Origin of the sequence: Streptomyces kaniharaensis (assembly GCF_009569385.1) — a bacterium.
Lineage (GTDB): Bacteria > Actinomycetota > Actinomycetes > Streptomycetales > Streptomycetaceae > Kitasatospora > Kitasatospora kaniharaensis.
In genome coordinates this window covers 619723-677393 of the sequence record NZ_WBOF01000002.1, presented here as the reverse complement: position 1 = coordinate 677393, position 57671 = coordinate 619723, and the positions used below count along the sequence as shown (strand labels likewise).

At 69.7% G+C, this 57671-nt stretch carries 46 protein-coding genes and 3 pseudogenes (2 of these 49 only partly in view); 22 read left to right on the top strand and 27 right to left on the bottom strand.

The genetic code is table 11. The features are described from left to right. Positions 1-379 carry the 3' portion of a DUF4241 domain-containing protein gene (locus tag F7Q99_RS30750; RefSeq protein ID WP_153467300.1) on the top strand. The gene continues 362 nt to the left of window position 1, outside the view, so only the last 379 of its 741 coding nucleotides appear in the window; its start codon lies off the left edge, out of view; it ends in the stop codon at positions 377-379. A 430-nt stretch (positions 380-809) separates the two neighbouring features. On the opposite strand, the gene F7Q99_RS30745 is transcribed toward F7Q99_RS30750, so the two are convergent. Then, entirely contained in the window at positions 810-1061 is a 252-nt protein-coding gene (locus F7Q99_RS30745) for a hypothetical protein (RefSeq protein WP_153467297.1), read from the bottom strand. A gap of 539 nt (positions 1062-1600) precedes the next feature. Between F7Q99_RS30745 and F7Q99_RS30740 the strand changes: the two genes are divergently transcribed. The 3 genes from F7Q99_RS30740 (at position 1601) to F7Q99_RS30730 (ending at position 10301) form a co-directional block, all read left to right on the top strand. Then, a complete protein-coding gene (locus F7Q99_RS30740) occupies positions 1601-1891 on the top strand; it encodes a hypothetical protein (protein ID WP_153467294.1) in 291 nt (96 codons plus the stop codon). A gap of 80 nt (positions 1892-1971) precedes the next feature. After that, entirely contained in the window at positions 1972-8268 is a 6297-nt protein-coding gene (locus F7Q99_RS42800) for an SNF2-related protein (RefSeq protein WP_153467291.1), read from the top strand. A 59-nt stretch (positions 8269-8327) separates the two neighbouring features. Then, complete coding sequence (locus F7Q99_RS30730; protein WP_153467288.1) at positions 8328-10301, top strand: hypothetical protein; 1974 nt, start codon at positions 8328-8330, stop codon at positions 10299-10301. Positions 10302-10365: 64 nt separating this feature from the next. Here the strand turns inward: F7Q99_RS30730 and F7Q99_RS30725 are convergent, their stop codons facing one another. Genes F7Q99_RS30725 through F7Q99_RS30695 form a run of 7 tightly spaced genes read right to left on the bottom strand, consistent with a single transcriptional unit; the run spans position 10366 to position 17971 of the window. Then, positions 10366-10815, bottom strand: a complete 450-nt coding sequence (locus tag F7Q99_RS30725; protein WP_326847352.1) for a DUF4913 domain-containing protein — start codon at positions 10813-10815, stop codon at positions 10366-10368. Further along, positions 10812-12548, bottom strand: a complete 1737-nt coding sequence (locus F7Q99_RS30720; RefSeq protein ID WP_153467285.1) for a type IV secretory system conjugative DNA transfer family protein — start codon at positions 12546-12548, stop codon at positions 10812-10814. The genes F7Q99_RS30725 and F7Q99_RS30720 overlap by 4 nt, the downstream gene beginning before the upstream one ends. After that, positions 12545-14014, bottom strand: a complete 1470-nt coding sequence (locus tag F7Q99_RS30715) for an ATP/GTP-binding protein (RefSeq protein WP_326847351.1) — start codon at positions 14012-14014, stop codon at positions 12545-12547. Before F7Q99_RS30715 ends, F7Q99_RS30720 begins: the two co-directional genes overlap by 4 nt. Beyond that, entirely contained in the window at positions 14011-15510 is a 1500-nt protein-coding gene (locus F7Q99_RS30710; RefSeq protein ID WP_326847350.1) for an SCO6880 family protein, read from the bottom strand. The genes F7Q99_RS30715 and F7Q99_RS30710 overlap by 4 nt, the downstream gene beginning before the upstream one ends. Beyond that, a complete protein-coding gene (locus F7Q99_RS30705) occupies positions 15497-16744 on the bottom strand; it encodes a hypothetical protein (protein WP_153467279.1) in 1248 nt (415 codons plus the stop codon). Before F7Q99_RS30705 ends, F7Q99_RS30710 begins: the two co-directional genes overlap by 14 nt. Positions 16745-16769: 25 nt before the next feature. Beyond that, positions 16770-17594, bottom strand: a complete 825-nt coding sequence (locus F7Q99_RS30700) for a hypothetical protein (protein ID WP_153467277.1) — start codon at positions 17592-17594, stop codon at positions 16770-16772. A 38-nt stretch (positions 17595-17632) separates the two neighbouring features. After that, entirely contained in the window at positions 17633-17971 is a 339-nt protein-coding gene (locus F7Q99_RS30695) for a hypothetical protein (RefSeq protein WP_230211005.1), read from the bottom strand. Positions 17972-18225: 254 nt separating this feature from the next. On the opposite strand from F7Q99_RS30695, the gene F7Q99_RS30690 reads away from it, so the two are divergent. The 11 genes from F7Q99_RS30690 to F7Q99_RS30640 all read left to right on the top strand — a co-directional run bounded on the left by F7Q99_RS30690 (position 18226) and on the right by F7Q99_RS30640 (position 29931). Next, on the top strand, positions 18226-19230 hold the full coding sequence (locus F7Q99_RS30690; protein ID WP_230211088.1) for a C40 family peptidase: 1005 nt from the start codon (positions 18226-18228) through the stop codon (positions 19228-19230). Further along, positions 19227-19823 carry a hypothetical protein gene (locus F7Q99_RS30685; RefSeq protein ID WP_153467271.1) on the top strand — a complete coding sequence of 199 codons (597 nt, stop codon included), beginning with the start codon at positions 19227-19229 and terminating at the stop codon, positions 19821-19823. Before F7Q99_RS30690 ends, F7Q99_RS30685 begins: the two co-directional genes overlap by 4 nt. A 22-nt stretch (positions 19824-19845) precedes the next feature. Then, positions 19846-20700, top strand: coding sequence for a hypothetical protein (locus F7Q99_RS30680; protein WP_153467268.1), 855 nt, complete (start codon positions 19846-19848; stop codon positions 20698-20700). Positions 20701-20866: 166 nt separating this feature from the next. After that, positions 20867-21361, top strand: a complete 495-nt coding sequence (locus tag F7Q99_RS30675) for a hypothetical protein (RefSeq protein ID WP_153466692.1) — start codon at positions 20867-20869, stop codon at positions 21359-21361. Then, complete coding sequence (locus F7Q99_RS30670; protein ID WP_153466693.1) at positions 21358-22908, top strand: ISKra4 family transposase; 1551 nt, start codon at positions 21358-21360, stop codon at positions 22906-22908. The genes F7Q99_RS30675 and F7Q99_RS30670 overlap by 4 nt, the downstream gene beginning before the upstream one ends. Before the next feature lie 164 nt (positions 22909-23072). Beyond that, the gene (locus F7Q99_RS30665; RefSeq protein WP_153467265.1) at positions 23073-23393 is read left to right on the top strand and encodes a hypothetical protein; all 321 of its coding nucleotides are present in this window, start codon (positions 23073-23075) and stop codon (positions 23391-23393) included. Continuing rightward, positions 23390-24772: a glycosyltransferase family 4 protein gene (locus F7Q99_RS30660; protein ID WP_153467262.1), complete on the top strand. Its 1383-nt coding sequence runs from the start codon at positions 23390-23392 to the stop codon at positions 24770-24772. The genes F7Q99_RS30665 and F7Q99_RS30660 overlap by 4 nt, the downstream gene beginning before the upstream one ends. Before the next feature lie 293 nt (positions 24773-25065). Further along, positions 25066-25398, top strand: coding sequence for a plasmid mobilization relaxosome protein MobC (locus F7Q99_RS30655; RefSeq protein WP_153467259.1), 333 nt, complete (start codon positions 25066-25068; stop codon positions 25396-25398). Beyond that, entirely contained in the window at positions 25395-27101 is a 1707-nt protein-coding gene (locus F7Q99_RS30650; RefSeq protein ID WP_153467256.1) for a relaxase/mobilization nuclease domain-containing protein, read from the top strand. Before F7Q99_RS30655 ends, F7Q99_RS30650 begins: the two co-directional genes overlap by 4 nt. 788 nt (positions 27102-27889) lie before the next feature. Next, positions 27890-28384, top strand: a complete 495-nt coding sequence (locus tag F7Q99_RS30645) for a hypothetical protein (protein ID WP_153466692.1) — start codon at positions 27890-27892, stop codon at positions 28382-28384. Positions 28385-28398: 14 nt separating this feature from the next. Beyond that, positions 28399-29931, top strand: coding sequence for an ISKra4 family transposase (locus tag F7Q99_RS30640; protein WP_407697892.1), 1533 nt, complete (start codon positions 28399-28401; stop codon positions 29929-29931). A 188-nt stretch (positions 29932-30119) separates the two neighbouring features. Here F7Q99_RS30640 and F7Q99_RS30635 read toward each other — a convergent pair. The 5 genes and pseudogenes from F7Q99_RS30635 to F7Q99_RS30620 form a co-directional block, all read right to left on the bottom strand. Continuing rightward, a pseudogene (locus F7Q99_RS30635) lies at positions 30120-30593 on the bottom strand (ADP-ribosylglycohydrolase family protein); the annotation flags it as partial. A 242-nt stretch (positions 30594-30835) separates the two neighbouring features. Then, positions 30836-31567: a hypothetical protein gene (locus F7Q99_RS30630; protein WP_153467253.1), complete on the bottom strand. Its 732-nt coding sequence runs from the start codon at positions 31565-31567 to the stop codon at positions 30836-30838. A 347-nt stretch (positions 31568-31914) separates the two neighbouring features. After that, positions 31915-32190, bottom strand: a complete 276-nt coding sequence (locus tag F7Q99_RS43815; RefSeq protein ID WP_195911317.1) for a TetR/AcrR family transcriptional regulator — start codon at positions 32188-32190, stop codon at positions 31915-31917. Positions 32191-32339: 149 nt separating this feature from the next. After that, entirely contained in the window at positions 32340-32507 is a 168-nt protein-coding gene (locus F7Q99_RS30625) for a hypothetical protein (RefSeq protein WP_153467250.1), read from the bottom strand. An 88-nt stretch (positions 32508-32595) separates the two neighbouring features. Further along, the gene (locus F7Q99_RS30620; RefSeq protein ID WP_153467247.1) at positions 32596-32922 is read right to left on the bottom strand and encodes a hypothetical protein; all 327 of its coding nucleotides are present in this window, start codon (positions 32920-32922) and stop codon (positions 32596-32598) included. A gap of 133 nt (positions 32923-33055) precedes the next feature. Between F7Q99_RS30620 and F7Q99_RS30615 the strand changes: the two genes are divergently transcribed. Next, entirely contained in the window at positions 33056-33544 is a 489-nt protein-coding gene (locus tag F7Q99_RS30615; RefSeq protein ID WP_153467244.1) for a hypothetical protein, read from the top strand. Between the two features lie 334 nt (positions 33545-33878). On the opposite strand, the gene F7Q99_RS30610 is transcribed toward F7Q99_RS30615, so the two are convergent. Next, positions 33879-35417 carry an ISL3 family transposase gene (locus F7Q99_RS30610; protein WP_456114939.1) on the bottom strand — a complete coding sequence of 513 codons (1539 nt, stop codon included), beginning with the start codon at positions 35415-35417 and terminating at the stop codon, positions 33879-33881. 248 nt (positions 35418-35665) lie between these two features. Continuing rightward, positions 35666-36799, bottom strand: coding sequence for a hypothetical protein (locus F7Q99_RS30605; RefSeq protein ID WP_153467241.1), 1134 nt, complete (start codon positions 36797-36799; stop codon positions 35666-35668). A 586-nt stretch (positions 36800-37385) separates the two neighbouring features. On the opposite strand from F7Q99_RS30605, the gene F7Q99_RS30600 reads away from it, so the two are divergent. Further along, positions 37386-38495, top strand: coding sequence for a mechanosensitive ion channel family protein (locus F7Q99_RS30600; protein WP_326847349.1), 1110 nt, complete (start codon positions 37386-37388; stop codon positions 38493-38495). Between the two features lie 50 nt (positions 38496-38545). Here F7Q99_RS30600 and F7Q99_RS30595 read toward each other — a convergent pair whose 3' ends face one another. Next, on the bottom strand, positions 38546-39664 hold the full coding sequence (locus F7Q99_RS30595) for a fatty acid desaturase family protein (protein WP_153467235.1): 1119 nt from the start codon (positions 39662-39664) through the stop codon (positions 38546-38548). A 7-nt stretch (positions 39665-39671) separates the two neighbouring features. Beyond that, positions 39672-40727 (bottom strand): ferredoxin reductase, encoded by a 1056-nt coding sequence (locus tag F7Q99_RS30590; RefSeq protein ID WP_153467232.1) that lies wholly within the window; start codon positions 40725-40727, stop codon positions 39672-39674. Between the two features lie 87 nt (positions 40728-40814). Between F7Q99_RS30590 and F7Q99_RS30585 the strand changes: the two genes are divergently transcribed. From F7Q99_RS30585 to F7Q99_RS30570, 4 genes and pseudogenes are all read left to right on the top strand, one after another. Then, a complete protein-coding gene (locus F7Q99_RS30585; protein ID WP_326847348.1) occupies positions 40815-41954 on the top strand; it encodes a PucR family transcriptional regulator in 1140 nt (379 codons plus the stop codon). Between the two features lie 169 nt (positions 41955-42123). After that, complete coding sequence (locus F7Q99_RS30580; RefSeq protein WP_326846951.1) at positions 42124-43221, top strand: IS630 family transposase; 1098 nt, start codon at positions 42124-42126, stop codon at positions 43219-43221. Between the two features lie 60 nt (positions 43222-43281). Then, positions 43282-44380 (top strand): annotated as a pseudogene (locus F7Q99_RS30575) (IS630 family transposase). 156 nt (positions 44381-44536) lie between these two features. After that, a pseudogene (locus F7Q99_RS30570) lies at positions 44537-44911 on the top strand (transposase); the annotation flags it as partial. On the opposite strand, the gene F7Q99_RS30565 reads toward F7Q99_RS30570, so the two are convergent. The 7 genes from F7Q99_RS30565 to F7Q99_RS30535 all read right to left on the bottom strand — a co-directional run bounded on the left by F7Q99_RS30565 (position 44893) and on the right by F7Q99_RS30535 (position 52339). Beyond that, positions 44893-45837 (bottom strand): outer membrane protein assembly factor BamB family protein, encoded by a 945-nt coding sequence (locus F7Q99_RS30565; RefSeq protein ID WP_407697891.1) that lies wholly within the window; start codon positions 45835-45837, stop codon positions 44893-44895. The pseudogene F7Q99_RS30570 and the gene F7Q99_RS30565 overlap by 19 nt on opposite strands. Before the next feature lie 551 nt (positions 45838-46388). Continuing rightward, positions 46389-48431 carry a pentapeptide repeat-containing protein gene (locus F7Q99_RS41845; RefSeq protein ID WP_326847347.1) on the bottom strand — a complete coding sequence of 681 codons (2043 nt, stop codon included), beginning with the start codon at positions 48429-48431 and terminating at the stop codon, positions 46389-46391. 316 nt (positions 48432-48747) lie between these two features. Further along, positions 48748-49071, bottom strand: coding sequence for a hypothetical protein (locus tag F7Q99_RS30550; protein ID WP_153467223.1), 324 nt, complete (start codon positions 49069-49071; stop codon positions 48748-48750). A 41-nt stretch (positions 49072-49112) separates the two neighbouring features. After that, positions 49113-49241, bottom strand: a complete 129-nt coding sequence (locus F7Q99_RS42795; RefSeq protein ID WP_268267665.1) for a LolA-like protein — start codon at positions 49239-49241, stop codon at positions 49113-49115. Between the two features lie 109 nt (positions 49242-49350). Beyond that, positions 49351-50790: an amino acid permease gene (locus tag F7Q99_RS30545; protein ID WP_326847346.1), complete on the bottom strand. Its 1440-nt coding sequence runs from the start codon at positions 50788-50790 to the stop codon at positions 49351-49353. Then, positions 50787-51464 (bottom strand): FadR/GntR family transcriptional regulator, encoded by a 678-nt coding sequence (locus F7Q99_RS30540; protein WP_153467634.1) that lies wholly within the window; start codon positions 51462-51464, stop codon positions 50787-50789. The genes F7Q99_RS30545 and F7Q99_RS30540 overlap by 4 nt, the downstream gene beginning before the upstream one ends. Before the next feature lie 86 nt (positions 51465-51550). After that, positions 51551-52339 (bottom strand): gamma-glutamyl-gamma-aminobutyrate hydrolase family protein, encoded by a 789-nt coding sequence (locus tag F7Q99_RS30535; protein WP_153467220.1) that lies wholly within the window; start codon positions 52337-52339, stop codon positions 51551-51553. Positions 52340-52605: 266 nt separating this feature from the next. On the opposite strand from F7Q99_RS30535, the gene F7Q99_RS30530 reads away from it, so the two are divergent. Then, a complete protein-coding gene (locus F7Q99_RS30530; protein ID WP_153467217.1) occupies positions 52606-53514 on the top strand; it encodes a LysR family transcriptional regulator in 909 nt (302 codons plus the stop codon). 76 nt (positions 53515-53590) lie between these two features. On the opposite strand, the gene F7Q99_RS30525 is transcribed toward F7Q99_RS30530, so the two are convergent. The 3 genes from F7Q99_RS30525 to F7Q99_RS30515 form a co-directional block, all read right to left on the bottom strand. Continuing rightward, a complete protein-coding gene (locus tag F7Q99_RS30525; protein ID WP_153467214.1) occupies positions 53591-54853 on the bottom strand; it encodes a hypothetical protein in 1263 nt (420 codons plus the stop codon). Between the two features lie 446 nt (positions 54854-55299). Continuing rightward, complete coding sequence (locus F7Q99_RS30520) at positions 55300-55716, bottom strand: (2Fe-2S) ferredoxin domain-containing protein (protein ID WP_326847345.1); 417 nt, start codon at positions 55714-55716, stop codon at positions 55300-55302. Next, positions 55713-57671, bottom strand: partial view of a heavy metal translocating P-type ATPase gene (locus tag F7Q99_RS30515; protein ID WP_153467211.1) — the 3' portion only. 33 nt of this gene lie beyond the right edge of the window; 1959 of the gene's 1992 nt are visible here — the last part of the coding sequence; its start codon lies off the right edge, out of view — the gene reads right to left on this strand; the stop codon is at positions 55713-55715. Before F7Q99_RS30515 ends, F7Q99_RS30520 begins: the two co-directional genes overlap by 4 nt.

Genomic DNA, 57671 nt, shown 5'->3' with positions numbered 1-57671 from the left:
GACCCCCGTAATGAGCTGGGAGATGGCCATCGGTGTCGGAGACGACATTGAGACGATTCGTCCTGGGGACCGGATTGGGTTCACCTCCGAGACGAACATGGGGAGCTTCTCCGATGCCGCTGCCTGGCCCGCACTGACAGGACCGTTCCGCGAGTTCTGGCGACGACAGCAAGCCGGCAACCGGCAGCCCCGTGACACGGAAAGTCTTTTCGATGACCGTTTCGAGCGCGCGAGCGAAGAGGGGCACGGAGCGGACCTCGTGACGTTCCCCGCCGAAGGACCCTCCGTCGTCTGGCTGGGGCGCACCGGAACTGGGGTCATCGCCTCGGTCGCCGTGGCCGATGGATATCACTCGTCCGACCGGAATCCTTCGCCCTGAGGTGCTGGCGGGAAGGAACGGGATGCCGCCTCTGCATGTCTGGCCGCACACTGTCGTTCTCCATTGGACGGTGGACGGTGCGCGGTTTGCCGGGAGACGGTCGAGCTTTCCTATTGCCTGGCCGCCCCAACCCGGTGAAGGTTCCCGGTCACAGCGCTAGCCGGGCGAACCGGGGCCGCTGTCTTCCCCCGGTTAGGCACCCCGGTACCTCAGTTCCAGGGGCACTCTCTTGTTCTGGCGGTCGCTGGCGGAAGTAGCTGCTCGGGCGGATTTTCCGCGGAAAATTCTGTCGGTGCGGTCCGGCGCCGCCGACGCCGTCAGGTGAGCCGGCTTGGCCGCGGTGGAGTGCCGGATTTTCCGCGGAAAATCTGAAGGCCTGGCTCACCGCGGTGAGCCAGGCCTTCAGGCGGGGGCATATGTCTCAGGTGGGCTACTGCCAGGCGACCAGGCGGAGTTCGGACTTCACACCGGGGCTGTTGGGCGCGATGGAGCCGATCTTCTTGGGGGTGGCGCCGGGGGAGAGGTCGAGGCGGTACAGCTCGGCGACGTCCTTGCCCTGCCGGGAGAGGAAGACCACGGACTTCAGGTCGGGTGAGGGGGCGACGGAGCTGTTGTCGCGGTCGTTGTCGGGCAGGAGCTGCTCGACCTTCTGCACGGAGTCGAGGGAGTCCGAGAACACCACGCGCGAGAGAAGCCCTTGCCTTCAGAGGACGCCCGGTAGTGATCACGAACGCAGTGCGTAATCTCCGTTCGTCCCGCTGGCCGGAGGTGCGGGGCCACTCGGTCGCTTGCCGCACCGGCTGATGGCCGCTCGGATTTTCCGCGGAAAATTCTGCACACGTGAGCCGGCGCCGGCGGCCGTCACCCGACGGGTCGGGGCGCCCGTCGTGAGGCGCCCGGATTTTCCGCGGAAAATTCCGGCGCCGGTGTGACGCCTGCTCCCCGCCTGCCGGACCGTCCAGGTCCCACGGCAGGCGGGCAGACGGTGTGCGGGCTCGGGGTAGACAGGGTGGCTGCCGATTTTCCGCGGAAAATCGGCAGTACGCTCGCCATCGCAACCCCTGGAAACAACAGGCTGACCTTCGGCATCCTGTGGCACGATCTCAAGATCAACGGACGTCATGGGGGATGGCGCAATGGCGCAAACGCTGAAGGCCAGGAACGCGCCGTACCCTGCCAGCGACCAGGATCCCGACAGCGCACCTACGGGGGAGACCACCGATGCCGCAGCTGAACCGACACGGCCGGCTGGCCAAGGAGTACTGGAGCACATACCGGCCCCAGGCGCTGGCGCAGCTGGGCAGTCCGCAGGAGCAGGAGGAATACTTCTACGGCCTGGGGCTGCGCGTGATGGAGCAGATCGGGGAGCTGACGGACGATCTGCTGCTGAAGCTGCCGCTGGAACAGCGCGCCCTGGCCAGGGCGTCGGTGCGGGCGCAGGCGCAGGAGCTGGTGTACGGGCAGGAGATCTGGCTCCCCAAGGAGCCGGGAACGGAACATCGGGAGATGTAGCCGCCCCACGGTTCCGCGCCGCGGGTCAGAACGACCTCGCTCCGCGCAGTGAGGCGGAGCGCGCGGCGGCCAACCTTGCGGTGCTGGAGAAACTGCGGCTCCTAGAAGAAGAGGGCAGGCCCGCCACCGAGGACGAGCAGAGCGTGCTCGCGCGGTGGTCGGGCTGGGGCGCCCTGCCGCGCATCTTCGAACCCCGACCCCAGCGCCCCGCCTTCCAGGACGACGCCTCGTACGATCGGGCAGCCGCGCGCTGGGATGCCCTCGACAGTCTGCGTTTCAAGATCAGGGCGCACCTCAGCGATACCGAGTGGAACGCCGCCCGTCACAACACCCTCAACGCGCACTACACCGATGCTGCCCTGGTCGACACGATCTGGGGCGCCATGCGGACGATGGGCTTCGATGGCGGCTCCGTCCTCGAACCCGGCTCCGGCTCCGGCAACTTCATCAGCGCGGCCCCGCAGGACACCAGCCACCAGATCCGGATGACCGGCGTTGAACTCGATCCGGTCACCGCCGCGATCTCCCGCCACCTGTACCCGGACGCCCAAATCATCACGGCTGGCCTCGAAGACGTCCGGCTGCCCGAGGCGAGCTTCGACGCCGTCGTCGGTAACGTCCCCTTCGGTCGCTACCAGCCCTACGACCCCGTCCACAACAAGGACCGCGCCCTCTCCATCCACGACCTGTTCGTCCTCAAGTCGCTCGCCGCCACCCGGCCCGGTGGCGTGGTCGCCTTGATCACCTCGCGCTACACCCTCGACGCCAAGGACTCCGCAGCGCGCGAGCGGATGTACGAACTCGGCGACCTCATCGGTGCGGTCCGCCTGCCCGCAGGTGCCCACCAGGCAGCCGCCGGCACCGATGTCGTCACGGACGTCCTCTTCCTACGCCGCCGTGAGCGTGGGGAGCGCCGGGGCAGCGACCGGTGGCTTCACGCGCAGGAACAGGTTCTCCCTGGCCACTCGGAGCCCGTGCGCTGCAATGCCTACTTCGAGGACAACCCTGGCCATGTTCTCGGTGGACTCCGCGCCCGGCTCGGTCAGTTCGGCCCGGAGTTGACGGTCGACGGCTCTGGCCTCGACGCCTCCCAGCGTCTTAGCGAAGTCGCCCAGGACATCGCCCGCGAAGCCTTCGAGAACGGCCGCGGTGCCACCGCGACGGCAGGTGAGCAGAGCCGCGCCTTGGCCATCGCCCCGGCGGGAGCGGCGGAGGGCTCGCTCGGCTTGGACGAAGCCGGCCGCCCGACGATCGTCGAGGCCGGGCGCATGGTGCCCCTGGACGTCCACCCCGACCAATACGACCGCCTTGTCCAGCTGATCGTGCTCAAGCAGCAGGTCCTCGGGTTGTACGCGGCCGAGGCCGCCACCGACGCTGCTGGAGAGACCCCGGAGCTCGCCGCCAGACGCACCCAGCTGCGCGAGGCCTACGGGGCGTACCGGAAGAGCAGCCCTTCGCTGGCCAAGCCCCGTCAGACCCGTACTTTCACCCCCAAGGAGGCCCGGGAACGTGCCGAGGCCCAGGGGCTCACCGCCGTCCCGGACGCTTGGAAGTGGCCGACCGCCTACGCGCTGATCGCAGACGACCCGGACGCCAGCCTGCTGTTCGGACTGGAGACGTGGGACGACGACACCAAGACCGCCACCGAGCAGAAGGTCCTCACCCAGCGCGTCCTGGAACCCCGCGTCTTGCCCGAGCGGGCCCAGGACCCGGAGGATGCCCTCGCACTGGCCCTGGAACACGACGGCGGCGTCCTGCACCTGAGCCGGGTGGCCCAGCTGCTCGGCGTCGACGAAGCCGAGGCCGAACGCCAGCTCGGCCCGCTGGCCTTCCGCGACCCGGCCCAGGACGGAGCGTGGGAACCGCGCACGCGCTATCTGTCCGGCAACGTCCGCACCAAGCTCCAGCAGGCTCAGGAGTCCGCCGCCAGCGACCCGGCGTACGAGGTCAACGTCGTGGCGCTTCAGCAGGTGCAGCCGGACGACCTGAGCCCCGCCGAGATCAAGGCCAAGGTCGGTGCCCCGTGGATCCCGGTCGATGTCTACACCCAGTTCCTGCGCGACCTTGGCATGCCCGATGCCGAGGTCCTCTACGTCGGCGGCACCACCTGGGAGGTCAAGGGCGCTCAGCACGGCGACGCCGCGACTTCGCAGTGGGGTACCGAGAAGCGCTCAGCCGGAGCCCTGTTCGAGGCGATGCTCCGGCAGACCGACTCGGCCATCAAAGTCACCTGGCGCGACCGCGACGGCAACGTCCACGTCGACGAGGACGCGACCGCGGAAGCCGCCGAGAAGGTCACTCATCTGCGCGACGCCTTCGACGACTGGATATGGAACGACGAGCAGCGCAGCGTCCGGCTCACGCGGATCTACAACGACCAGTTCAACAACCTGGTGCTGCCCGAGCACAGTGCTGAGCCGCTCACATTGCCGGGGGCTGTCAGCGACTGGGTGATGAGGCCGCACCAGAATCAGGCGATCCGTCAGATCCTGTCCCAGCCAACCAACTTGCTCGCCCATGTGGTCGGCGCCGGCAAGACCGCGACCATGGCTGCCGGTGCGATGGAGCTGCGCCGAACCGGAATGGCGACCAAGCCGTGCATCGTGGTCCCCAACCACATGCTCAAGCAGTGGACGGGGGAGTTCCGCCAGCTCTATCCGAACGCCAAGCTGCTGGCGATCAGCGCCAGTGACCTCGGAGCCAGCAAGCGGGCCAAGTTCATGGCCAGGATCGCCGGCGGCGACTGGGACGCGGTGATCCTCACCCATGAGGCGTTCACGCGGGTGCCGCTGCGGCCCGAGACGATCCAGGGCTACATGGACCGAGAGATCGGCAATCTCCGGGGCCAGCTGGATGCCGCCGTCGGGGCCGGGCTGAGCGACCGCACCGTCAAGCAGATCGAAAACTCCATCGCCAACGCGGAGGCCAGGCTCAAAGCCGAGATCGACAAGACCCAGGGCACGGGCGTGTTCCTGGAGGACACCGGCATCGACTACGTCTTTCTGGACGAGGCTCACGAGTTCAAGAACCTCAGGACGGTTTCCGCGATCCCCGGCGCCGCCATCGAGGGGTCGGCCAAGGCCACCAAGCTGCACATGGTGCTCGACATGCTTCGGGAGAAGAGCACCACCGGGCGGGTCGCCACCCTGGCCACCGGCACGCCCGTGGCCAACAGCGTCACCGAGGCGTACGTCCTGATGCGCTACCTCGCCCCTGAGCTTCTCGAATCGATGGGTTTGGAGGCCTTCGACAACTGGGCGGCAACGTTCGGAGAGGTCGTCTCGGCACTCGAACCCGATCCCAAGGGCGGGGGATACCGCTTCAAGGCCCGCTTCTCCCGGTTCTTCAACGTCCCGGAGATGATGCGGGTTTACCATACGTTCGCCGATGTCCAGATGGCGGAAGACCTCAATCTGCCCGTCCCGGCGATCCGTTCCGGCAAGGACAACCAGCGCGGCGAGAGCATCGTCGTCGACACCACCCGTGCGCAGCGGGAGTTCCTCACCTCGCTCAAGAATCAGCCGTGGATCAGCGAGCCCGGGGGAGTCCTCAAGGCCCTCGGGCTCGGCCTGCGCGCGTCCCTCGATATGCGGTTGGTCGGAGGTGAGGAGGAACAGGGCAGCAAACTGCAGGACGTCGCCGAGCAGGTCCACCAGGTCTGGTTGGCGAACAAGGACAACGTCTACCCGGTCTCCAGCAAGGACCCGACCGCCCAGCCGCTGCCCGGAGCCTTGCAGTTGGTCTTCCTCGACGAGGGCACCCCGGGCAGCAGCGCTGAGCACGCCGTCGACCTGTACGCGGACCTGCGAGACAAACTCGCCGCCGCCGGCATGCCCCGGGAGAGCATCCGGTTCATTCACGAGGCCAATACGGACGCCAAGAAGGAACGGCTCTTTGCGGACTGCCGTTCCGGCAAGGTCGCCGTCCTGATCGGCAGCACCCAGAAGATGGGCACCGGCACCAACGTCCAGAGCCGCGCCATCGCCCTACATCACGTCTCCTACCCTTGGCGGCCGGCCGACATGGCCCAGCGCGACGGACGGCTGGAACGGCAGGGCAACCTGCACATGCCCGAGATTCCGGGCACACCCGATGACGTCCGGGTCTTCTACTACCTCACCGCCGGCACCTTCGACGAGTTCCGCCTGAACGCGCTCGCCCGCAAAGCCCGGTTCATCGCGCAGGTCCAGCGCCGCAGCTTCAACATCCGCGAGATCGAGGACATCGGCGACGAGGCCATGAACCTCGGACTGCTCAACGCACTAGCCTCCGGCGACCCGACGATCCTCCAGCACGTCGAGGCGACGGCCGAACGCGCCCGGATGCAGAGCCTCTCCCGCTCCTGGGACCGCGCGCACGACCGACAGGCCCGTGAGATCCAGGACCTCACCGCCTTTCTCGATGAGGCCGATACCGCCCTCGCAGCGATGCGTTCCGCCCTGCCCAAGACCACTCCCACCGCTGGCGACGCTTTCGCCATGACCCTCGGCGACCAGGCCCACCACGAGCGGGACAAAGCCGCCCATGCGCTCGGCGCCCATCTTGAAGCCATCGCCAGGGACACCACTCTCCCCCGAGGCCGTCAGATCCCGCTCGGCACCATGGGCGGCCACGCCTTCCACGCCGAGATCGCCTACGACCGCAACGCCAACCGCCTGCTCAAGCTCCGCTTCCCCTGGGGCCACGTCGTGCCGCTCGGCCACCGTGAAGACCGCGGTGTCTGGCACGCCCAGAAGGTCACCACCGCGACTGGGCGAGGGGCCGTCCAGTCCCTGGAAGCCTTCATCGCCAGACTCGGCGACGACACGAAGAAGCTTGCCGCCGAGGTGGAACTGCGCCGGGCACGGCGCGATGAACTCGTGGGCAAGCTCCAGGACAAGGCCGACAACCCCTACCGCGAGCACGCCCGCTCCCTGGAACGTGAAGAACGGCTGCTGGGGCGGCTGGTCATCCTCAACGAGAAGATCGCCGAGCGGTCCGAGCAACTCCAGCACGCGGGAGGGCACGCGTCCCAGGAATCCGAGGCGGAACTCGCCGCCCTGCAAGCCGAAGCGGCCGACCTGGAACGCCAGATCGACGATGAGCACGCGGTACAGCGGACCGCCGCCGAGGAAGCCGAGTCCGCGAAGCCCACGATGGCCGGCGCCGCAGCAGAAGCCGAGCCCACGGACACGGCACCGGCCCCCGAATCGCAGACGACCGGGCGCAACGAGCCGCCCGATCACGTTGTCCAAGGCAGCAGCGACGCTGCCGACGAGTCCTCAGGCACCACTGCCAAAGACGAGACCCCAGCACCAGCGCCGCAGGAAGCGGCACCGTCCAGGGAGGGAACCACCATGGCAATCGAGACGAGTACAGCGGGACCCCTCACTCCCGGGACCGGATGGGAGGAACCCGCCCTCTTCGATGACGGACTCTCTGACGATGAGCCATCGCCTATATCCGCTGACAGAGCGGCCCAGCCAGAAGGAGCAGATGTGGCCGCCGCGACGACCGAACTGCCCAGAGAGCAAGCCAAGGAAGAGGAGCGCGTCGTCGCCGAAGCGGTCGCGAGGCCCGACATTCCGGTCGAGGAACCCCCAGCTGAGGCGGCGGAGGACATACCTGACCTGGAGGAGCCGGAGAAGCCGGCCCCCGACTTCGGTTCGCTGGTTCACGATGACCTGCAGAACTCCTTCGGCCCGGCCCGCAGGTACATCTCTGAGATCCTGTCACCCGAAGCGGCGGACAGCGTGGCCAGGGAGTTTGATGCTCACAGCGCGTCCATCGCGAAGATGCGTGCTCAACTCGGGCTCGACGATGACGACGTCCCAGCCATGTTCAAGCCCGCACCGGAAGAGGTGAACCACGCGCAGGCGGCCAAGGGAGCCTTTGAACGGGTCCGTGCGTACATGGCGCAGCACTACGGAAGGTCCGAGTCCTGGGCGCAGGTGGCCAACGTCTGGGCCGGTCCCGGCCGGATCCAGAAGGCGCTCAAGGAAGCCGCCGGGGATCGCTACCCGGAGGTCTCCAAGGACAGGCGCTGGAGGGAGTTCTTCGGGGGAGTCGCCCGGGACACCGCCGAGGTGGTCTCCAAGGCAACGTCGAAGCTGGCTCGCACATTCGAGACTGACCGAGTTGCCCATAAGCTGCTCACGACGTTCGCGACCAGCGCGGGTAACTACGCGGCCAAGGGCCGGGGCGACACCCCGCAGGCAGCTCCGGCCGCGCCCGCTGTGGCGAGCGCGCAGGCTCGCAACTCCGGCCAGATCGACCTCGCCGCCCGGGGTATGAAGCCGATCGCCAACGTGGCCGGACCCAAGACAACACCACGTCAGCCGGACCAGCCGGCTCCGCAGACGCCCACGCAGGTCCGGGGGAGCGGTGCAGAAATCTGACGACAACTGCCCGTTGAGACACCGTGCCGCGCGGCGCGGCACGAAGAGAGGGGAACGACGTGTTTGACGACCCAGAGATGCGGGTCCACAGCCGCGAAGTCGAGATGGCTGTCACCACCAGCGCCGATGCGCTGGTCAAGCTGCTTCTGACCATGGCCACCATCGCCGCCGAGAACAACGCGCGGGAGCGTCGCCAGCGGTGGGAGCGCGAGCAGGAAGCGGCGGCCGAGAAGCAGTGGCGCGAACGCGCCGCCGCAGAGCCATGGCTGCGCGCCCCCTACGACGACCGGTTCTGGGACAACCTGGAACCGACGCCTGAGGGGATGCGCCCGCTCGGTCGGGCCTGGCAGACGGCTTATGAATGGGGCGGATCCGATCCGCAGGCCGCCGCCGCGCTGCACCACATGCGGGAGAAGATTCACGAGAAGTACGGGGTGCGCATCCCGGACGACATGCTGCCGGTCCAGGACCTGTCGCGCGCCATCGCCCTGTCCGACCCGAACCTGCAGGAGAAGGCGGAGGCGGGCCGGGAAGCGGCGGCCGAGAGCGGCCAGGCCAGCTACCTGTACGTCATCGAGGACCCGTCGACGGACACCCAGCTGGCCACTGGCGAGATCCGCGGACACGACTGGGAAGAACCGGACCTCGTCGCCGCCCACGCTCACCAGCAGTGGGTCGCTGGAACGGACGGCGAGCCGCTCGGCGACAACGTGGTCATCCGTGTCTACGAGAACACAGGCGGCCCGGTCGGCGGTAAGGAGCCGCTGGCCGTGGTGGAGGCGCAGCGCGTTCCGGAGCTCCTCAAAGCCGAGGAAGAGCGCCAGCGCCGGGTGGCCGCGCGTGAGGAGGAGGCCAGCCCCCAGGAGGTCCTCCACGCGATGAGCGCCGAACACCGGCGGGCCGGGGAGCGGGCGGAGAAGTGGCAGGAGGCGCGGGATCGCCTGGCGGACGCGGATCCGGCCGAGCTGCCCGAGGGCGAGCACGACCGGCAGGTCGACACCCTTCAGCAGTCGGTCCTGCGCGAGCGCCGGTACCAGGCCGCCCTGAACCTGGACCGGGAGGCCGTCGAGGCTGAGCAGCGTGGTGAGGACCCGGCTCTGGTCTACCGCGGCGCGTCGCTGCGGGCACGGCTGGACCAGGGCTTGATAGCCGAGGTGTCCCCGGCCGAGGCCGCAGGGCTCTGGAGTGAGGTCAACCACTGGTCGCACGGGGCGGCCCGGGATCAGGCGCTCGACGCGATGAACGAGAAGCTCGTCGGCTACTACGGCCTGGAGCTGGATGAGGACGTCAACCGGGCTGACGCGGCAGCGGCGCTGGAGAGCATGGTCGATGTCAAGGAGCCTGGGGAGCCCGAGGAGGTCCGCAAGAAAGCGCTGGAACTCAATCGCCGGGCGGGGGAGAAACTCGACGCCGCTCTGCGGAAAGAGGCCCAGATCGCGGGACTCATGGTCGACGGGAAGCCCAAAGACGAAATCGCCGAGGTGGAGATCAACAGCCTGGCGGCGAAGGCGGAGGTCCTGCGGGGGTCGGCTGAGATCGACCGTGGCGCCGCGGGCGTCGTCGAGGCCCAGGCCGACCGCCTGGCGGCGAGTGAGCCGAGCGACCCGGCTGCCCTGCCCCCTGGCGTGACCAAGGAGCAGGTCGTCCAGGGCTATCAGAGCCAGTGGGGCGACGACCCGCAATGGGCGTCCTGGTCCACCACGCCGCCGGCCGCGCCCAGTGCCCCGGCCGCCGAGGCCGCGGGGCCCGCGACTGATGCGCCGGCGCCTGCACCGGCCGCTGCACGCCCTGCTCCGGCGCGCCAGGCCCCGTCACCCGTGCGCCGGGGACCGTCCAAGAAGGCCCTCAAGACCAATGCCGACCGGCAGTTGGCGAAGGTGGGCCGCGGCGGGAGCGCGGCCAAGGTGGCGGCGCACGACGGTGCCAAGCGCGTCAACGAGGGCCTCGGGAAGACGTCCGCGACGCCGGCGGCCACCCCGAGCGCCCCTGCCAAGGGCCGCGGCCGCGACCTGGGCAGCGACCAGGGACGCTGAACGGACAACGGCGGTGGGTTCTGAGACGACCTCGTCTCAGAACCCACCGCCATAGGGAGCGTTGTCAGTCCTCCAGCGCCTGCTCAGCAACGGCCGTACTGCTGAATGCCGTGCCGAGCCACATCCGCGGGTCCGCCGGGTTAGTCGGCAAGGGCGCCGGCGGATGCTCGGAGTGCCCTTCGACCGGCGAGCAGGCACTGAACGGGCCGTTGTCTGGGTCCAGCAGCACGTGCAACTGCGGGTCGGCGTGGTGGATCCACCACGTGGACATCCCCAGCGCAGGATCCAGGCGCAGGTTCTCCCACGCCCGCCACATCGCGTTCAGCCGGGAGATCGCCTCGGCATGCATCCACCAGTCCGGGCACCAGGTGAGCGTCACCCCGTTGAGGCGCCTGGCCACCATCGGGGCGAGGTAGTCGACGACGAACTCCTCGACGGTCCCGAACACCGGCTCCGCCGACGCGTCCTCGTCCGTGTCCTCGTCGTCCCACAGGTCGAAGTCGTCATCGCTCACGAGCGGGCCCCCGGGTCGTACGTGGCCAGCGAGGCCTTGACCGCCTCGGCGTGCCTGGTCTCCCACCACGGCACGGTCTCCACCAGCGCAGGCGGCGCACCCGACGCCAGCACGAGTGCCCGCCCCGGCGGCATCGCCGCGAGGTCGGAGACGTCCAGCACGCGCTCGCGACGCGTGCTGTGGCTGGTCGAGCGGCTCCCGAACAGCCCACCGCCCTGGTTACCGCCGTACGACGCCGAATACGTGTCGACCTCGTACTCGCCGGCCAGCGTGCTCAGGTCGCCGAGGAACTTGGCGTCGGACACACCACCGCCGTACACGCGGCGGTTGGCGCTCGACCAGAGCTTGCCCATGCCCTTCTCGCCCCAGACCTCCACACCCTGGTCCCAGGACTGCAGGATCGTCATCAGGATGATGCCGCGCGAGCCGTAGTGCGAGTACAGGTCCGGCAGGTCCGCCCACCGGCACACGTTGGCGGCCTCGTCCAGCACCCCGACGATGGGCACCGTCAGGCGCCCGCCAGGCATGGTCGTCGCCGCTTCCTCAGCCGCCTCGACCACCGCGACGGTCAACGCGGTCACCAGCGGGCCGGCACTGTCCTTGCCCTCACGGGACAGCGAGTACAGCGTGTCGCTGCTCACGGCGAAGTCCGCTGGGCTGAACTCCGGCCGTGCCGGGCCGCGCCCCGGGGTGATCCACGGGTGTACCGCTGGGTTCACCAGGCATGAGGCCATCTGCATGGCCGTTCCGTAGATACCCCCGCGCTGCTTCTCCGGCGCCGTGATCACACCGTTCAGTGAGTCGGCCGGCATGTGGTGCCCGGCCTGCCGCAGGATCCGCTCCGCGGTGTCGTCCTTGGGCCGGGTCAGCCAGGTGTAGACCTGGGTGATCGGCTTGTTGTCGACGGCGGCCGCGAGCATCAGGTACGCGAGCAGGTCCTGGCCGGCCGGGGTGAAGTAGGCGTCGGTCTTCGCGCCGGCGTCGGAGGAGCCGCTGGCGAAGTGCGCCGCCATCTTGCGTGCGTTCGCCACTGAGGTGACGTAGCTGAGCGGGTTCCACCACCAGGTGGGCTGCTCGCCCGCGCGGTTCTGCGGGTCGAACACCCACACCTTGCCCTTGGTGTCGCGCACGCCCCGGGTGGCGTCGACGATGTCGCGCTTGTTGGAGGTCGCGAGCACCGCGCCGGGCGCGTCGCAGATCGCGGGGATCGCGCGCCGGGTCGTCTTGCCGGTACGCGGCCCCCAGATGTCGACGTGCATGTCTTCCCAGCTGCCGAACAGCTCCTGGCCGCCGGGGATCGAGCGGCCGATGAACACCCCGGGCAGGTCCGACTTCGTGCCGAGCCGTGCCGCCGTCGCGGCCGCGCCGCGCCGGTTGACGGGCGCCAGGTCGTTGCCCCGCCCCAGGTGCCGCCCGGCCCGGTCGACCTTCGGCCGGTTGCGCTTGCGGCCCACCTGCCAGGAGGCGAGCGTGGCGATCAGGAGGATGACGACCGCCTCCGCCACCGCGATCGCGGTCGCGTACCCGCCCGGCCAGTGGTAGGAACCGCTGAACAGGCCGATGACGAAGGCGAACGGGTTGGCCGGCGGCGCCGGACGCGCCGCCAGGCTTGCCCCGCCCATCGCGGCCAGCCAGGCGCCGACCGCGCTCACCACGACCAGCAGCATCGCTCCGAGCGCGAGGAACGGCCCGGCCTCGGAGACCGGGCCCCGGCGCCCCTCGGTGGCCGTCATCGGGCCGCCGCCCAGCGCCGGTTGGTGTCGTTGATGCTCAGCTCCGCCTCGGTGAGCTCGACGGAGACCGGGATGCCCGGCCGGCCGCCGACCTTGACGAGGAACTTGCCGCGTCCGGGCGGAGCGCCCTCGCGGTTCGCCGAGGAGTCCCAGGCCGGCGGGCTGGACCAGCCCACGACCATCTCCTGTTCGGCGCGGCTCATCCCGACCACCTGCGTCAGCTGCGGCATCTCCGCCTCGGGCAGGCCACCCGTGATGACCATGCCGGCTCGTTCCACGAAGCCCTTGGCCTTCATCCGGTCTTCCTCCGTCGGCAGGGCGAGCAGGTCGCTCATGGTGTGGGTGATCATCGCGGTTCCCACACCGCGCTGCCGGTTGAGCCGGGTCAGCGCGTCGACCCGGTCGACGAGGCCACGCCCGGCGCGCAGCACCCGCCACAGCTCGTCCATGATCACGAAGTAGTGGCGCTGGGGGGCGAGGCCCGCGTCGGCGAGCGCCTGCACCGCGGAGATGGTGCCGAACCCGTAACTCCAGCACGTCAGCAGCGCGGCAGCCTGCAGCAGAGCCTCGCTGTCGTCGATCGCCGACACGTCGAACACGACCGGCCGGTCGACCTCCATCGGCACGCTGGTGGGCCGCGCGAACATGTCACCCAGCCGCCCGCCGCCCAGCAGCGCGGTCAGCGACGACTCCAGGCCCTCGGTGATGTCCCGGTAGCGGCCGAGATTGCCGCGGTCCAGCGCCAGGTGTCGCAGGGCCTCGGGGGCGTCCTTGATCACCTGAAGCAGGTCGGCGAGTACCGGCACCCCCTGGTGCCGCTCGTCGAGGACGGTGAGCGCGCCGGAGACCAGCGTCTCCTCGCGGTCCGTCGGAGGCTCGCCGCGCAGGATCGTCAGCAGCGCGGACACCGTGTTCAGCCGCCGCCCGTGGATGTCCGCCAGCACCGCGCGGCGCCGGTCACCGGTCAGGCGCTGGGCAGCCCCGGCAGCCGCGCCCGGGTCGAGCGCGTTGAGATAGCCGCGCCCGCGCCCGAGGCTGATGACCTGGCCGCCCAATGCCTCGATCAGGTCGACGTAGTCGGGCTTGAGGTCGCCGAACACCATCGGGTGCGTGCCGAACGCCGCCAGTCCCAGCGCCTGGCGGCGCACGATCGTGCTCTTGCCCAGACCGGGCCGTCCGAGGACGAACTCGCTGGGGTTGAGGATCAGGTTGGCGCGGGTGAACCAGCTGATCGGGTCGCAGCACAGCGAGGCGCCGGTGATGGTGTTGCGCCCGATCGGCACGCCCACCATCGGGGTGCCCGAGCCGGCGACGAACGGCCACAGCCCGCACACCTGCACGGTCGTGCCGCGCCATTCGGCCGGTGCCTCGACGTAACCGACCGAGCCGGCGCCCCAGCCGGGCCAGCCGCGCATCCCGGGCTTGCGCGGCCTGGCGGGCGCGGGCGTCTTCGGCTTCTTGCTCACATCGCCTCCCGGATGGCCTGCGGCACCCGCAGGTGGTTGGGCAGGACGATCCCGATCGGCAGCCCCGCGGCGAACGCGGAGGCCTGGGAGCCGAGCGCGGGGCGCAGCTGGATCCGGGAGGGGGTGGAGAGGTTCTCGACCACCGCGTCCGCCTTCGGCAGGTCGTTGCGGTCCATGACCGTCGCGGTGACGATCATGCCGAAACGGACCAGACCGGCGCCGGTGGCCTCCTCCTGAGCGGCCTGTTCGGCGGCGCGGACGGCCACCGAGTCCCGGGCGGCGGCGACGGCCGCCTGCTGGGCCTGGAACATCGCGTCCTTGCGGTCGTTCTCGACGATCCGCGCGGCGGACGCGGGGTCGTGCGGGCGGTACAGGAGGGACACGCGCTTGCGCGTCACGTCGGGGTGCGGAAGGAGCAGGGAGGTGAGCACGTTGGAGAACACCTCGCCCCGGGGGGCCTCTCCCATGAACCAGACCTTCGACCACGCCCCGTCGTGCCGGTAGTGCGACCAGAACTCCTCCGTCGCGACCGGGCCCGCGTCGTCCCACGTGATGCCGGTGCCGCCGGCCGTACGCCCTTCGGCGACCAGGGCCGCAACGCTCGGGTCGTAGGCGACCCGGACGGTTTCGGCGAGGTCGCCGGCGGTCATCGGACGGGCTGCGCCGGCGCCCGTCATGGCCAGGCCCGAGGTCAGGCCGGGAAGCCGTGCGCCGATCTCCTCGGCCATCTGGTCGACGTCCCGGCGTGGCGCGCTGCCGCGGGCCGCGCCGGAGAACGTCAGGGCGATCTGTGTGGTGAGCAGCGCGGACCCGGCTGGGTAGTTGTCGACGATCTGCTCCAGCACCTGCCGGGCCAGTGGCGGGGCCTCCGGGTGGAGGTGCCCGTGGACTTCCGCGCTGAGCCGGCTTCCCGGGTCGGGAGCGGCCTCGACCGTCACCGACGCCGCCACCAGCCCCGGCTCGTGGGCCAGCGAGGCCAGCCAGTGCCCCCAGTGCGCCACCCAGGTGTCGACCTGGTCGGTGTCGACCAGCGAGGCGCCGTCGGCGTCACAACTGATCACCACGGTGTGGTGGTTGAGCGAAGGCAAGCTCACCATCGCGAAGGGGCGGTTGTGGGCATCGTGGAACTGCGCGAGCGAAGAGGCCGCCGCGAGCCCCGGGAGCTGGCAGGTCCCGTACGGAGTGCGGCCGAGGACGCCCGACCGGTAGATGTGCTTGCCCGCGCTCTTTCCACGCCACCACGCCACGCGCGCAGTCCCCCTTTGCAGGCCATTGCGGCCGAACTTGTCTTTGAGCAACAGTGGTAGCAGGCAGAGCCCCACGAAGATGCCGGCACCGATGGCCAAGAAGAAGTCGATGGCCATGCAGATGACCACGAAGATCATCCCGGCCATCATGACCATCGTGCCGGCCATGCCCAGGCCCCCGATGCCGGGAGACCGGGGCTTGCGCCAGTTCCCGTAGGTCCTGGGCCGTCCGATATCAACTGCTGCCACTGGGGCCCCCGTTGTGCTGTCCCGCGTTCGCCGTGTTCTCGGTGCTCTGCTTGATCGCCGAGTGAGTCTTCTGCGCGACCTCGGCCGCGGCGGCCACCGGATGCGCCTTCGCCGCTCCCGCCGCGCCTGCCTTGCCTGCTGCCTGGGTCCCTTGGCTGACGCCCTGAGCACCCTGAGCGCCGGCCTTCGGAGCGCCTTGGGCCGGATTGCCCTGGGACGGCACGGACTTGGAGCCCCGGGGGTCGGAGCCGGATCCGCTATCCGGGCCTCCAACACGGCTGCGGCCGCCGCCGCCCCCGCCGCCCCCGCCGGCGCCGCTCTTCTGGCTGCTGACAGCCTTCGCGCCGCCAGCGATCGCTCCCATCGCGGCCACGCCGCCCCCGCCGCCGCCCCCGCCGCCGGCGGCGCCGACCACCGGGGTGACGAAGCGCATCAGCGCCGGAAGGGCGACCACCGACAGCAGCATCAGCACGATGCCGGACACCGAGGTGACCAGCCCGTCGGTGCCCTTGCTCGTCTTGAGCGCGGCGATCATACGGAAGGCGGTGGCATAGATGATCGCGGCCACCGGCTTGTACATGACGAACGCGATCAGCCAGGAAACCGCCTTCTGGAAGGTCTGGCGGCCGGACGGCGTGGTGGCCGCCGCGGCGGTCAGCGGCAGCGTGCCGCACAGCAGGATGAGCATGGCGGTGCGCACGAGCATCAAGGCGACCTGGGCCAGGCACGCCAGAGTGGCGAGCAGGGCGAGGATCAGGGCGAGCATCGGGCCGCCCTGGCTTTGAGCTGAGACTTTCAGCCACTCGATCACCGCCGCACCGAAGTCCCCGTCGGCGGCCTTGTAGACGATCCACTCGGAGAAATCGTCGCCGGCCGTGGTGAGGACGCCGACCGCCGCGAGGGCTCCGGCCCCGACGAAGGACATGGCGAAGATGCCCTTGGCGACGTCGATGGCGGGTTCGGCCCGGCGCTGGATCGCCAGCCGACCCGCTGAGACAAGGATGGCCATCACCGCGATCCAGGCCGAGAGCCACATGGTGTGCTGCCACACCCACACGATCGGTCCGTTGCCCTGACTGTCCGCCAGGATGTTGGCGGTGGGCACACTGATCCACCAGGTGGTGACTGCTGCAGCCACCTTTCCCGCCATGGCGCAGCACGAGTCGACGATGGTCTGCACGACGCTCATGCCGACGTCGCTCGCCGCGTCGCTCACACAGTCGCCCCAGTTCATGGGGTTCCAGCAGCTACCGGACATGTCAGTTCCCCACGCCGAACGGGACCATGGTGGTGATCGTTTGCTGCTGACCGACCGCGGAGCTCTGCTGACCAAGGGGTGTCATCTTCTGCTTCCAGTCCGTGCCGTCCCACACGGCGGTGAGCACGACGGTGCGGTAGGCGCCGCCTATCGGGAACTCGATCGCGAAGGTCACCACGGCCGTGTCATTCGTGTACGAGTTGACCTGGTAGGCGGCGTACTCGCCGATGGTCGCGGACCCAGGGGTCGGCTGGGACGGGTTCACCCGGGCAGCCGTGACGAACTGTAGGTAGGAGTCGCGTTCGGGCCCTGGCGCGACCAGCTGGTCGATGGCGGCACGCCAGTTGTCCGCGTTAGAGCTACGGATTGAGGTCTGCGCGAGCGCCAGCACCGCACCCCGGGGGGAGTGGGCGTAGCAGCGGGCGATGTCCCCGGAGTGCACCGCCGGCCCGGAGGACGGCGACTCGGGCAGCCGATAGCCGTGGAAGTCCTTCCAGGTGAGCTCTTTTGTGGCGAACGTGTTGCTGATCGTCAGTGGAGCCTGGTTGTTGTCAGGCAGCTGAGGACAAGGGGCACTGGCGCTCGGACTGGCTGTGGACGCGCCGCCCGGACTCCCGGTGTAGCCCCCACCAGGAGTGCTGGTGGGGGCGCTGGTGACGGGAGCGGCTGTGCCGCCGGCGGTGGTCTGCTCGTCCTTACCGTCCAGGGCTATCCAGCTACCCAGTAGCGCGACGCATCCCAGGAAGGTACCGGACGCGATGAACCACTTGTTCGTGAACGGGTTGCGCGGGCCGTCCGGCCCGTTCGAAGAAGTCTGATCGGGCATGACGGTTTCCCCCGTGAGTGTTCAGACTTGAGGCCGGCTCAGATGAGCGCCCCGACGAGGCTGGAGGCCGCGCCGCCGAGGATGCAGGCGCCGAGCACCCAGGCCAGCGACGAGGCGTGCTCCCCGCCCTGGCCGCGGCTGTGGGAGATGGCCATCTTCCCGGCGGTCAGCAGGATGCCGCAGACGCAGAGCGAGAAGACGATCCAGGCCACCCACTGGAGGATCAACTTCAGGTTCTCGCCAACACCGGGCGGCGCGTCGCCGGTGCCCGGGTTGACGTCGAACTTCGGCGGCTTGCTGGGTTCCGCCAGGATGTGCCCGGCACCCTGGGCAACGTGGTGGACGGTGTCCACACCGGCTTGCAGAAGGTACATCATCTCGGAATCCCCCAAGGTCTGAGTGAGCAGGGACCGGGGACACCCCCGGTGCGCCACGCGCAGCGTGTCCGGCAGATCATATGTGTAATTCGGCCGTTTGGCCGACGGGCTTTCAACGTAGCCTTTGCCACCGACAGCCCACTTGACGAGCGATCACTTGATGCGTCCGGATGGCCGAATAGCCTAGGGTGCCATGGCCACGGCTGCGACCTGGGGGGAGACACAGCGTGAGTGGAAGCGTGGGCAAGGCGGTCATGGGGGTCAGTGTCTGTGCCGTCGCTACGGCCTTGGTATTCGGCCTTCTCGTGGTGTCCGCCGCCGGGGGAGGGGCGCCAGGGACGCCGCCCGGGTCGTCCGGCGGCTCAGGCACCACAGGTACTCTTGACGCCACGAAGGTTCCCGCTGAATACCTCGCCTGGGTTCAGAAAGCCGGTGTCTGCGACGCCGTCCCCGGCGCCTTGAGTCCGCAGGTCATCGCCGCGCAGATCGAGGCCGAGTCCAACTGGGATCGCACAGCGGTCAGCAAGGGGGTTGGTGCGCAGGGGATCAGCCAGTTCATGCCCAGTACGTGGAAGACCTGGGGAAAGGACGAGAACAACGACGGCGACGGCGGCAACCCCTTCGACCCTGCGGACGCGATCATGGCGCAAGGCCGGTACGACTGCTACCTGGCCGGCGAGGTCCAGAACTACGTGAAGGCTGGCCAGGCCAGCGGCGACATCACCGACCTCATGCTGGCCGCCTACAACGCCGGCCCCTACGCGGTGAAGTACAGCCATGGCGTCCCGCCCTACACCGAGACGCTGGGCTACGTGCAGGAGATCCGCGGCCTGATCTCCAAATACACCGTCCCCCCTGCTGGCGGCAGCGCCTTCGGCGACCAGATCGTCACCGCGGCACGCGCCAAGCTCAACCTCCCCTACGTTTGGGGCGGCGGGGATGAGCACGGGCCGACCGGCGGTGGCTACGACTGCTCGGGACTGGTGCTCTACGCCGTCTACCAGGCCTCCGGTGGCAAGATCCACCTGCCGCACCTCAGCGAGGAGCAGGTGACGATGGGCACCGCGGTCGAGCGCAACGACATGAAGCCCGGCGACGTCATCGGATTCGATCTCCACCACGACGGGGACTACGACCACATCGGCATCTACATAGGCAACCACCAGATGATCCATGCCCCGCACACCGGCGACGTGGTCAAGGTCGCCACGCTGGACTGGTACGAGAGCTTCCCCTGGAAGGTCAGGCGATTCGGATGACCGCTCCCCTGAAGCGCGCCGCGGCGGCCGTCCTTCTTGCCGCGCTGGTCAGTAGCTGCTCGCTAGGGCACCCGCTCGGTTCCAAGCCGGCACCGTCCATCACCACGACCGACCCGGTGGCCCCGCCGCTCCCTCCCGGCCGAACCGGGACCCCGGCTGCCGGCCTGCCGGACTTCGGCAAGGTCGACGGCACCGACCCGGCAGCCGTGGCCCAGGCCGCCCTCACCGCGATGTGGACCGTGGACACGGACATCGACACGTCCCTGATGGACGCGGAGAAACGGGCCACTCCCATGTTCACGGCACAGCGCGCCAGCGGAGCCGCATCGATGGCCCCGCGCGCCCAGCCCGGCAACGTGTGGAACACGTGGGCATCGCACCACGCCTTCACCACCGTTCAGGCCCGGCAGTCCCATGAAGACGGCGGACCGACCGGCAGCCCTACGACCGCCTACCAACGGTGGGTGATCACCGTCACACCCAAGGGCCGCGACGGGTGGACCGCCCAGCCCGAGATCCACGTCGCCCTCGTCGTCCTGCTCCGCGACGACACAACCCAGCCCTGGCGGCTGGACACCCTCACACTCGGATAACCCACTGGAGGAACGAAAGACCGTGGGAAACGACCTGCAAGTGCCCGGCTGGCCGCTGGTCACCATCGTGCTCAGCGCCGACGGATCCGCCCAGGTGGACGGCAACCCAGTCGCCGTGCCCCCAGGTGAGGAGGCGCGTTCGGCGGCGTTCGCGCACGCCGTCGCCACCGCCGCGCGAATCGGCAGGCCGGTCCGGGTCAAACTGACCGACACCGATGGCGCGGAGTGGGTCCTGGCGGCCCACCCCGACGGTGGCGAGACGACACTGGAGAAGCCGTCGTCCTCGCGGCGCCGCGGCGCCAAGCAGAAGCAGCAGACGCCCAAGCCCCCGAAGCAGCCAAAGCCCCCCAAGGAGCCCCGAGCCAAGATCGCCCCCAAGCGCCAAACGACGCCGCCAACGCCTGCTCAATCCTCCAGCCGACTCGAAGACCTGCTCACCGTCGTCGAATCACAGGCACAGCCACCCGCCGCCCCAGCTGCTGCCCTTGCCTCGGAGAACACCCTCGAGGCGGCCATCGACGCCGGGGACTGGACCACGGTCGCCGCCCAACTCAAGCCCCTCAAGGCCGACCCGCGCCAGGCCGACCGAGTCGCCGAGCTGGAGGCCCAACTCGCCGCCGTCCGAGGCGACATCGCGGCATCCGCCGTTCAGTACACCGCCCTGGCCCTCGCCCGCTCCCAGACCGTGGGCCCCGACCACCCGAGCACCCACCACGCCGCCGACCGCGCCAACGACCTCTGGCACCGCATCGCCGACCCCCAGCAAGCCCTCCAGACCGGCCGCGCTCTCCTTAACCTCCGCCAGATCGTCCCACCATCAGACCCGACCTCCCTCGTCCAACTCCGCCTGCGCCTCGCCCGCCTGCACGTGAGCTGACACTGGCTATCCCCGTGCAGCGATCGGCAATGGGTGCAGATCTTGTAGGGGTGCCTCGTTGGGGTGATTTGCTGGGGTTCGGTGGGCGGTGGGGTGGTTGGGGTTCCTAGCGTCGGTGGTGATGAGCCCGCTGTGGTGCGCGGGTGCCGAGCGAGGGGTGGGGGTCATGCCGTCGTTGTTGGCCGTGTTGGAAGCCAGGGAGGATCGGGCCCGGAGTCGGGCCGCGGGGCTGCGCGAGCGGATCGCTGAGCTGTCCGAGGAGTTGTCGCAGGTGGAGGCCGAGCTGTCGCGGCTGCGGATCACGCGGGAGACCGTGGACGAGGTGCTGGCCGATGGCCCGGGTGCGGCTGCTTCGGAGCCGATCGGGGACGTCGAGTCCGCGGTGGTGCCGTTGACGGAACTCGTGCCGGTGCTGCTCGCGGCGGAGGCGGCCGGGGACGCGACGGTGACCTCGCCGGCCTACCGGCGGGTCCTGGTCGCGTTCGCCGAGGCGCCGGGCCCGTTGCGGTGCAAGGAGGTGTGCACCGCGGTGGGGCTGGGGACGGAAGCCAACCACGTTGAGGGCATGCGCTCGAAGCTGAAGCGGCTGGTCGAGCGCGGCATCCTCGTCGAGGCCGCCTCGGGGCTGTTCGCGCTGGCGTCGCGGTCGGGTGCCCGGTGAGCGACCAGGCGGCTCTGGCCGCCGCCGAGACCGCGTTCACCGCCTCCCGCCACCTGTTCGACCAGGTCACCGACGAGCTCGGGTCCGCCGAGACAGCCGCCTTGACGCACTCGCAACTGGAGGACCTGCTGAGCTCGCGGATGCGTGAAGTGACCCGGCAGCTGTTCCAGGACCATGTCCGGCTGCGGGAGCTGACCGAGCAACGACTGCCCGAGGTGGTGGACGCCAGCGGGGTCGAACGCACCAGGATCGAGCGGGGCCGCTCCCGGATCCTGGCTACGGTGTTTGGGAAGGTGACGGTGACCCGGATCGCCTACCGCGGCAGCGGGGTGGCCGATCTGCACCCGGCCGACGCGGTGCTGAACCTGCCCGCGGGGATGCACAGCCACGGACTGGCCAAGCTCGCCGCGATCGAGGCATCCCGCGGCTCGTTCGCCGAGGCCACCGAGCGGATCAACGCCGTCACCGGCGCCGGGATCGGGCCCCGGCAGGTTCAGGAACTCGCGGTCGGCGCCGCCTGTGACATCGACGACTTCTACGACGCCCTGGTGCCGACCCCGTGCACCGACACGACCACTCTGGTGGTCTCGGTCGACGGCAAGGGCGTGGTGATAAGGCCGGAAGCACTGCGCGAGGCTACCGCGAAGGCCGCGCAGGTCAAGGGCGGCAACAAGATGAAGTCCCGACTCGCCGCCGGCGAGAAGCACGGCCGCAAGCGCATGGCCACCCTCGCAGCGGTCTACGACGCCGAGCCCACCAAGCGCGGCGTCGACGACATCATCACCGACCCCGACCCCCGTGAGGACGGCGACAGCGACGACGGCGGCCAGGGCGAGGGGCGCGAACGCCGTCCCGGGCCCAAGGCCAGGTCCAAGTGGCTGACCGGCTCCGTCGACGACCCCGCCGCCCAGGTCGTGGCCGCCGCGTTCGACCAGGCCGAGCACCGCGACCCCACCAACCGCCGGCCCTGGGTCGTGCTCGTGGACGGCGCCCGCCACCAACTCGACCTCATCACCGCGGAGGCCGAACGCCGAGGCGCGCGGGTGCACATCGTCATCGACCTCATCCACGTGCTCGAGTACCTCTGGGACGCGGCCTGGTGCCTGCACCAGGCCGGCGACCAGGCCGCCGAAGCCTTCGTCGCCCGCCACGCCCGCACCATCCTCGGCGGCGGCGCCGAACAGGTCGCAACCTCCCTCGAGAAGGCCGCTCGCGCCGCCCGGCTGAAGAAGAACCGCCGCAAGGGCATCGACGACGCCATCGGCTACCTGCGCAACAAGGCCCAGTACCTGCGCTACGACACCGCGCTGGAACACGGCTGGCCCATCGCGACGGGCATCATCGAGGGCGCCTGCCGCCACCTGGTCAAAGACCGACTCGACATCACCGGCGCCCGCTGGGGACTCGCCGGCGCCGAAGCCGTGCTCAAGCTCCGCGCTCTACGCGCCAACGGCGACTTCGACACCTACTGGACCTGGCACGAGAAGCAGGAGTTCGCCCGCAACCACCAAGCCCGCTACCGCGACCACCTCACACTCGCGGCCTGATCAACAGCACCCTCATCAGATCTGCACCCATCGGCAATTACAGGCAAGGAACTGACAGGGACTGCGGGTAGGCTGCCCAGCCACGTGCTGACGGGAAGCAGCGGAGGTAGTTCGGTGAGCCTTCGCCTGGCAGCCTGTGACAGCAGCCAGAGCAAGGGGGAAAGATGGATCAGATGGGTATCGACAAGTCGCGCCACCTGCTGAGCCGCCGGCGCTATACCGAGGACGTCAACGGCTCTCCCGTGACGTTCACCGAGGACGCCGAGGCCAAGCGGGCCGACCTCGGCAAGGACCGCACGGCTCCCGGCGATGGAGTCCGCATCTCCCCGCTCAAGGCCCTCGTCATCGCGTCCCTGCTGGAGGAGTACTCCCGCCGCATCGACGACGGCGTGAAGACTGGGGAACTGGACCAGTCCGCCCGAGACCACGGGAGCCTGGCCCAAGAGCTCGCCGAACACCTGCAGGCCCTGGGCGGCCTGCGATGAGTCACCCCGCCCAGCTATCAGGAGCCGGAAACGTACGGCCGCTGCGCATACTAATTCTTGGAACGGCCTGGAGCGGCAACGGCGGGCACACCGTCAACCGCGAACTCGCCGGAGGGGCGGCCGAGCTCGGGCACCACGTTGCCCTGCGGGTCATAGGCACCGCTGGAGCCCCGCCTCACCCGGGCGTCACCGTCCAGGCCTTGGACCCCATCCCTGGAATCTCCGATCGGGGACAGCTGCTACGGACTGACGGACTGCCGCGCAACGTCGACGTCATTGTCGGCGCAGGCCGGTTCTCCAGCGGCGCCGCAGGCTATCTGCGAGACCAGTTCTACCCCGCGGCGAAGGTCGTCCACTTCGTGCATGCCGCCGTTGACGAGCTCGACCGCTGGCGGGGCGACCCCGAGCAGGCCAACCAGCACGCCCGTACCGAACGCGACCTCATCGCCCGTGCCGACCTGGTCGTCGGGGTGGGACCGCTGCTGACCGACGAAGCCATCAGGCTGGCCCGCATGCTGCCCAGCCCGCCGCCGGTCCACCAGCTCATCGCCGGCACGGTCCTGAAAGAGCCGCCCACCTACTACACGGGCCAACGGCGCCTCAACGTGCTGCTGTTCGGGCGGGCCGACGATCCGCTCAAGGGCGCCGATACAGCGGCCCACGCGGTAGGGGAGCTCCGTAACCGGGGACTGGACGTCCAGCTGGTCGTCCGGGGCGGCAACCCGGCCACGCTGCGCGAGCAGGAGGCAGCCCTGTCCAATATGGCCGGCATGCCGGTCAAGGTGCGGGCTTTCACCGGAGACCAGGCCGAGATCGACTCCGACCTGCGCAGCGCCGATCTCGTGGTCATCCCGTCCCGGCAGGACGGATTCCCCTTGACTGCGATGGAAGCCACCGGTTTCGGAATTCCCATCCTGGCCGGAAGCAACATCGGTACCGGCATGTTCCTGAGCGACCCTGCCAGGGTGCCCCCGGAGCTCGGTTCGCAGTTTGTGGTCCCCATGCGCGGGAACGAGCCGGCCGCAGAACTAGGGAAGCTCTGGGCCGACCGTGCAGAGCCGATGCTCCGCAATGTTGCTGCCACTCGGCAGTCCGCCATGGCGCTGCGCGAGTACTTTGGGCAGAACTACACCTGGAGCCATGCCACTCAGGGGCTGCTGGACGCCCTGCAGGCGGTTCCCCCGCGCGCTGCGGACGGCCGCGAACAAGCGGTGGAGCGGGCGGCACAGACCGGCCGCACGGGAGCGGCGATCGACGCTGCCCGTATCGCAGGCGCGGGCATGCCCCACCTTCGCCGCGTCGCGGTCGGGAAGGGAGAGCCATCTTCCGAGACTCTGCCCTCCGTCACGCAGCAGCGCGGCTCCTCCCCAGAGCTCTGACAGCCCTAGCCTGAACTGACCGAGCCTGCGGCCCTCGTACATGTGGTGTGCCCCCACTGACCCGGCGGGGGCACCCACCCCTACGGTTCGGACCCAAGACGCATCCGATCAGCCAACAAGCCTGACGAACCCCCAGGTCAGTGAATCGGCTGTCAGACACCCCCGATACGCTCAGGCTCAAGTGTCCGGATCGTGGGCCGGGAATCGCCGCGGCCGGCGACATCGGGGAATGGAGAACAGGGATGGCAGGCGGGCGACTGACATCGGTAGGCCATCGCAGCCACACCGTGTCCGTGCGGCTGGCACCGCAGGAACTGGAGCGCTGGCGCGCGGCCCAGCAGAAGACGTCGCGCAAGGAGCTGGGTGCGTGGGTCCGGGCCGTGGTCGAGGAAGCGCTGAACGGCCACCCTGGGGTCCCCGGCGATGTCGCACAGGTGCCAGAGGTCAACCACGCTGCGTATCTCACGCTCGCCCAGGCCGCGAACAACCTGAACCAGCTCACCCGCTACACCCACCAAGAGAGCCAGCTCCACCACGACATCCAGGCAGCCATTGAGGCAGTGGGCAACGCCGCCCTGGCCATACGCGGGCTGGAGCCGCTGGACGGCGAGGAATCCGGCACGTGATCGCGAAGATCACCAAGGGCGCCCGGGCCGGAGGTGCGCTCCGGTACGACTTCGGTCCCGGAAACCGTGATGAGCACAAGGAACCGCGCTTCATAGCCGGCAACGTGGCCGGAACCCGCCAGCAAGTGGCCCGGCTGATCGACCACCACGCACGCCAGCGGTCCGATATCAAGAAGCCAATCTGGCGGTGCTCGCTGTCCCTTCCGGACGAGGACGGCGTCTTGAAGGACGAGGTCTTCGCCGAGATCGCGGAAAAGTACGTCGCGCGCATGGGCTTCGCCGGCTGCCCATGGGTGGCGGTCCGCCACGGTGACGACCACATCCACCTGACGGTCTGCCGGATCGACTGGAACGGCAAGGTGGTGTCCGACTGGCAGGACTTCGACCGCTCCCGGCCAGTCGTCCGGGCGCTGGAAGCGGAGTACGGCCTCACCAACGCCGAAGAGCGGTCTAATCGCGTCGCGCCGCAGGTCGGCGGCACAGAGCTGGCCGCCGCCGCCCGCCGGGGAGTAGCGCTACCCGAGCGTGAACAGCTCCGCCTGATCATCTGGGAAGCCCGTGACGCCGCCGCCGGCCGGGGCCAGGAGGCCTTCGAAGCCGAGCTTGCCACGAGAGGCGTAGAGTTCCGGGCCAACGTCGCCAAGACGGGCAAGATGAGCGGATACGCCTTCTCGCTGCCCGGCTGGGTGGACGCCGAAGGCCAGCAGATCTGGGTCAGGGCCTCGAACGTCGCGAAGGACTTGTCCTGGACCAAGCTTGAGCCGGTACTGAAGCCTCCCACAGGCCACGTGGAAGCCCCCGTTCAGCAGCCTCAGGCCGCCATCAGCGAGCCCAGCCAGGTAGCGGAGGAGATCCCCGCGCTCAACCACCCCTACGCGCTGGCAACGGGACCCGAACTCGCCGAGCAGCACCGGGCAGCCACACGCGCGGTCGCCACCCGGACCCAGCGGCTCGTTGCGGAGCAGCAGACCGAAGCCCGGCTGACCGACATCGCGGCGGGAACCTCACCGGGAGCCGCAGCCCTCGCCCTCGCGGACCGTCGTGACCGTTTGGAGGCCGCCGTCCAGTACCTCGCCGTCGCAGAACAACACCGAGCCCAGGCGGAGGCGCAGCTGACCCAGGCCCGGGCCGCCAGCCGCGTCGCTGAGCAGGCCGAAGCGATGGCTCGCCGGCCCGACCTAGTCCTCCGACTAGCGCGCACCAGCCAGGCCCAGCAACAGGGCCTGGCCGCTGCCGGGCGTGAACATGCAGCTCAGGCTGAGGAGCGAGCCCGGGCCGAGCAGGCGGCACAGAACACCGCGACCGCGGCCGCCCAGGCCGCCGCTCCTGGTGTGCGGGATCCCCTCGACGCTCTGGCTCAGCTGAACGAGCAGTGGAGCCCGCTGCTCACCCAGGCCCACCGCCAGGACGAGGCTCAGGCCCGTGCCCGGCTCGCGGAACACCGCCCCGTCGTCCAGGCAGCCCGCTCCGGCCTCGTCCAAGCCCGGCAGGCCGTCAGCGCGATCGAAGCCGAAGCCGCGCGCCGTCGACAGCTCACCCCGGACCAGGCTCGCGCCGAGGAAGCTATCCGCGCCCGCACGCCCCGTACAGACCACCAGGCAGCCGCCCTGGGCGAGCGCACCGTCGCCTCGGTGCCGCAGCAGCAGGCCCGTCCGCGTCAGGACGTCAGCCGCGGCTCGGGGCCCGGTCTCGGGATTGGTTGAGGTGCGCGGAACGATCTTTCCGTACGTGATCTGGAGTGGGTGTACGGAGACTCGTCTCTGACCCATACAAGGGCCCCGCCGTTAGGCGGGGCCCTTGTCATAGGTACCGACGAACACCGACACCGCGCACATCGAAGCCGACGACCCGCAGTCGACCGCCTGACCGATCTCACCGTGGAGGTTGTTGTGGTTCCCTTGCCTGAGGCAAATGCTTCCTGGCTCACCACCAGCACCAATAGCTACGACCGTGCTGCGGCTGGTGCCGCCGCGGCCGCCTCACCGGTGCCGGGGCAGGTTTCATAGATCGGCCGTCGTCCGAGGCGGTCGTGCGCGCCGGTACTGTTGCCTGATGATTCATCAGTCGCCTGTGCGCCGTCCGCTCCACGTTCGTCCCGTCGATGGGGAGGAAGCAGTACCCGAGTCAACGGTGCAAGGGCGCCGGGCACTGCCGGCTGAGGCGTTGTGGGCGGCGTCCGTCCCGGAAGCGTTGGGCGCTGCCCCGGCTCCTAGCGGCCGCCGGGTGCTGGCGGACCCGTCGGAGCGTGATTCGTCGGTGGGAGCCGGGTAGCCTGCGGTCGGCGCCCGCCGGACCCGAGAAGCACACTGGGCCATCGCCGGCGGGCGCTGCACGACGTAGGTACGAAATCCGGGATGGGTGCAGATCTTGTAGGGGTGCCTCGTTGGGGTGATTTGCTGGGGTTCGGTGGGCGGTGGGGTGGTTGGGGTTCCTAGCGTCGGTGGTGATGAGCCCGCTGTGGTGCGCGGGTGCCGAGCGAGGGGTGGGGGTCATGCCGTCGTTGTTGGCCGTGTTGGAAGCCAGGGAGGATCGGGCCCGGAGTCGGGCCGCGGGGCTGCGCGAGCGGATCGCTGAGCTGTCCGAGGAGTTGTCGCAGGTGGAGGCCGAGCTGTCGCGGCTGCGGATCACGCGGGAGACCGTGGACGAGGTGCTGGCCGATGGCCCGGGTGCGGCTGCTTCGGAGCCGATCGGGGACGTCGAGTCCGCGGTGGTGCCGTTGACGGAACTCGTGCCGGTGCTGCTCGCGGCGGAGGCGGCCGGGGACGCGACGGTGACCTCGCCGGCCTACCGGCGGGTCCTGGTCGCGTTCGCCGAGGCGCCGGGCCCGTTGCGGTGCAAGGAGGTGTGCACCGCGGTGGGGCTGGGGACGGAAGCCAACCACGTTGAGGGCATGCGCTCGAAGCTGAAGCGGCTGGTCGAGCGCGGCATCCTCGTCGAGGCCGCCTCGGGGCTGTTCGCGCTGGCGTCGCGGTCGGGTGCCCGGTGAGCGACCAGGCGGCTCTGGCCGCCGCCGAGACCGCGTTCACCGCCTCCCGCCACCTGTTCGACCAGGTCACCGACGAGCTCGGGTCCGCCGAGACAGCCGCCTTGACGCACTCGCAACTGGAGGACCTGCTGAGCTCGCGGATGCGTGAAGTGACCCGGCAGCTGTTCCAGGACCATGTCCGGCTGCGGGAGCTGACCGAGCAACGACTGCCCGAGGTGGTGGACGCCAGCGGGGTCGAACGCACCAGGATCGAGCGGGGCCGCTCCCGGATCCTGGCTACGGTGTTTGGGAAGGTGACGGTGACCCGGATCGCCTACCGCGGCAGCGGGGTGGCCGATCTGCACCCGGCCGACGCGGTGCTGAACCTGCCCGCGGGGATGCACAGCCACGGACTGGCCAAGCTCGCCGCGATCGAGGCATCCCGCGGCTCGTTCGCCGAGGCCACCGAGCGGATCAACGCCGTCACCGGCGCCGGGATCGGGCCCCGGCAGGTTCAGGAACTCGCGGTCGGCGCCGCCTGTGACATCGACGACTTCTACGACGCCCTGGTGCCGACCCCGTGCACCGACACGACCACTCTGGTGGTCTCGGTCGACGGCAAGGGCGTGGTGATAAGGCCGGAAGCACTGCGCGAGGCTACCGCGAAGGCCGCGCAGGTCAAGGGCGGCAACAAGATGAAGTCCCGACTCGCCGCCGGCGAGAAGCACGGCCGCAAGCGCATGGCCACCCTCGCAGCGGTCTACGACGCCGAGCCCACCAAGCGCGGCGTCGACGACATCATCACCGACCCCGACCCCCGTGAGGACGGCGACAGCGACGACGGCGGCCAGGGCGAGGGGCGCGAACGCCGTCCCGGGCCCAAGGCCAGGTCCAAGTGGCTGACCGGCTCCGTCGACGACCCCGCCGCCCAGGTCGTGGCCGCCGCGTTCGACCAGGCCGAGCACCGCGACCCCACCAACCGCCGGCCCTGGGTCGTGCTCGTGGACGGCGCCCGCCACCAACTCGACCTCATCACCGCGGAGGCCGAACGCCGAGGCGCGCGGGTGCACATCGTCATCGACCTCATCCACGTGCTCGAGTACCTCTGGGACGCGGCCTGGTGCCTGCACCAGGCCGGCGACCAGGCCGCCGAAGCCTTCGTCGCCCGCCACGCCCGCACCATCCTCGGCGGCGGCGCCGAACAGGTCGCAACCTCCCTCGAGAAGGCCGCTCGCGCCGCCCGGCTGAAGAAGAACCGCCGCAAGGGCATCGACGACGCCATCGGCTACCTGCGCAACAAGGCCCAGTACCTGCGCTACGACACCGCGCTGGAACACGGCTGGCCCATCGCGACGGGCATCATCGAGGGCGCCTGCCGCCACCTGGTCAAAGACCGACTCGACATCACCGGCGCCCGCTGGGGACTCGCCGGCGCCGAAGCCGTGCTCAAGCTCCGCGCTCTACGCGCCAACGGCGACTTCGACACCTACTGGACCTGGCACGAGAAGCAGGAGTTCGCCCGCAACCACCAAGCCCGCTACCGCGACCACCTCACACTCGCGGCCTGATCAACAGCACCCTCATCAGATCTGCACCCATCCGGGATCGCGCGGTCTCGTCCCGCCAGCGCTGTCGGCGCCTACCATTGGTTGGGCTTGCGCGTCCGCTGCGTCTCCGCGGCACCACGTCGCAGGCGGCCGGGGCAGGCCGTCCGGTGGAGAACGACGGCTATCGCTCTCCCGCTCCTCGCGTGGCGTCAATGATTCCAGGGTCGCCTCTCGCCCGGGTATACCTCGGAGGCGCAGTCGTCGGCGAGCACGGCGATCGTCGCGCGGCCTTCGAGTCGCTCCAGCCAGTGCTGCGGCAGGCGCACGTCGCCGTGGTGAGCGCCGAGGAGGTTGCCGCAGATCGAGCCGGTGGAGTCGCTGTCGCCCGCGTGGTTGACGGAGAGCAGGAAGGCGGCCTCGATAGGGGTGCGGGCCGGCCTGGGGTCGCAAACGGTGCCCTGACTTGAGATGTAGTAGGTCTGGGGACGGGTACGACCCAGCAGCGCGTAGACGCCGATTGCCAGGGCCTCCTCCGCGACCCAGCCCGCGCCCAGGGTCTGGAGCTTCTCCGCCGTCGCCTCGCCGTCGGCGGCGAGGTCGACGGCCTCGCGCAGCGCGGTGGTTGTCTCCTCGTGGCCGGGGTAGCGGGCGAGCAGTTCCATGGCTCGCAGTACCGCACCCTGCGGTGGCACGCGGCCACCATCGTAGGGCCGCCGCCCCCACCTCAGTCGGACAGGACGCCCCAGCCACTGGGCCGCCTGTGACGGCCGCGGTCATGTCGTGGTCGCCGTACGGGTGAGCCCTCCCCGCGCGGGCACGAGCGGGGGGCTTTGTGCGCGCGGCCGACCACGAAAGCACGACCGTGGCGCACCCGTTCATCGCCCTCGCCAGCGAGGGCCGCGGGCCTCGCCACCGAGGGCGCCGATCAGGACCCCTCCGGCCACACGTCACGGACGACGACCGTGTGGCGTACCCCCGCGTCCAGCATCGCCTGTGACCGGTGCTGGCCGTTGACGTAGCCGCCGCCCTCGCACGGCATGATCGCTACGCCCAGGCTGAACAGTGAGTACAGCGCTTCCTGCTGCCACTCGTCCGCGCCAGCTTTCATCGCGCGCTCGTCGGCGAAGTCCGCCATGTCGTCGGCCGCGACCCCGGCCTCGGTCCCCTCGGCGAGGATCGCGATGGCCATCCGGTTGACGGTGTGCCAGTCGCCGCGGTGGTACCAGCAGCAGTCATGGACCTGGCGCGTTGGCACTGCCTGCCGCCACCAGCGCCGCCACCACGACGTGCCCGCCGGCATGCACCCGCGGGCCCGGAACGGCCTGGGCCGGGCCAGCTGCCGTACCGCCATTACTTCGAATCGTGTCTCGGGCTCCGGCAGCGGCTCGCGTGGTACGTAGCCGCTCCCGCGGTCCTCAGCGACGGGCCCGCCGACGAGCTGCTCCAGCTGTCCGGCAGTGAGCGCCAGCCACCCGGGGGAGCGCAGCTCGTAGGGCTCGGCCTCGCCGAAGGTGACGAGCTCGAACTCGTCCTTCCTCACCCTGATCTCGCGGTCATGCAGCTGCCGCTGCACCCACAACGGCGGCAGCTCCTCGTCCGGACAGTGCCGCTCCCACACCGCGGCAGCGTACGCCTCAGCCCCGTTGGTCAGGCTCATCCCCTCGCGCATGGTCTGCGTGACCACCGCGACCGACCGCTGCCCAAGCGCAGTGAACAACTGCAACCGGAACGACGCGGGACGTCCACCGGAGCTGGGCGTCTTGAACATGTGGTCGTCCACCGTGCGAACCCGAGGCGCGGCGAGTCGAAGCGCAGCCTGCACGGCATCCGATGCTGGCCGAGGCCTCTTCTCGGGGTGGACGGGCTGGGTGTCACGCGGGATGTCGTTGGCCATCCCTTGATCATGCCGCGCCGCCGCCCGCCCGGGGGAGGCATCACGCGACCCGGCCCTCGTCGTTGAGCCGGGCATGAGCAGCTCCTCGCGACGCGCCCTTGGCCCCGGCATCATCTACCAGCCCAGCTGGGCAGCGGCCTGGCTACCACCCAACCCGCCCTCCGCCTCGGAATCGGTCGTACGGTCCGGCTGCACGGCGTCGCGGAGGACGGGGTGAAGAGCCGGACGATTTCATCAGGCGGCATGGATGCGACGGGTTCCAGGCGTAGGAGGTAGCGGGTGACGACGACGCCGGCGACCTGGGTGCAGAAGGCCGCGGCCCTCTTGCGGGCGTCGACGCCGTCCGGTCGTGCGGTGAGGCGGGTGATGAGTTCGCGTTCCAGCATCTCGCGGACCAGGTGACACGGGCTGCACCATCAGCCCTCCCATCCCGGGCGAACTTCATCGAGCAGGAACACCCTCCAGAGGCCGAGTCCTCGCCGGTGCAGGGAAGTTGACCCGTTCCTGACCCATCGCGGCGCGTCGTGGTGCATGATCACAGCGTGAGCACGTGGTGGGACACACGCCGCAGCGCCCGGCTGGCAGAACTGGCGTACACGCTGGGTTCTTCGGCGCCGAACCGGTCGAAGACCCTGGCGTCGGCGAACTCGCCCGCACCGCCGAGGCCCTCGCCGAGGAGTACCGCACCAGCGACCGAGGCCACGCCATACACCGCACCGGCGACATGCTGGAACAAGCCGCCACCGCACTGCACACCGCCGACCGCTTGCGTGGCGCCCTGACGCCTATCGTCAACCACCACCTGCGCTGCGCTGCTCTGGCGCTGGCCCACGCCCGCAACTGCCTGCAAGCGCAGGCCTGCCCAGCTGCCGAGACTGTCCCGCCTGCCTGATCCCGGCCGAGGTCCAGGAGCTGCCCGACCAGGTCGCGGTGCCGGTGGGCGAGGAGGTTAGCGGCTCACGCTGCCATGGTGGGCGGCGCAGTGCGCGGATTTGCTTGGCGAGCTGTGGGTCGGTCTTCTTGAGCGTGTTGGCGTGTTCGTTCCGGGCGGCGGTGAAGTCCTGCGGGGCGAGGGTGTAGAGCGCGTCGGCGATTGCGTCGAAGTCGGGCTCGGCCACGTCTTCGGACTCTACGGCGGGGCCGGCCGCCGGGCTTGTCGGGGACGTGTAGGTGGACGTCGGACCGGGGCAGGCGAGCGGCTGATCGTGTGAGGTCTGCGCTGGTCGGCACCTGCGGCTCGTTGAGGTGGTTGTGACGGACGAGACGAACAAGGGTCGGAGCCAGGCGCCGGTGGTGTGGGCGCTGTCGGTGCGCGAGGCGGCGGAGGGTCAGCCGGTCGCGGAGCTGATCGTGGAGGTCGGTGCCAGGTTTCACTCCGATCTGCTGGCGAACGCGGTCGATAGCGGCTTCGTGGTCGCCGCGGGCGAGCCGCCGGCCACGAGCGGGGTCGTCGAGGTCGGCGGTGGCCGCCTGGAGCGTCTGGTGCTGGTGGGGGGCCTCCAGGTGTGGGAGCCGGGCTCGCGGGTCGACGTGTCGCCCGGTTGGCTGGCGGCTGCCGAGGGCAGGGGCGCCGTCGTGGTGATCCTGGTGCCGCCGGGCACGTGGCCGCCCGGTCTGATCGAGCTGGCGCCCCAGGATCCTCTTGACGTCTTCACCCAGCACCTCGAACACGAGACAGCGGCGGGCCGGGTCCTGCACGGAATGGCGTCGCTGCAGGTGAACCCTCCGCCGTACGACTAGGCCGTCGGGCTGGCATACGTAGCTGACATTTGATCACTCGAACACATGCTCGAGGGGCGTGACCTCCGCAGTCCTGTTCTCCCGCCCCTCGCCCGTCGCGCCGCCACCCTCGGACTGGCCTGCTCCGCGCTCGCCGGCCTGACGCCGAGGCGGCACGGTTTCGACACCCGGCCACGCCGGTAGCCTCCGACATCGCTGCGCCCCGCTGTCCGGCCTGGCAGGACTCCGCCCGTGCAGGGTCCTGCCAGGCCGGACCGTGATCTTCGGCGATGACAGAGCGCTACCACCGATTACGGGGCTCTGTCCCGTAATCGGTGGTAGCGCTGTGTAGTGATCACTGGAGGAGGATGCGGTGACGGAGGAGGGTGAACCCGGCTCGGCCGTGCATCTGCCTCATGATCCGCTTGGTTCGCGTGTTGACGCCCTCGGTGCGGCCGTTGTGGTACGGGGTGGTGAGTCCGGCATCGACGGCGGCACGGTCGAGTTCGAGGCCGTTCGCGAAGGAATGCAGGTGGGGCAGGTCGACGGTGTGAACTGCCGTGATCCAGTCGGTGAGCTTGGCGTCGTTGCCCTTTGCCGGGGTCAGAAGCTTTGCGAACTCACCTGCCAGACAGGAGAGTTCGGTCATCTCGGGGCAGGCCTTGGTGAGTTCCCGCAGCAGTGCGGCGTCCTTGTCGCGCAGGTTCTCGGGGCGGGTGAGAAGGAGGCGGGCGAAGCGCTGTGGGGTGGTGACGGGCTTGTCGCCCTCGGCCCGGCCCTGGGTGATGTAGCGGTAGAGCAGGTTGAGGCTCCCGGTGTAGCCCAGCTCCTTGATCTCCCTGAAGAGCTGGAGGACTGGGACGGCCGGGTCTTCCACGCGGCGAGTACGCAGGTGGTCGCGGTAGGGGTCGACGAGCGTGGGCTTGTAGCGGGGTGCACGGCGGTCGCCGGTGGGCTCCATCATGCGGGCGTACCGCTTGACGGTGTTCAGGGCGACATCGAGGCGGCGGGCGCATTCGAGCAGGCCGACGCCCTTGTCGAGCAGATCGTGGACCCGCTGCCAGCGCTCGCGGGTGGTCTGCTCGCGCACGCCCCCGGGCCGGACGGGGTTCACGGCGGTGGCCCAGCAGGCGGCGTGGGAGCGGACCTCGGCCAGGACCTTGCCGCACAGGTTGCTCCACAGATGCCACCTGTCACTGACCTGGACCGCTTCGGGCAGGGCCTGGCGGATCGCCTCGCCGTAGGAGCCGGAGCCGTCCCTGCAGACGTACTCGGCCCCGGGATGCTCGCGCAGCCACGCCGCCAGGGTCTCGCCGCTGCGATCGGGCAGGACGTCGATCCGTTCGCCGGTCTCGGCGTCGATGATCACGGTCGCGTAGCGGTGTCGGCGCTTGAGGGCGAAGTCGTCGACGCCGAGCACGCGCGGGACGCGCGGCGGCGGCAGTGCCCTGCGCATGAGCACGCGCAGGGCGGTCGAGCGGGAGATCCAGCAGGCCAGCACGCGTGACAGGCGGGCGCCCGCCCGGCCCGCTAACTCCTTGACCACAGAGCCGAGCTGGTCGGCCAGACGGTTGGTGCGGCGCTGATACCGCTCCACGACGCCGGGAACCTGCTCGCGGAACGTCTGCCGCCGGCAGTCGAGCACCGGGCACACCAGGCGCCGCAACCTCACCGAGACAACGACCCGCCGTCCGTCCACCGGCACGTCCGCGACCCTTCGCCCGTGGAAACCGTGTACCTGCCCTGTTGGCGTCCCGCACACGGGGCACGGCACCGGCTCATCCCGGGTCCGCGCCGTCACCCGGATCAGGTCGCCCTCGTCCGCCACACCCTCGATGACCAGCGCCGAGAGCCCCGAAAACACCACGCTCACAAGCTCGTTGACATCTCGCACACCACGCCAACGATGCCGGTCACCCTTGGTTACCACCGATTACGGGACAGAGCCGATTACGGGACAGAACCGATGACCGTACAGACCCAGACCCGGCGGGTGAGGGGCGTCGGAGAGGATTGCGACAGCAGCATTTCGCCGCCTGGGGCGGAGGCGACGATGCAGCCGTCGATCAGAGCGCTCCGCATGTCGTATCTACAGAGATAACTGACAGACTGGTGCTCCCGTGTTCGGACCGCTCACCCCGGCTACGTGGTGGGCAGGACGGCCAGCATCCACTGCGCCAGACGGCCGGCCTCCGTGTCGCGCCGAGCCTCGCCCGCGAGCCTGGTGCGGATGGACCGGCTGGGCCGGGCGGCCGGGAGGTGGAGGTTGACCAGTGCGAGCACCACGTTGTGCCGCAGCTCCTCGGCTACGTCACGGTCGAGGACTGCCGCGAGTTCCTCAGTCACCTCGGGAGCGCCCTCACTGACCCAGCCGAGCAGTTCCGCTGACGCCTGCGCGGCCGCGTCGGAACCGAGCAGGGCGCTGCACAGCTCACGGACCAGCAGGGCCCGGTCCGCGTCGTCGCGTGTCGTGTGTGCCAGCGCGTGCAGGGCCAGGGCGCGGGCGCCGCCGCGCAGGTCGGGCAGCAGGGCCGTGAGCATCGGCCAGGCGTCGGGCAGTCGCCGCGCGTAGGGCCCGAGGTCGGGGGCGAGCTCGCGCATCGCGAAGCGGCCGGCGCGTACGAGCGCTTCCAGTACCTCGGGTGAGGCGGTCTGCGTCCGGGTGAGGTACCAGGCCGCACTCGCCGCGGTGTCCTCGCTCTCCAAGGCGCCCAGCAGCGGCGTGAGGACGCCCTCGTCGGGCCGCAGCGTGCTGCACGGTGCGCACCGGCACAGCCTGAGCGCCTCGGCGTGCTGTGCGCGTTCGTCGGCGGTGAGCTCGGTGGCGGCGACGTGCTTGACGAACTGGTGCAACCCTTTCTCGTCGGCGGACCAGAGGGTGCCACGAGCCGTCAGCCAGTGCCGCCCGTCGCCGCGGAGCAGCTCGGACGGCATCAGTGGCTCGCTCGTGATCGTGAGCCGATGACGCCGGGCGAGTTCCTCGAGGCTCTCCCACTCGACAGCGAAGGCGAGGCGAAGCCAGTGCGCCCAGGCGTGCGCCACATGTGCGCCGGGGCCCGCCATGAACTCCCAGTACAACTCGTCGCCGTAGACGCCCCAGAAGCCCTCTTCCTTGGCGTACTCGACCGCGTGGCGCGGATACTGTCTGGCGTTTTCGTATTCCGGCGCGGCGAGGTATCTGCCGATGAACGCCCGGGCGGACTCCCAGATCGCCTCGTGCAACGCGAAACGGTCGCCGTCGCCCGCTACCTGGAGCGAGATTCCGCTGGTGCTCATGCCCGGGATTGTACGGGTCTGTGAATGGTGGCCACCGGCAGGGGCTGCTGATGAGACTAGGTTCGTGCTGCCCGGCGGGAAGCGCAAGGTGCGCCCGGACGGTGTGTGGCAGGCCCCGGAGATCGGCGTGCCGGTCCTCATGGTCGAAGTCGACCGCTCCACCATGGCCCCGCCCCGGGTCGCCGCGAAGTTCACGGCCTCGCTGGATCACGTCGGATCAGTGGCGGAATTGACAGGCCCCTTCTGCCCGTGGGTGGGCAGGAGGGAGCGTGCCTCGGAGGTGCGGAAGGGGCCGTCCCGGCCAAGGCTTGGCGCGTCGACCGGCCAGCATGATCAAAGAAACAGGCAACCCCGCTGTCGCACGGACGGAGTAGTCCCGCCGGCCGGCCGAGCGGCCGGAACGCCGGGATCCGGCTGTGGCGGCATCCGGGCGATGGGGCAGGATTAGCAGTCCGTTCGGATCCGAGCATCCGCTCCAGCGCAGCTGCACACAACACGACCTGACAGGCGACAAGGTGACGACACAGCACGTACCGCGGCCGACGACGGCCCTTTGCCTCGCCCTCCACGCTGCGGGAGCGGGACGGTGACCCGGGATCTGGTCCTGCACGACTGGGTGGTGACCGGCATCGCGCTGGCCTCCGGCTGTGTGGCCGGCCTGGTGCTGCGGGCTCTGATGAAGTGGCTGGGCAAGCACGCGAGCAGGACCAAGTGGAGCGGGGACGACATCATCGTCGACGCGCTGCGCACTATCGTCCCCTGGGCGGCCGTGATCGCCGGGGCCGAGGTGGCCGCTTCGGCCCTGCCGCTCACCGCACGGATCGGGGGGCTGGTCGACCAGTCGCTGACGGCCGTGCTCATCGTCATCGCGACGCTCAGCGCGGCCCGGGTGGTGGCCGGGCTGGTGCAGTCGGTGGCCGCGTCCCGGACGGGCGTCGCGGCGTCCGCGTCCATCTTCGTCAACATCACCCGGGTCGTGGTGCTGTCGATGGGCGTCCTCGTGGCCCTAGAGACCCTCGGGGTGTCCATCGCCCCACTGGTCACCGCCCTCGGGGTGGGCGGTCTCGCGGTCGCGCTGGCGTTGCAGGACACCCTCGCCAACCTCTTCGCGGGTGTGCACATCCTCGCCTCGAAGACGGTCCAGCCGGGGGACTACATCCGGCTCACCAGCGGGGAGGAGGGGTACGTCGTCGACATCAACTGGCGCAACAGCGTGGTGCGCAACCTGTCGAACAACCTGGTGATCATCCCCAACGGCCGCCTGGCGCGGACGAACATGACGAACTACTCCCAGCCCGAGCAGAAGCTGTCGATCCTGGTCCAGGTCGGGGTCGGCTACGACAGCGACCTGGAGCACGTGGAGAGGGTCACCCTCGAGGTCGTCGACAGCGTGATGGCCGACATCAGCGGTGGCGTGCCCGACCACGAGGCCGCCGTCCGTTTCCACACCTTCGCCGACTCCAGGATCAACTTCACGGTGATCCTGGGCGTCGGCGAGTTCAGCGACCAGTACCGGATCAAGCACGAGTTCATCAAGCGTCTGCACCAGCGATACCGGACGGAGCGCATCTCGATCCCCGCGCCCACGCACACCGTCTCGCTCCAGCAGGACGGGGCGGGCGCACCGTCGTCCCTCCCGCCGGTTCCGCACCAGTGGGAAGCGCCGTCCGAGGTGCTGGCGGACCCGCGGCGATAGTCGTTTCGAGTGCTTTGCTGGGACGGATCTGAGACGGTCCTAGGACTGTCTCACCCTGCGACGAGCTCCTGCTTGCGGTCCGGCGTTTTGACCTTGGGCTTCTTGTTCGGCAGCGAGAGCCGGAAGACCTTGCGCCACGCGGAGAACACCTGCTTGGGCAGCGGCCCGGTGACGTACTGCAGCTCGTACTTTTGGAACAGCGCGCGCACCTTCACCGCGACCTCGGCGTACCGGTTGCTCGGCAGGTCCGGGAACAGGTGGTGCTCGATCTGGTGCGACAGGTTGCCGGTCATGAAGTGCATGGCCCTGCTGCCGCTGATGTTCGCGGAGCCCATCATCTGGCGCAGGTACCACTGGCCGCGCGTCTCGCCCTTGATCGACTGGCGCTCGAAGACCTGTACGCCCTCGGGGAAGTGCCCGCACATGATCACCGAGTGGGACCAGATGTTGCGGACCAGGTTCGCGGTGAACGTGGCGGCGAGCGTGGTGAGGAACGACGGGCCCGACAGCAGCGGGTGGATCACGTAGTCCTTGAGCACCTGCTTGCGGATCTTGCGGCCCACGGCCTTGGCCCGCGCGCGGAACTCCGGGTTCCTGCGGCGGCGCTTGTGCAGGTTCTTGCCGAGCTCCAGGTCGTACGCTGCAATGCCGTACTCGAAGAAGCAGGCGTTGATGAAGTTCCACAGCGGCTGGCCGAGGTGGAACGGGTGCCACTTCTGGTCCTCGTCGACGCGCATGATGCCGTAGCCGAGGTCGTTGTCCTTGCCGATCACGTTGGTGTACGTGTGGTGCAGCTCGTTGTGCGAGTGCTTCCACTGCTCGGACGGCGAGACGTGATCCCACTCCCAGGTGGTGGAGTGGATCTTCGGGTCCCGCATCCAGTCCCACTGGCCGTGCAGGACGTTGTGGCCGATCTCCATGTTGTCCATGATCTTCGCCACGGACAGACCGGCGGTGCCGAGCAGCCACGCGGGCGGGAAGATCGAGAACAACAGCACGCCCCTGCTGACCAGCTCGAGTTTGCGCTGTGCCGAGATGACCTTACGGATGTAGGCGGCGTCTTTCTCGCCGCGGCCGGCGATCACTTCATCGCGGATCGCGTCCAGCTCGCGGCCGAGCTCCTCGATCTGCTCCGCGGTCAGGTGGGCGGTGGGGTCGATGGCGGTCAAGGCGCTCCTACCGTTCGATGTCGCAGGGGCCCGCCGCGGCGGACACGCAGGTCTGGATGAGGACGCCCGGCTCGGCCTCGGTGATCTCGCCGGTGCGCAGGTCGCGGACGGCGCCCGCCTTGAGCGGCGTGACGCAGCCGAAGCAGATGCCCATGCGGCACCCGGAGGGCATGAGCACGCCGGCCTCCTCGCCGATGTCCAGCAACGGCGTGGCGCCGTCCGCGTCGACGGTCTTGCCGGTGGCGCTGAACGTGACTTCGCCGCCGTCGCCGGCGACGACGATGCTGGGGCGGAAGCGCTCGGTGTGAAGGCGCTCTTGGACCCCGTGCTCGGTCCAGTGCTCTTCTGCGGCGTCGAGCAGGCCCGCGGGCCCGCACGCCCACGTCTCGCGCTCGGCCCAGTCGGGCACGAGTTCGTCGAGACGGGCGATGTCGAGCATGCCGTCCGTGTCGGTGTGCACCTCGGTGAGGCGCAGCTTCTTGTCCGCGACCAGGTCGTGCAGTTCGTTGCGGAAGATCACGTCCTGCGGCTGTGGCGCGCAGTGGACCATGACGACGTCGTCGAACTCGATGTCGCGCAGCATGCCCATCACGGGCGTGATGCCGCTGCCGGCTGTCAGGTAGAGCACCTTGGCGGGCTTGGCCTGCGGCAGCACGAAGTCACCGGTCGGCTGGTCGAGCTGGATCAGCGTGCCCGGTGTCGCCCTGCGGACCAGGTGGTTGCTGACCTTGCCGTCCGGGATCGCCTTCACGGTGATCGTGACGCGGCCGTCCCGGCGGTTTGTCGGCGAGGTGATGGAGTAGGCACGCCACAGGCGCCTCCCGTCGACGTCGACCCCGATCCGCACGTACTGACCGGCCGTGTGGCCGCGCCAGCCCCGTCCCGGCTTGATCACGATGGTCGCGGCGTCACTCGTCTCGGGGTGCACGGCCTCGATGCGCCCACGCAGGTCAGCGCCCGCACGCAGTGGGCTGACCAGGTCGAGGTAGTCCGACGGCAGCAGCGGCGTCGTGACCATCTCCAGCAGTTTCCACGCCCTTCTGCGGAGGGCTGCACTCGTCATGACTCCAGCTTGCTGCGCCTCAGGGCGTAAAGTCCTGACCGAAGGACGTAAATCTGTTCGGCTGAATTGTTCGCAGGGAACAAAAACGTGAGCCATGCAATCCGGAGGGCCAGCGAACTGGCCCTGGATGAGACGACGGTCACCGCACTTCGGGCCGCGCTGAAGACCACCGCCGACGAGGTCGTCCAGGCGATCATCGACGAGGTCCCTCCTTACGCCAACGCCCTTTCGGGCCGCATGGGCGGCACCATCCGCCGAGCCGTCCGCACCGCCCTGGGGCACTACCTGGACCTCGCGAGCGGGACCGCCACAGGCGGCGACGCCGGTGACGCAGCCTACGAGCTGGGCCGCGGCGAGGTTCGCGACGGCCGTTCGATGGACGCCCTGCTCAGCGCCTACCGCGTCGGCGCCCGCGTGGCCTGGAGATGCCTGGCAGCGGGTGCCGTACCCGCAGGTCTGCCCGCCGCCGAGGTCGCCAAGTTCGCCGAACTGACCTTCGCCTACATCGACGAGCTCTCTGCCGCGAGCGCCTCGGGCCACGCCGACGAGCTGGCCGCCCAGGGCAGGGCCCACGAGCGCCACCTGGAACACCTGGCCCGCGACCTCCTCGCCGGCGCGAGCCCGGACGTACTGCTGGCCTCTGTTCAACGGGCCGGGTGGCACCCCCCGGTTTCGCTGACCGCGGTCCTGCTGCCCGCCGCCCAGGCCCGGCCTGCCTACCGCACGCTCGACCCGAACACCCTCGTCCTCGACGATCTGCCGGACGCCACCGGTGTGCTGCTCGTCCCCGATGCCGACCGATCACACCTCCTGCGACAGCTGACCGACCGCACCGCCGTGGTCGGCCCGGCCCGGCCATGGACCCGTGCGTCCGCCTCGTACGCACGAGCCGTACGCGCGCGCTCCCTCTCCTCCGATATCCGCGACACCGAGGACCACCTGCCCGAGCTGGTGCTGAGCGCCGACGCGGACGCGTTCGCAGACCTGCGTGCCCGAGCCCTCGCACCGTTGCGGACCTTGCCTGCCGCGACCGCACGGCGGCTGGAGGAGACGTTGCGGGCGTGGCTGCTCCACCAGGGCAGGCGGGACGAGGTGGCGGCGGCCTTGTTCGTCCATCCCCAGACAGTCCGGTACCGGATGTCGCAGCTGCGGGAGCTGTTTCCGGATCTCGCATCGCCACACCGGGTCCTTGAACTGACGCTGGCGGTGGGTCTTCGGGTCAGCTGACGCGTACTTCGACCATCCACGACCGCATCCGCGAGCGGTCCAGGAATCGTGCCTCAAGTGAGGCGGTAGAAGCCCTTCAGACCGCCGGTTGGTGACTGTGTGTGCCTAGTGTCCTGCGCCGGAGATCCGTCGTTAGTTGTGTGTGAGCTCTTCTTCTCCTGATCTCCCGGTGCGCCGTCGTGGTCCCGCCTTGGAACCGTTGTTGCTGTCCGACGAGGAACGGGCCACGCTGACGCGGTGGGCCCGCAGAGCCTCGTCCGCCCAGGCGTTGGCTCTGCGGGCCCGGATCGTGCTGGCCTGCGACGGTCCTGATGTGCCGTCGATCGTCGGCGTGGCAAGGGAGTTGGGCATCACTGCGGACACGGTCCGCAAGTGGCGACGCCGGTTCCTCGCCGAGAGGCTGGACGGCCTGGTAGACGAACCCCGACCGGGCCGGCCGCCCACGATCGCGGTCGACGAGATCGAGGCGGTCGTCGTGGCGACGCTGGAGGAGATCCCGAAGAACGCGACACACTGGTCCCGGAGCTCGATGGCCGCCCGCAGCGGCCTCTCGAAGTCGACCGTCGGACGGATCTGGCGGAAGTTCCAGCTCAAGCCCCACCTGGTCGGCACCTTCAAGCTGTCCACCGACCCGCTCTTCATCGAGAAGGTCCACGACGTGATCGGCCTGTACTTCGACCCGCCCGAAGGTGCGGTGGTGCTGTCGGTCGACGAGAAGTCGCAGATCCAGGCCCTCGACCGCTCCCAGCCGGTCCTGCCCATGATGCCGGGCATGCCGGAGCGTCGAACCCACGACTACGTGCGCAACGGTCTGACCACCCTGTTCGCCGCGTTCGACACCAGCAGCGGGAAGGTCATCACTTCACTGCACCGCCGGCACCGTGCGGCGGAGTTCAAGAAGTTCCTCGTCAAGATCGACCGCGAGGTTCCCGACGGGCTCGACATCCACCTGATCTGCGACAATTACGGCACCCACAAGACCCCGGCCATCCGTGCCTGGCTGGCGCAACATCCCCGATTCCATATGCACTTCACCCCGACCGGGTCCTCGTGGATCAACCAGGTGGAGCGGTGGTTCGGCTTTCTCACCGACCAGATGATCCGACGTGGTGCCCACAAGAACGTTCAGGCCCTTGAGAGGGACATCCGCGCCTGGATCAAGAACTGGAACGAGGACCCCAAACCGTTCACCTGGACCAAGACCGCCGACGAGATCCTCGACTCCCTCGCCCGATTCTGCCGACGGATCTCCGGCGCAGGACACTAGTGTCCTGCGCCGGAGATCCGTCGTTAGTTGTGTGTGAGCTCTTCTTCTCCTGATCTCCCGGTGCGCCGTCGTGGTCCCGCCTTGGAACCGTTGTTGCTGTCCGACGAGGAACGGGCCACGCTGACGCGGTGGGCCCGCAGAGCCTCGTCCGCCCAGGCGTTGGCTCTGCGGGCCCGGATCGTGCTGGCCTGCGACGGTCCTGATGTGCCGTCGATCGTCGGCGTGGCAAGGGAGTTGGGCATCACTGCGGACACGGTCCGCAAGTGGCGACGCCGGTTCCTCGCCGAGAGGCTGGACGGCCTGGTAGACGAACCCCGACCGGGCCGGCCGCCCACGATCGCGGTCGACGAGATCGAGGCGGTCGTCGTGGCGACGCTGGAGGAGATCCCGAAGAACGCGACACACTGGTCCCGGAGCTCGATGGCCGCCCGCAGCGGCCTCTCGAAGTCGACCGTCGGACGGATCTGGCGGAAGTTCCAGCTCAAGCCCCACCTGGTCGGCACCTTCAAGCTGTCCACCGACCCGCTCTTCATCGAGAAGGTCCACGACGTGATCGGCCTGTACTTCGACCCGCCCGAAGGTGCGGTGGTGCTGTCGGTCGACGAGAAGTCGCAGATCCAGGCCCTCGACCGCTCCCAGCCGGTCCTGCCCATGATGCCGGGCATGCCGGAGCGTCGAACCCACGACTACGTGCGCAACGGTCTGACCACCCTGTTCGCCGCGTTCGACACCAGCAGCGGGAAGGTCATCACTTCACTGCACCGCCGGCACCGTGCGGCGGAGTTCAAGAAGTTCCTCGTCAAGATCGACCGCGAGGTTCCCGACGGGCTCGACATCCACCTGATCTGCGACAATTACGGCACCCACAAGACCCCGGCCATCCGTGCCTGGCTGGCGCAACATCCCCGATTCCATATGCACTTCACCCCGACCGGGTCCTCGTGGATCAACCAGGTGGAGCGGTGGTTCGGCTTTCTCACCGACCAGATGATCCGACGTGGTGCCCACAAGAACGTTCAGGCCCTTGAGAGGGACATCCGCGCCTGGATCAAGAACTGGAACGAGGACCCCAAACCGTTCACCTGGACCAAGACCGCCGACGAGATCCTTCGACTCCCTCGCCCGATTCTGCCGACGGATCTCCGGCGCAGGACACTAGTACTCCAGCCGTAGATCGTGATCTTGCTGCTCAGGGCCGGTGCGGAGACGGCTGCGGCCACCGATGATCATCGTGTGTTGTGTGGACAAACGAAGATCAGGCGGTGGCCGCGAGTCGCAGCGTAGTGCCTGCCCGGTGGCAGGCGATGTTCGACCCGTTTACCTGGTCTACTCGGCCGCGCAGGGTCACGCCGCGATCGACCGGGCCCTGTACGTGCCGCGCTCGTGGACCGACGACCCTGACCGCTGCCGGGCAGCCGGCATCCCCGACGACCTCGCCTTCGCGACCAAGCCGCAACTGGCCGCCAAGATGATCGTCCGGACGCTGGACGCGGGCACGCCCGCCCGCTGGGTCACCGGCGACGAGGTCTACGGAGACAACCCGCGCCTTCGGGTCGCCGTCGAAGCCCGCCCGGTCGGCTACGTACTCGCCATCTCCACCCACCAAGTCGTCACACGCGCAGGCAAGTTCCAGGCGAAAGGGCTGGTCGCTGCTGGTCCGCCGCTTGGTGGTCAGAAGCCGACTGCGGGGTAGACCGAGAGCGCGGTGCCGTCGGTGTCGCGGCTTCCGATGCTCATGTAGGTGTTGACGAGAAGCGGGGCGAGTGTCGGGGGGCTGGGCAGATCCTGGCCGGTGACGGCGTTGAGGGCCACCGGGCCCCTTGAAGTCGTGCCGTAGACGACGCCGTGCCAGGCGGTGGTCACGCGGGGAGCGATCCGGGTCTTGGCGTCGTCGGGCAGGCGCCACAGGGTCTTCCCGCTGGCCGTGTCGAAGGCGAAGGCGATGTCCTTGTCCGCGCAGACGGTCACCGAGCGTTCGTCGTAGGTGCAGGTGAACGGCGTGGAGCCGCCGCTGAAGTCGAAGAGCTGCTTGCCGGTCGTGCTGTCGAGGATCCAGGCGTTGCTCTTGAAGCCGGTGAAACTGCTGCCCTGGAGGGCGACGCGGCTGGGTCCGGCCGGGGTGAGGGTCGCATCGAGCAGGTCGTAGGTCTGCTCCGCGGTCCATGCGGTGCTTCCGTCCGCGATCTTCAAAGCCGACACCTGATGCTTGGTGTACTCCGGCGAGACGAGACCGACGACCTGGTCGTCGGACAGCTGGGCGCCGGTGAAGCCCTTCTGGGTCCAGAGGACCTTCTTCGCGGCGAGGTCAACGGCCCAGACGAGGCCGTGGTTCGCATCCGCCCCGGCGATGACCGCGGTCGTGCCGCGGACCCCGAGCACCGTGAGGGACCTGATGCCGGTGTAGTCCTGCGGGAGGTCGATCGGGACGGTCCAGGAGTCCGAGCCCTTGGAGGTGGACAGCGCGACCAGTTCGACAGCGGTGCGGTCCACGGATGTGCCCTGGCCCTGGATGACCATGCGGACGGCGGTGAGGACCACCCGCTGGCCGCCGGCCTGCGCGAGGACCGGAGGCGAGTGCAGGTTGCCGCCGTGCGTGGAGTTCGCGATGCCCGCCATTTTGTGTCCATACAGGGCGTCAGCCTCAAGGCCGTAGTTGCTGGCGATGTAGTAGATCGTGCCATCGAGAAGGACATCGGCGGTGCGCGCGTCCTCCGGCAAAGGTGCCGATTCCTTGCCCTGGGAGAACTTGGTCGGCGGGTCGTAGCCCTTGAACGTCGGCGACCACGTCATCGACGGCGTCGCGAGCGATGCGGCAGCCGTCCCGCCAACTGCCGTACCCGCAGGGCCTCCTGTGGCCCCGCGCGTGCAGCCCGTCACCAGCACGACAGCGGCGGCAGTCACCGCGAGGTACGTGGGTATTCTCCGCGTCGTCATGTGTGAATCCCCCTCATCCACCCCGCAGACGTGGCGCCCGGAGGAGAAGTGATCACTTTATCGCGCTGGGTGAGGGTCCAACGGCCTGTTTCCTGGGCAGTAGGCGGTGCTGGCAGTCTGCCGTGCCGACGATGGGAGGGTTCCCGACGTAGGCCGGTGGCCGGACATGCCCGATGGTCCGGCCGCATCTGGGCGGCCGGGCCATCGCCGGGTGTGCGTCCTGGAGCCGGTTCTCAGCCGATGGCGTCGAGCGCGGACTTGTCGAGCGAGACGACCGGTTCCGTGCTCAGGTGGTCCTGCCATGTCCCGAGGGGGACGCGCACGATCGAGAAGTCGGCGACCCGGTTCTTGATGACCAGGCCGCACCAGCCGCCTCGCTCCAGCATCAGCAGCAGCGGCTCGTAGGGGTCGTCCAGCTCGGGCAGCCGGGCCGTCGTCGTGTCGAGCAGGGCCGCCCAGCGCAGTGCGGCGCGGCACAGGGCCTTCGCCCGGATGTCCCCGACGTTGGCCTCCAGGAACGCGTCGAGCCGCGCGGTGAGTTCCGCTTCCACCTGGACCGTGGGGTCGATCGATGCGGCCAGGTCGACGACGGGCCAGTCGCCGGCGGGCTGGTAGGCCTGCGCCCAGAGGGCCGAGCGGCGCAGGTGCTCGCGGAACAGACGCGAGCGCGACGCGGCGTGGGTGAAGGCGGTGTCCTCGTCCCGCCAGTCGATGGCGGTGAGGCGCTCGACCGTCGCCCGGGCCCGCGGTGTCGTCAGGATCCGCGTGACGCGCTTGATGAAGGCGTCGGCTTCGGCCCTGGTGATCTCGGCGTGGTCGTCGTCGTTGTGCCCGAGGTAGTACAGGCGCAGGTACTCGGTGGGCTCCCAGCGGAGGTTGCGGGTGAAGGCCTCGTCGATGTCGATGGCGTCGACGGTGCTGCGGCGCACGATTCCGTAGGGGTTCTCCCGGGAGCTCGTACTGGATTCGTCGAACCGGGCGTAGTAGGTGAAGCCGCTGAGGACTTCGACGTCGGCGCCGCGTTCGGTGAGCCAGCGCTGAAGGGCGAGGCCGTCGAGTTCCCGCTCGGTGTCGCCGGTGACGACGGTGACGGGGCCGAGGAGCGTGCCGGTCAGGCCGCGAAGCAGGGTGCGGTCGTCGACGTGGACGGTGAACGAGGTGTTCGCCGTGGTGGCGCCGGAGAGGTCGGCCCCGCGCAGGTCGACCTGGAGGAGGGTGGCGTTGGTGAGGTCGGTGCGGCGGAACGTCGCGCCGGCGGCGTCGACGTCGGCCAGGGAGACCGAGGTCAGGTCGGCGTCGTCCAGGCAGGCGGAGCGCAGGCTGGCCTGGTCCAGCGTAGCCTTCACCAGGCTGCTGCCGGAGAGGTTCGCGCCGGTGAGGTCGGCCTTCTCCAGGTGGGCGCGCCAGAGCTCGGCGCCGGCCAGAGAGATGCCGGCGAGCACGGCGTGGGTGAACCACGCTCCGGTGAAGTCCCCGCCCGACAGGTCGGCCCCACGCAGGTCGAGGCTGACAGCGTCCAGCGCCTCGCGGCCCGAGGCCGCCGCCCAGGCGCCCAGCCGGTCGGCGGCCTTCCGGTCCACTGGCAGGGTCCTGGGGCACCACTTGTCGGGGACGCCGGACGTCACGATCCCCCCGATTCCGTCGGTGAGATCCGGCCCCAGCCCGTCGATCAGCTCCGGGGCTTCGAGACCGTACCCCTCGGCCTTGCCGAAGTACGTTGCTCCGCCCGGTTCGGCCTCGACGCCGAGCAGCCCATCGAGCTCCTGGAGCGCGGCCGCGAGCCGAGGCGCGTTGTTCGCGTGGACGGCCGGATGCGGCCGGCCGCGGAAGTCACACTCGCCCCAGACGTCGTGGTGGACGGACAGCTCGGCGTACGGACCCAGGTTCCCGGGCGACACCATGAGCTCCACCAGCCGGTACTCCCTGCGGTGCCTTCCGCCCGCGTCGATCCACTCGCCGTCCCCGAACACGGTGACCGCGCCCATCTCCGCCTGCGGATGGCCAACCGGCCGGCAGGCCCGCATCTCCTCCGCCAGAGTCGGCTCCGCCAGCGAACGCGACACGAGGCTCAGCCGGCTGTGGAGGCCGAGCCCGCCCTTGCCGACCTGGAACCAGGACCATTCGAGCGCGCCCGGGTCCAGCAGGCCGTGCTTGCGCAGCACGCCGGACATCTGCTCCGCGACCGCGAGCACCGACTCCATGCCCGCTTCCGTCACGCCTTCGAGATCCCAGGTCCACGAGGCGCATTCTCTCGGCGCGCGCATCAGAAACGACACAGGAACTCCTTACGGCTTGAACGATCCGATCGTGACCACCGCTGCGCCCACCACGTACCGGCGGGCGCGTACCCAGGTGCGCTGGAGCCCGGCCCGCAGGGGGTCCGGCAGGAGCGGGCCTCGCCCGCACCGGCCGTCCCGCATCTGCTCCTCGGCGGCTCGGCACTCTTCGGCTTCCGCCAATCCCTGGTGGTCATTCACCGATCGTAGGGGGAGCGAACTTTCGAATCTCACCGGGCTCAGTCGCGGAGCCGGTCCAGGCGTCGATGGCGCGTGTCGCCCAGACCATGGCGCCGACGTGCTCGAGGCGAGGCCCTTACTTTGGGCTGCCGGGGGCTGCGAAACGGTCTCGGAGCGGGTCCTGGCGGGGCTGATTGTCAAGGGACGGTAGGAGTTGGCTCCGGATGCGGAGTTCCTTCAGGAAGACTTGCTGGCTTTCGGATCGGTGGTCGGGGTGGGTGAGGATCAGCGCGGTCACCTCGCGGACCTTGGGGACGAGCGGGCGGGTGGTCGGCTTGGCGTTCTCGCGCAGCCGGTGCACGAAACGGCGGACGGTTCGCTCGCTGACGGCCAGGCCGCGTTCGGCGAGTTCGCGGTGGAGCCGCAGTGCGTTGTGGCAGCCCTCGTTGAACCGGGCCACACGTAGGCGGTGTGGCCCTGAAGGCTGGTCTGCCGGCCGCCCTAGGGCCCCGCGCCGATCAGCTCGTCCGCAGTAGCGGCCCTCATGAACTTCCGCACCGTCTTCGGGTCCAGATGCAGCTCAGCGACGATCTGGCCGTGCCCCATGTCCGCGAGGGGGCTGGTGAGCATGACTGCCTCGATCGTGATGGCTTGGGATGCCGACCTGTGTGCCTGGTGGCAGTGGGCCGGCCCGGGGCGGACGCGCGGTGGCTCTGCGGATTCCCCGGGCCGCCCGGGTTCAGTCGTCGGTTCCGGCGGCGGCGCGCGCGATGCGCCCGCGGATCGCGTACCAGCCGACGACGAGTGCGGCAGCGATGAGCGGTACGCACAGCACAGTGGTGCGTCCGGCGCCGCCGTCGGCGTACATGAGGACCAGGACGACAGCGAGGAAGGCCAGCGTCACGAGTTCGGTCCAGGGCGAGCCGGGCAGGCGGTAGCCGGGGCGGGTCAGTTCGCCGGCCGTGGTCTTCCGCCAGAACAGGAGGTGGCAGACCATGATCATGCCCCAGGTGGCGATGATGCCGATGGCCGCGAGGTTGAGCACGATCTCGAACGCGTCGGCGGGGACCACGAAGTTGAGGCCGACACCGAGGACGCACATGCTGCTGGTGAGCAGGATGCCGCCGTATGGCACCTGGGTGCGGCTCATCCTGGAGGTGAAGCGCGGGGCCGATCCGTTGACGGCCATGGAGCGCAGGATGCGGCCGGTGGAGTAGAGGCCCGAGTTGAGCGAGGACATCGCCGCGGTGAGGACGACCAGGTTCATCACACTGCCCGCCGCCGGGACACCGATGTGGGAGAGCACCGTCACGAAGGGACTCTGGCCGGAGGTGTACTTGTTCCACGGCATCAGCATCGACAGCAGGACGACCGAGCCGACGTAGAACAGGCCCACGCGCCACATGATCGAGTTGATCGCCTTCGGCATGATCTTCTCGGGGTTCTCGGTCTCCCCGGCCGTCACGCCGACCAGTTCGACGGAGGCGTAGGCGAAGACGACGCCCTGGATGATCAGCAGCATCGGCAGCAGGCCGTTGGGGAAGATCCCACCATTGCCGGTGATCAGGGACGGACCGGGTACGACGCCGTCGACCGGGTGCTGGGTGACGAGCAGGAAGATCCCGATGCCCATGAAGACCACCAGGGCGCTGACCTTGACGATGGCGAACCAGAACTCCAGTTCGCCGAAGATCCGCACCGAGATGAGGTTCACGGTGAGGACCACGGCCAGGGCTATGAGTGCGATCACCCACTGCGGAACGTCGGAGAACAGGTGCCAGTAGTGGGTGTACGTGGCGACGGCGGTGATGTCGGCGATGCCGGTGGTCGCCCAGTTGAGGAAGTACATCCAGCCGGCGGTGTACGCGCCCTTCTCCCCCAGGAACTCCCGGGCGTACGACACGAAGGCGCCGGAGGACGGGCGGTACAGGACCAGCTCGCCGAGCGCTCGCACGACGAGGAACGCGAAGACGCCGCAGATGGCGTACGCGACGAACAGGGAGGGCCCGGCATCGGCGAGCCGTCCGCCGGCGCCGAGGAACAGCCCGGTGCCGATGGCACCGCCGATGGCGATCATGTTGACGTGCCGGGCTTTCAGGGACTTGCTGTAGCCGGTGTCGCCGGCGTCGACGTGACGGGTCGTGGGGCGCTTCTCGTCTTTGAGGAACTGCTCGCTCACGCCTCGGCTCTGCCTTCTCTTGAGGTGTCCGCGCGCTGGGGGCGCACGATGTCGGTGAGAGTGGCCTCCACGCGGTGGAGGTGGTGGGACATCGCCTCGACGGCGTCGGGCTCGGAACCGTCGATCAGGGCCTCGACGATCGCCCGGTGCTCGCAGTTGGACTGCTCGCGCCGACCGCCGAGTTCGTTGAGGAGGGTCGACTGACGCGCCAGTGCGTCACGGATCTCCTCGATCACCCGGCGGAACACCGGGTTGCCGGAGGCCTCGGCCACCGCCAGGTGGAACACGGTGTCCAGGGCGACCCACGCGGTGGTGTCGGTCTCCCGTTCCATCCGGTCGAGCAGGTGGGCCAGGTGGTCCAGGTCCTCCGGGGTCCGGCGCAGCGCCGCGTAGCCGGCGACCGGGATCTCGACGTGCCGGCGCACCTCCAGGAGGTCGCTGGCCGCGTAGTCGCCGAAGGTGGGGTCTTCAACCGTGTTCGCCACGACGAAGGTGCCCTTGCCGGTCTTCGAGACCGTCAGGCCCATGGCTTGCAGGGCACGGAGTGCCTCCCGCAGCACGGGCCGGCTGACCTCCAGGGTCCGGCACAGCTCTGCTTCCGAGGGGAGTTTGTCCCCCACGGCGTACTGACCGCGTTCGATGGCGCTGCGCAGGTGGCCGAACACCGCTTCCATCGCGCTGACGCGCCGCGGGATCGCCCCACCTGTCTGGCTGTCTGACAGGTTCACGGGGTGATCTTCCGGGTCGGAGCGCAGTGGTGTCAAGACACCGGGCTAGACGAAACGACGTCCGGTGCACTCCGCCGCGCGCGCGCCTTGCTCTCGGCGGTGCGATCGGGAGCCGGGTTCGACGTGGCCCCGGCAGCAGCCACCAGGGCGTGCACCACCGCCGAATCGAAAGCCATTTCGGGGTGCCACTGAACGCCGACCACGAAGCGGTGCCGGGTGCTCTCGATCGCCTCGATGGTGCCGTCCGCCGTGCGGGCGCCCACGATCAAGCCGGCCCCGAGGGACTCCACCGCCTGATGGTGGTGCGTCGCGACCTGGCGGGTCCCCGGAAGGAGCGCGCCGATCCGCGTCCCCGGCACCGTGGTGACGGCATGGGGGGAGAAGTGGCCGCCGTGCAGGTTGTGCCCGTGGTGACCCACGGTTTCGGGGAGGTGCTGGATCAGGGTTCCGCCTGCGTGCACGTTCATCAACTGCATTCCGCGACATACTCCCAGCACCGGCATGTCACGCGTGAGAGCCTCGGTCAGCACGGCCCACTCCCACCGGTCGCGCTCGTGCACCGGCGGCCCCGTGCACGGATGCGGCCGCGCCCCGTACAGCGCGGGATCCACGTCCTCGCCGCTGGTCAGGACGATCGCGTCCAGGCGTGCGACGACATCGGCCGCGGCCTCCGGCGCGTCCGGCGGCAGCAGGACCACGCGGCCGCCCGCCGCCTGGAGACAGCTGATGTACGCCGCGGGCAGCAGCGCGGCGGGCAGCTCCCACTCCCCCCACTGAGCGTCGGCGAGGTAGGTGGTCAGTCCGATGAGTGGCTTGGGCATACCACTTCCTTTCAGGGGCGGGAGTCGATCCTCGACGGCCGTCTCCTCCGCGGCCCACCCGCCCGACGGACGCGGGGTCAGGAGGGCTGCGGAAGAGGGGGTGCACGGCCCCGCGGGCGCACGAACGCGCCCGACGACGGAGATGGTGGGGCGCGGACCCGGGGGCGGAGGCTTGCGCATCCGGGCCGCGAGCAAGAATCCTGCTGCCGTTCATGCTTAAGCACAAGAAAAGACATCTTCGCGACAGATAAGTGAGCCTTAACTCCGTGCAGAGACTCGACCCCCGGTTGCTCGCCACCCTCGAAGCAGTCGTCCGCCACCGCTCCTTCAACGCCGCCGCACGCGAGCTGGGCTACAGCGCGCCCGCCGTCTCGCAACAGATCGCCGAACTCGAACGCCGCGCCGGCCTCATCCTGATCGAGCGCCGCCCGGTGCGCGCCACCCCGGGCGGCATGGTCCTCCTCGACGCCGAACAGCGCGTCCGAAGCGCACTGGCGGCGGCGTCCGTGGAACTCGACGCCATGCGCGCGGGTACGGCCGGACGGATCAGGCTCGGCGCCTTCGCCTCCGCCGCCGCCGGCATCGTCCCGCAGGCGCTGGCAGAGCTTCACGCGACCTATCCCGATGTGCAGGTCAGCCTCTCCCAAGTGGAGCCCGAAGCCGGCTACAGCCGGCTCAAGCGGGGAGACATGGACCTGGCCCTCAGTTACGACTACGACTTCATCCCGATGCCACCGCCCCGGACGCTGCGCCGAACGCTGGTCGCACGGGACCCGGTCGTGGCGGTCGTCCCGGCCGACCACCACCTCGCCCACCGGGACGTCATCGACCTGGCCGGCCTCGCGTCCGAGACGTGGATCGCAGCTCCGGAGGCCGCGTTGCGCCTGGAACTGCTCGCTCAGATGGCCAAGACACCGGGCTTCCAGGCTCGCCTGGAATACGACGGCGACGACTTCAACACCGTGCTGGGCTTCGTGGCCGCCGGCCTGTGCGTCGCCGTCATGCCGCGGCTGGCCCTCCCCCCGGGTAGCACCCAGGTCGTGGCACGCCCCCTCGCCGACCCGGAGCTGACACGCTTCATCTACACGGTCCGCATCGACACCCGGCACGCCCCGCGCGCCCTCCTGGCCCTGGAACGGATGCTCGCCGCGCAGGCACTGGCCGCCCTCTCATGAGGCCGGGGCAACGCCTCGACGACTTCGGACCCGAACGTCGCCGGCCCGCCTGCGGGCCGGCTCTCCGGGCAACCTCTCACGCCTCCGCTCGGACACTCCGGTCGGCGGTGAGCCGCTCCCGCCACTCGGCCACGGCGACGGGGGACATCGCCGCGAGACGGGCGATCATCTCGTCGTCCCGCCCGTCGGTCCAGCTGAGGACCCGGGTCAGGACGGTGTTCCGGACCAGGCGGACCTCCTTGAGCAACTCCTCCAAGCGCTTCAGCTCCTCCCCGGTGGCCGCAAGCGTGTCGTCGACCGCCGCCCTTTCCTCGGCCCGCTGTTGCCGCAGGTAGGCCGTCAGGCCGGTGAGGACCGCGCCGTCGTCGGCCGCAGCGCTGCGAAACGTCTCGGCGAGGTGGTCCAACACGCAGTCAGGGGCGTCGGCGAGACTCGCTCCCACGACCTTCGCGCCCTCCCAGCTGCTCCGTCCGGCATCGCTGGTCCGCAACCAGAGCCCGGCTTCGACCGGCGTACGGTCGCCGCACGCGGCCGCACGATAGGCGTACAGAGCCGCCCGGTGACCGTAGAAGGTGTAACCCTCCTCGATCCGGACGCCCGCCGGAGCGCACATCCGTCCCGGAACGCCGCCGTAACCGGAATCGGGTTCGTAAGTGGCGTAGCCGTCCAGCTCGGCGTCGGTGGCTGTCGCCCAGGCCGCGTCGCACAGCTCCGGATTCCGGGCCAGGAAATCCGCCACTTCGACCCGCCATGCGGGAACCGGGCTCATGCGGGGTTCGGCCCAGGCCACCGTTCCCGTCGCGTCCAGCGTGTATCGGCAGGCCTGTTCGAGATCGGTCCAGGCCGTAGCGGCTTCGGCGGACCATTCCAGATCCCCGTCCGGGCCCACACGGTGCAGCGAGCCGATCACCCGCTGGACCAGGGGCAGTACCCGTCGGAGCAGCGCGTAGATCTCCTCGGCGCTGAAGAAGCGCCAGGTGTCGGTGCCCTGGTCGTCGACAGCGCGATGGGTGAACGGGAGTGCGAACACGGCCGGGGAAGGCAGCGCACCATCGCCGACCGTAGCCCGGCGGTGACCCGGGAGCCAGGGGGCGGCATCCTCATCCTGTGTTCGCCAGTCGGTGTCCCCGAACCAAACGGCACCGGTGGCGGCGTCGACGGCGAGCCACTGTTGGTAGCCATTACCCGGCCCGAACCGTTCCTGGTGGTGCTCGGCCTGCCGGTCGTGCCACACGTATTCCGCTGGGGGCGGATCGAGTTGGACGGCGACGAAACCGTCCTGCGGGGTGTACCCGACAACGACGTGTGCTGTTGGCTTGCTGTGCTCGGTCCCGGACATGCGGCTCCCTCCGTGCCGGACCGTGGCGGTTCCGCCACTGTGCGGCACCGAGCCTGCCCTGCGAGAGCCGTACGATCAAATCCGATCACTTGTGGACTTGTCACCCCATGGGGTCCGTGCGCGAGTGAACGTGACGGAGCCAGGGCCGACGGCACGCGATCGCAGAGCACGATGCTCCTCGCCGGCGAAACAGGACTGAATCGGACCTTGACGCCGCACCATCGGGCGTCGCATGATCGACCCGCAAACCTGTCAGACAGCAAGACAGGCAGCTCGATTCCACGGTGCGTCAGAACCTCGGAACCGGCGTTCGGGACCTGCGCAATACCATCGAACGTGACGGGTGCACCGGGGACGCCAGACCACCGTCCGACGCTGTCAGTGGCGAGCATCGCCCTATCTCCGACAACACCATTCGGCGGGCCCTAGACGCAACGCTCAAAGCCTCAGGGCTTGTCGACTGGCACGGCAAGCCGTTGCACTTGAGCCGCATGACTTCCGGAGGATTTGTCCGGCGGGTCGGCCATGCCCGGGCCTCCGGCCTGGACCCGGGCGGTGATGTCGCGGGCGGCCTCGGGGTCGTTGACCAGCCCGAGCCACACGGGTCGTCCGTCGGCCTTGCGGCCCTCGACGGAGGGCTGGACGACGATGACGTTGGCCTGCTCGCAGGCGTCCAGGCAGTCGGTGGGCCGCACAGTGGCCACGCCCGCAAGGGATTCGCGCAGGTCGGTGAGCTGGGCTCGGTGGTCCAGGCCCTGGACCTTGGGGGTTCCGCAGCAGCAGCCCCGGCAGAGGGTGACGGTGCATCGGGCCGCCGCCGAGTTCTCGGTGCCGGTGGCCTGCTTGCGTGTGCGGCGGCTCACCGGTCGCTCTCCGATCGGGCCTTTGTCCAGGCGGCCTCGCGCAGCAGCCGCAGGCCGTTGAGGCCGACGATCACGGTGGAGCCCTCGTGGCCGAGCACGCCCAGCGGCAGCGGCAGGGTGGCGACCAGGTCCCAGACCACCAGCACGGAGATGAACACCGAGGCGATCACCAGGTTCTGCACCACCAGGGCGCGGGCCCGGCGGGAGAGCGCGACGACGGCAGGGACGGTGGCGAGTTCGTCGCGCACGATGACCGCGTCGGCAGTCTCCAGGGCGAGGTCGGAGCCGGCCCGGCCCATCGCGATGCCGCTGTGGGCAGCGGCCAGCGCCGGGGCGTCGTTGACGCCGTCCCCGACGACCATCACCTTCCGCCCTGCCCTCTCCTGCTCCTCGACCGCAGCAGCCTTGTCCTGGGGCAGCAGTCCGGCGCGCACGTCGGTGATGCCGACCTCGGCGGCCAACCGTGCGGCGGCACGCGGGTTGTCGCCGGTGACCAGCATCGGCGCCGTCCCGGTCAGCGCGGTCAGTGCGGTGACGGTGCCGACGGCGTCGGGGCGCAGGCGGTCGGCGATGGCCAGCAGACCGACCGGGACGCCGTCGGCCTCGATCAGGATTGCGGTGCGGCCGCCGTCCTCCAGCTCGGCGGCGACTACCGCGGCGCGGGTGGAGACGGTGTCCTTGGCGTTGCTGAGCAGGCGGGCCGGGGCTCCGACGGCGACGGTCCGGCCGGCGACAGTGGCGGTGACGCCGATCCCCGGAGTTGAGGTGAAGTCCTGGGCGGGGGCGAGGTCCAGGCCGCGGCTGCGGGCGGTGTCGACGACGGCGCGGGCGAGCGGGTGCTCGCTGGGGTGCTCGGCGGAGGCCGCGAGCGCCAGCAGGTCGCCCTCGCTCAGGCCGGAGCCGGCCAGGGGCCGGATGTCGGTGACGCGCGGGGTGCCCTCGGTGAGGGTGCCGGTCTTGTCCAGCGCGACGGCGTCGACCTGGCCCAGGCGCTCCATGACGACGGCGGACTTGACCAGGACGCCGTGGCGCCCTGCGTTGGCGATCGCCGCCAGCAGTGGCGGCATGGTGGCCAGCACCACCGCGCACGGCGAGGCGACGATCATGAAGGTCATTGCCCGTAGCAGCGAGCCGGTCAACGCCGCCCCGAGGGCCAGGGGCACCAGGAACACACAGAGGGTCGCGACGACCATGCCGATCGAGTACCGCTGCTCGACCTTCTCGATGAACAGCTGGGTCGGGGCCTTGGTCTCGGACGCCTCCTCGACCATCTTCACGATCCGGGCGATCACCGAGTCGGAGGCGTCCCGCTCGACCTTCACCCGCAGCGCGCCGGTTCCGTTCAGAGTTCCGGCGAACACTTCGTCCCCGCGGTCCTTGGCGACCGGGAGCGGTTCGCCGGTGATGCTCGCCTGGTCCACCTCGCTCGCCCCGTCCAGGACGCGGCCGTCCGCACCGATCCGCTCGCCCGGCCGCACCAGTACGGTGTCGCCGACGGCCAGGACCTCGACCGGGACGGTCTCCTCGGTGCCGTCGTCCAGCAGCCGGGTCGCGGTGGCGGGCGCAAGGTCCAGCAGGCCGCGCACCGAGTCGGCCGTGCGGGCGGTGGCGATCGCCTCCAGCGCGCCGGAGGTTGCGAAGATGACGATCAGCAGCGCGCCGTCCATCACCTGCCCCACAGCGGCGGCGCCGAGCGCGGCCACGATCATCAGCAGGTCGACGTCGAGGGTCTTTTCCCGCAGCGCCTGCAGGCCCGCCCCGGCCGGCTCCCAGCCGCCGGTCGCGTAGGCGAGCGCGTACAGCGGGCCCCACGCCCACGCCGGGGCGCCGGCCAGCTGCAGCGGCAACGCCACCAGGAACAGCGCCAGCGCCGCAGCTGCCCAGCGGGCCTCGGGCAGCGCGAAGAGCCGAGTACGCCGCCGAGGAGCGGCGCTCGCAGGAGTGGCCGTCTCGGG

Excerpts from the sequence above, each read along its gene's own strand:
- F7Q99_RS30590 (WP_153467232.1), bottom strand. The coding sequence starts at position 40,727 with ATGACGAGTGCAGCCCTCCGCAGAAGGGCGTGGAAACTGCTGGAGATG.
- F7Q99_RS30525 (WP_153467214.1), bottom strand. The coding sequence starts at position 54,853 with ATGTCCGGGACCGAGCACAGCAAGCCAACAGCACACGTCGTTGTCGGG.
- F7Q99_RS42795 (WP_268267665.1), bottom strand. The coding sequence starts at position 49,241 with ATGCTCACCAGCCCCCTCGCGGACATGGGGCACGGCCAGATCGTCGCT.
- F7Q99_RS30605 (WP_153467241.1), bottom strand. The coding sequence starts at position 36,799 with ATGAGCACCAGCGGAATCTCGCTCCAGGTAGCGGGCGACGGCGACCGT.
- F7Q99_RS30705 (WP_153467279.1), bottom strand. The coding sequence starts at position 16,744 with ATGAACTGGGGCGACTGTGTGAGCGACGCGGCGAGCGACGTCGGCATG.
- F7Q99_RS30660 (WP_153467262.1), top strand. The coding sequence starts at position 23,390 with ATGAGTCACCCCGCCCAGCTATCAGGAGCCGGAAACGTACGGCCGCTG.
- F7Q99_RS30685 (WP_153467271.1), top strand. The coding sequence starts at position 19,227 with ATGACCGCTCCCCTGAAGCGCGCCGCGGCGGCCGTCCTTCTTGCCGCG.
- F7Q99_RS30665 (WP_153467265.1), top strand. The coding sequence starts at position 23,073 with ATGGATCAGATGGGTATCGACAAGTCGCGCCACCTGCTGAGCCGCCGG.
- F7Q99_RS30700 (WP_153467277.1), bottom strand. The coding sequence starts at position 17,594 with ATGCCCGATCAGACTTCTTCGAACGGGCCGGACGGCCCGCGCAACCCG.
- F7Q99_RS30675 (WP_153466692.1), top strand. The coding sequence starts at position 20,867 with ATGCCGTCGTTGTTGGCCGTGTTGGAAGCCAGGGAGGATCGGGCCCGG.
- F7Q99_RS30740 (WP_153467294.1), top strand. The coding sequence starts at position 1,601 with ATGCCGCAGCTGAACCGACACGGCCGGCTGGCCAAGGAGTACTGGAGC.
- F7Q99_RS30720 (WP_153467285.1), bottom strand. The coding sequence starts at position 12,548 with ATGACGGCCACCGAGGGGCGCCGGGGCCCGGTCTCCGAGGCCGGGCCG.
- F7Q99_RS30690 (WP_230211088.1), top strand. The coding sequence starts at position 18,226 with ATGGGGGTCAGTGTCTGTGCCGTCGCTACGGCCTTGGTATTCGGCCTT.
- F7Q99_RS30535 (WP_153467220.1), bottom strand. The coding sequence starts at position 52,339 with ATGCCCAAGCCACTCATCGGACTGACCACCTACCTCGCCGACGCTCAG.
- F7Q99_RS30540 (WP_153467634.1), bottom strand. The coding sequence starts at position 51,464 with ATGGAAGCGGTGTTCGGCCACCTGCGCAGCGCCATCGAACGCGGTCAG.
- F7Q99_RS30645 (WP_153466692.1), top strand. The coding sequence starts at position 27,890 with ATGCCGTCGTTGTTGGCCGTGTTGGAAGCCAGGGAGGATCGGGCCCGG.
- F7Q99_RS30565 (WP_407697891.1), bottom strand. The coding sequence starts at position 45,837 with ATGGCGGGCATCGCGAACTCCACGCACGGCGGCAACCTGCACTCGCCT.
- F7Q99_RS30695 (WP_230211005.1), bottom strand. The coding sequence starts at position 17,971 with ATGATGTACCTTCTGCAAGCCGGTGTGGACACCGTCCACCACGTTGCC.
- F7Q99_RS30630 (WP_153467253.1), bottom strand. The coding sequence starts at position 31,567 with ATGAGCCTGACCAACGGGGCTGAGGCGTACGCTGCCGCGGTGTGGGAG.
- F7Q99_RS43815 (WP_195911317.1), bottom strand. The coding sequence starts at position 32,190 with ATGCTGGAACGCGAACTCATCACCCGCCTCACCGCACGACCGGACGGC.